The 55,859-nt window shown below is 73.5% G+C and carries 55 protein-coding genes (1 of these 55 running past the window's edge); 29 read left to right on the top strand and 26 right to left on the bottom strand.

The window, feature by feature from the left end; all coding sequences use genetic code 11:
* Nucleotides 1-252, bottom strand: partial view of a TetR/AcrR family transcriptional regulator gene (locus ABZ809_RS22500; RefSeq protein WP_357564536.1) — the start only. Its footprint begins 525 nt before the window's first position; the window shows 252 of its 777 coding nt (coding positions 1-252); its start codon is at nt 250-252; its stop codon lies beyond the left edge, outside the window.
* A 100-nt stretch (nt 253-352) separates the two neighbouring features.
* Between ABZ809_RS22500 and ABZ809_RS22495 the strand changes: the two genes are divergently transcribed.
* The gene (locus ABZ809_RS22495) at nt 353-1,318 is read left to right on the top strand and encodes an ATP-binding cassette domain-containing protein (protein WP_357564535.1); all 966 of its coding nucleotides are present in this window, start codon (nt 353-355) and stop codon (nt 1,316-1,318) included.
* Nucleotides 1,311-2,084 (top strand): ABC transporter permease, encoded by a 774-nt coding sequence (locus ABZ809_RS22490; RefSeq protein ID WP_357564534.1) that lies wholly within the window; start codon nt 1,311-1,313, stop codon nt 2,082-2,084. Before ABZ809_RS22495 ends, ABZ809_RS22490 begins: the two co-directional genes overlap by 8 nt.
* Nucleotides 2,085-2,166: 82 nt before the next feature.
* Here ABZ809_RS22490 and ABZ809_RS22485 read toward each other — a convergent pair whose 3' ends face one another.
* Together ABZ809_RS22485 and ABZ809_RS22480 are read right to left on the bottom strand one after the other, a co-directional pair.
* Complete coding sequence (locus ABZ809_RS22485; RefSeq protein ID WP_357564533.1) at nt 2,167-2,670, bottom strand: hypothetical protein; 504 nt, start codon at nt 2,668-2,670, stop codon at nt 2,167-2,169.
* A gap of 67 nt (nt 2,671-2,737) precedes the next feature.
* Nucleotides 2,738-4,369 carry a RecQ family ATP-dependent DNA helicase gene (locus ABZ809_RS22480; protein WP_357564532.1) on the bottom strand — a complete coding sequence of 544 codons (1,632 nt, stop codon included), beginning with the start codon at nt 4,367-4,369 and terminating at the stop codon, nt 2,738-2,740.
* Nucleotides 4,370-4,483: 114 nt separating this feature from the next.
* Here ABZ809_RS22480 and ABZ809_RS22475 point away from each other — a divergent pair, with 114 nt between their 5' ends.
* On the top strand, nt 4,484-5,326 hold the full coding sequence (locus tag ABZ809_RS22475) for a PH domain-containing protein (RefSeq protein ID WP_357564531.1): 843 nt from the start codon (nt 4,484-4,486) through the stop codon (nt 5,324-5,326).
* Between the two features lie 25 nt (nt 5,327-5,351).
* On the opposite strand, the gene ABZ809_RS22470 is transcribed toward ABZ809_RS22475, so the two are convergent.
* Both ABZ809_RS22470 and ABZ809_RS22465 read right to left on the bottom strand, forming a co-directional pair.
* Complete coding sequence (locus ABZ809_RS22470) at nt 5,352-6,302, bottom strand: TIGR03557 family F420-dependent LLM class oxidoreductase (protein WP_357564530.1); 951 nt, start codon at nt 6,300-6,302, stop codon at nt 5,352-5,354.
* 75 nt (nt 6,303-6,377) lie between these two features.
* On the bottom strand, nt 6,378-6,500 hold the full coding sequence (locus ABZ809_RS22465) for a hypothetical protein (RefSeq protein WP_255474757.1): 123 nt from the start codon (nt 6,498-6,500) through the stop codon (nt 6,378-6,380).
* A 262-nt stretch (nt 6,501-6,762) separates the two neighbouring features.
* On the opposite strand from ABZ809_RS22465, the gene ABZ809_RS22460 reads away from it, so the two are divergent.
* Nucleotides 6,763-8,259 (top strand): glycoside hydrolase family 3 protein, encoded by a 1,497-nt coding sequence (locus ABZ809_RS22460; protein ID WP_357564529.1) that lies wholly within the window; start codon nt 6,763-6,765, stop codon nt 8,257-8,259.
* A gap of 42 nt (nt 8,260-8,301) precedes the next feature.
* Here ABZ809_RS22460 and ABZ809_RS22455 read toward each other — a convergent pair whose 3' ends face one another.
* A complete protein-coding gene (locus ABZ809_RS22455; protein WP_357564528.1) occupies nt 8,302-8,589 on the bottom strand; it encodes a GNAT family N-acetyltransferase in 288 nt (95 codons plus the stop codon).
* Entirely contained in the window at nt 8,586-9,812 is a 1,227-nt protein-coding gene (locus tag ABZ809_RS22450) for a cysteine desulfurase-like protein (protein ID WP_357564527.1), read from the bottom strand. Before ABZ809_RS22450 ends, ABZ809_RS22455 begins: the two co-directional genes overlap by 4 nt.
* 92 nt (nt 9,813-9,904) lie before the next feature.
* Between ABZ809_RS22450 and ABZ809_RS22445 the strand changes: the two genes are divergently transcribed.
* From ABZ809_RS22445 to ABZ809_RS22415, 7 genes are all read left to right on the top strand, one after another.
* The gene (locus ABZ809_RS22445; RefSeq protein ID WP_357564526.1) at nt 9,905-10,270 is read left to right on the top strand and encodes a hypothetical protein; all 366 of its coding nucleotides are present in this window, start codon (nt 9,905-9,907) and stop codon (nt 10,268-10,270) included.
* Nucleotides 10,271-10,331: 61 nt separating this feature from the next.
* On the top strand, nt 10,332-11,153 hold the full coding sequence (locus tag ABZ809_RS22440) for a DUF1206 domain-containing protein (RefSeq protein WP_357564525.1): 822 nt from the start codon (nt 10,332-10,334) through the stop codon (nt 11,151-11,153).
* 104 nt (nt 11,154-11,257) lie between these two features.
* Nucleotides 11,258-12,454 carry a mechanosensitive ion channel domain-containing protein gene (locus ABZ809_RS22435; protein ID WP_357564524.1) on the top strand — a complete coding sequence of 399 codons (1,197 nt, stop codon included), beginning with the start codon at nt 11,258-11,260 and terminating at the stop codon, nt 12,452-12,454.
* 568 nt (nt 12,455-13,022) lie between these two features.
* Nucleotides 13,023-13,457, top strand: coding sequence for a phage holin family protein (locus ABZ809_RS22430; RefSeq protein WP_357564523.1), 435 nt, complete (start codon nt 13,023-13,025; stop codon nt 13,455-13,457).
* Nucleotides 13,454-13,792: a DUF3618 domain-containing protein gene (locus tag ABZ809_RS22425; protein ID WP_357564522.1), complete on the top strand. Its 339-nt coding sequence runs from the start codon at nt 13,454-13,456 to the stop codon at nt 13,790-13,792. Before ABZ809_RS22430 ends, ABZ809_RS22425 begins: the two co-directional genes overlap by 4 nt.
* Complete coding sequence (locus ABZ809_RS22420; RefSeq protein WP_357564521.1) at nt 13,789-14,061, top strand: DUF4235 domain-containing protein; 273 nt, start codon at nt 13,789-13,791, stop codon at nt 14,059-14,061. Before ABZ809_RS22425 ends, ABZ809_RS22420 begins: the two co-directional genes overlap by 4 nt.
* 353 nt (nt 14,062-14,414) lie before the next feature.
* Nucleotides 14,415-14,618: a cold-shock protein gene (locus tag ABZ809_RS22415; RefSeq protein WP_007075740.1), complete on the top strand. Its 204-nt coding sequence runs from the start codon at nt 14,415-14,417 to the stop codon at nt 14,616-14,618.
* A 178-nt stretch (nt 14,619-14,796) separates the two neighbouring features.
* Here ABZ809_RS22415 and ABZ809_RS22410 read toward each other — a convergent pair whose 3' ends face one another.
* Together ABZ809_RS22410 and ABZ809_RS22405 are read right to left on the bottom strand one after the other, a co-directional pair.
* Nucleotides 14,797-14,991 carry a hypothetical protein gene (locus ABZ809_RS22410; RefSeq protein WP_357564520.1) on the bottom strand — a complete coding sequence of 65 codons (195 nt, stop codon included), beginning with the start codon at nt 14,989-14,991 and terminating at the stop codon, nt 14,797-14,799.
* Nucleotides 14,992-15,023: 32 nt separating this feature from the next.
* Complete coding sequence (locus ABZ809_RS22405) at nt 15,024-16,007, bottom strand: aldo/keto reductase (protein WP_357564519.1); 984 nt, start codon at nt 16,005-16,007, stop codon at nt 15,024-15,026.
* A gap of 84 nt (nt 16,008-16,091) precedes the next feature.
* Between ABZ809_RS22405 and ABZ809_RS22400 the strand changes: the two genes are divergently transcribed.
* Both ABZ809_RS22400 and ABZ809_RS22395 read left to right on the top strand, forming a co-directional pair.
* Nucleotides 16,092-16,889 carry a trans-aconitate 2-methyltransferase gene (locus ABZ809_RS22400; RefSeq protein ID WP_357564518.1) on the top strand — a complete coding sequence of 266 codons (798 nt, stop codon included), beginning with the start codon at nt 16,092-16,094 and terminating at the stop codon, nt 16,887-16,889.
* Nucleotides 16,886-17,911 carry an adenosine deaminase gene (locus ABZ809_RS22395; RefSeq protein WP_357564517.1) on the top strand — a complete coding sequence of 342 codons (1,026 nt, stop codon included), beginning with the start codon at nt 16,886-16,888 and terminating at the stop codon, nt 17,909-17,911. The genes ABZ809_RS22400 and ABZ809_RS22395 overlap by 4 nt, the downstream gene beginning before the upstream one ends.
* Nucleotides 17,912-18,075: 164 nt before the next feature.
* On the opposite strand, the gene ABZ809_RS22390 is transcribed toward ABZ809_RS22395, so the two are convergent.
* Together ABZ809_RS22390 and ABZ809_RS22385 are read right to left on the bottom strand one after the other, a co-directional pair.
* A complete protein-coding gene (locus tag ABZ809_RS22390) occupies nt 18,076-19,446 on the bottom strand; it encodes a HAMP domain-containing sensor histidine kinase (protein ID WP_357564516.1) in 1,371 nt (456 codons plus the stop codon).
* 29 nt (nt 19,447-19,475) lie between these two features.
* A complete protein-coding gene (locus ABZ809_RS22385; RefSeq protein WP_357564515.1) occupies nt 19,476-20,165 on the bottom strand; it encodes a response regulator transcription factor in 690 nt (229 codons plus the stop codon).
* Between the two features lie 73 nt (nt 20,166-20,238).
* Between ABZ809_RS22385 and ABZ809_RS22380 the strand changes: the two genes are divergently transcribed.
* Both ABZ809_RS22380 and thrS read left to right on the top strand, forming a co-directional pair.
* Nucleotides 20,239-21,159 carry an ADP-ribosylglycohydrolase family protein gene (locus tag ABZ809_RS22380; protein WP_357564514.1) on the top strand — a complete coding sequence of 307 codons (921 nt, stop codon included), beginning with the start codon at nt 20,239-20,241 and terminating at the stop codon, nt 21,157-21,159.
* A gap of 199 nt (nt 21,160-21,358) precedes the next feature.
* Complete coding sequence (gene thrS, locus ABZ809_RS22375; RefSeq protein WP_357564513.1) at nt 21,359-23,365, top strand: threonine--tRNA ligase; 2,007 nt, start codon at nt 21,359-21,361, stop codon at nt 23,363-23,365.
* A gap of 157 nt (nt 23,366-23,522) precedes the next feature.
* On the opposite strand, the gene ABZ809_RS22370 is transcribed toward thrS, so the two are convergent.
* Both ABZ809_RS22370 and ABZ809_RS22365 read right to left on the bottom strand, forming a co-directional pair.
* Nucleotides 23,523-24,266 carry a D-Ala-D-Ala carboxypeptidase family metallohydrolase gene (locus tag ABZ809_RS22370; protein WP_357564512.1) on the bottom strand — a complete coding sequence of 248 codons (744 nt, stop codon included), beginning with the start codon at nt 24,264-24,266 and terminating at the stop codon, nt 23,523-23,525.
* 193 nt (nt 24,267-24,459) lie between these two features.
* A complete protein-coding gene (locus ABZ809_RS22365) occupies nt 24,460-25,197 on the bottom strand; it encodes a D-Ala-D-Ala carboxypeptidase family metallohydrolase (protein ID WP_357564511.1) in 738 nt (245 codons plus the stop codon).
* 223 nt (nt 25,198-25,420) lie between these two features.
* Between ABZ809_RS22365 and ABZ809_RS22360 the strand changes: the two genes are divergently transcribed.
* A complete protein-coding gene (locus ABZ809_RS22360) occupies nt 25,421-25,933 on the top strand; it encodes an HIT domain-containing protein (protein ID WP_357564575.1) in 513 nt (170 codons plus the stop codon).
* Between the two features lie 130 nt (nt 25,934-26,063).
* The gene (locus ABZ809_RS22355; RefSeq protein WP_357564510.1) at nt 26,064-27,122 is read left to right on the top strand and encodes an aldo/keto reductase; all 1,059 of its coding nucleotides are present in this window, start codon (nt 26,064-26,066) and stop codon (nt 27,120-27,122) included.
* Nucleotides 27,123-27,553: 431 nt separating this feature from the next.
* On the opposite strand, the gene ABZ809_RS22350 is transcribed toward ABZ809_RS22355, so the two are convergent.
* Nucleotides 27,554-29,713, bottom strand: coding sequence for an elongation factor G-like protein EF-G2 (locus ABZ809_RS22350; protein WP_357564509.1), 2,160 nt, complete (start codon nt 29,711-29,713; stop codon nt 27,554-27,556).
* 250 nt (nt 29,714-29,963) lie between these two features.
* Between ABZ809_RS22350 and pgsA the strand changes: the two genes are divergently transcribed.
* The 7 genes from pgsA to ABZ809_RS22315 all read left to right on the top strand — a co-directional run bounded on the left by pgsA (nt 29,964) and on the right by ABZ809_RS22315 (nt 35,985).
* Nucleotides 29,964-30,596, top strand: coding sequence for a phosphatidylinositol phosphate synthase (gene pgsA / locus ABZ809_RS22345; RefSeq protein WP_357564508.1), 633 nt, complete (start codon nt 29,964-29,966; stop codon nt 30,594-30,596).
* A 43-nt stretch (nt 30,597-30,639) separates the two neighbouring features.
* Nucleotides 30,640-31,572, top strand: coding sequence for a phosphatidylinositol mannoside acyltransferase (locus ABZ809_RS22340; protein ID WP_357564507.1), 933 nt, complete (start codon nt 30,640-30,642; stop codon nt 31,570-31,572).
* Between the two features lie 65 nt (nt 31,573-31,637).
* Nucleotides 31,638-32,798 (top strand): glycosyltransferase family 4 protein, encoded by a 1,161-nt coding sequence (locus tag ABZ809_RS22335; RefSeq protein ID WP_357564506.1) that lies wholly within the window; start codon nt 31,638-31,640, stop codon nt 32,796-32,798.
* Nucleotides 32,799-32,800: 2 nt separating this feature from the next.
* Nucleotides 32,801-33,304, top strand: a complete 504-nt coding sequence (locus ABZ809_RS22330) for a hypothetical protein (protein ID WP_357564505.1) — start codon at nt 32,801-32,803, stop codon at nt 33,302-33,304.
* 166 nt (nt 33,305-33,470) lie between these two features.
* Nucleotides 33,471-34,388 (top strand): pyridoxal 5'-phosphate synthase lyase subunit PdxS, encoded by a 918-nt coding sequence (gene pdxS / locus ABZ809_RS22325; protein WP_357564504.1) that lies wholly within the window; start codon nt 33,471-33,473, stop codon nt 34,386-34,388.
* 1 nt (nt 34,389) lies between these two features.
* A complete protein-coding gene (pdxT, locus tag ABZ809_RS22320; protein WP_357564503.1) occupies nt 34,390-34,992 on the top strand; it encodes a pyridoxal 5'-phosphate synthase glutaminase subunit PdxT in 603 nt (200 codons plus the stop codon).
* Between the two features lie 243 nt (nt 34,993-35,235).
* On the top strand, nt 35,236-35,985 hold the full coding sequence (locus ABZ809_RS22315) for a YebC/PmpR family DNA-binding transcriptional regulator (protein ID WP_357564502.1): 750 nt from the start codon (nt 35,236-35,238) through the stop codon (nt 35,983-35,985).
* 117 nt (nt 35,986-36,102) lie between these two features.
* Here the strand turns inward: ABZ809_RS22315 and ABZ809_RS22310 are convergent, their stop codons facing one another.
* From ABZ809_RS22310 to ABZ809_RS22275, 8 genes are all read right to left on the bottom strand, one after another.
* Nucleotides 36,103-37,911, bottom strand: a complete 1,809-nt coding sequence (locus ABZ809_RS22310; RefSeq protein ID WP_357564501.1) for a carbohydrate binding domain-containing protein — start codon at nt 37,909-37,911, stop codon at nt 36,103-36,105.
* A 179-nt stretch (nt 37,912-38,090) separates the two neighbouring features.
* Entirely contained in the window at nt 38,091-39,152 is a 1,062-nt protein-coding gene (locus tag ABZ809_RS22305) for an ABC transporter permease (protein WP_357564500.1), read from the bottom strand.
* Entirely contained in the window at nt 39,149-40,042 is an 894-nt protein-coding gene (locus ABZ809_RS22300; protein ID WP_357564499.1) for an ATP-binding cassette domain-containing protein, read from the bottom strand. The genes ABZ809_RS22305 and ABZ809_RS22300 overlap by 4 nt, the downstream gene beginning before the upstream one ends.
* A gap of 81 nt (nt 40,043-40,123) precedes the next feature.
* Entirely contained in the window at nt 40,124-40,834 is a 711-nt protein-coding gene (locus ABZ809_RS22295; protein WP_357564498.1) for a response regulator transcription factor, read from the bottom strand.
* On the bottom strand, nt 40,831-42,117 hold the full coding sequence (locus tag ABZ809_RS22290; protein ID WP_357564497.1) for a sensor histidine kinase: 1,287 nt from the start codon (nt 42,115-42,117) through the stop codon (nt 40,831-40,833). The genes ABZ809_RS22295 and ABZ809_RS22290 overlap by 4 nt, the downstream gene beginning before the upstream one ends.
* A gap of 177 nt (nt 42,118-42,294) precedes the next feature.
* A complete protein-coding gene (locus ABZ809_RS22285) occupies nt 42,295-43,245 on the bottom strand; it encodes a permease prefix domain 1-containing protein (RefSeq protein ID WP_357564496.1) in 951 nt (316 codons plus the stop codon).
* Nucleotides 43,242-43,583, bottom strand: coding sequence for a PadR family transcriptional regulator (locus ABZ809_RS22280; RefSeq protein ID WP_357564495.1), 342 nt, complete (start codon nt 43,581-43,583; stop codon nt 43,242-43,244). Before ABZ809_RS22280 ends, ABZ809_RS22285 begins: the two co-directional genes overlap by 4 nt.
* Before the next feature lie 126 nt (nt 43,584-43,709).
* Nucleotides 43,710-44,333 carry a hypothetical protein gene (locus tag ABZ809_RS22275; protein WP_357564494.1) on the bottom strand — a complete coding sequence of 208 codons (624 nt, stop codon included), beginning with the start codon at nt 44,331-44,333 and terminating at the stop codon, nt 43,710-43,712.
* Between the two features lie 194 nt (nt 44,334-44,527).
* On the opposite strand from ABZ809_RS22275, the gene ABZ809_RS22270 reads away from it, so the two are divergent.
* Complete coding sequence (locus tag ABZ809_RS22270) at nt 44,528-45,964, top strand: serine/threonine-protein kinase (RefSeq protein ID WP_357564493.1); 1,437 nt, start codon at nt 44,528-44,530, stop codon at nt 45,962-45,964.
* 21 nt (nt 45,965-45,985) lie between these two features.
* Here ABZ809_RS22270 and ABZ809_RS22265 read toward each other — a convergent pair whose 3' ends face one another.
* Both ABZ809_RS22265 and ABZ809_RS22260 read right to left on the bottom strand, forming a co-directional pair.
* Nucleotides 45,986-46,777 (bottom strand): hypothetical protein, encoded by a 792-nt coding sequence (locus tag ABZ809_RS22265; RefSeq protein WP_357564492.1) that lies wholly within the window; start codon nt 46,775-46,777, stop codon nt 45,986-45,988.
* Nucleotides 46,774-47,337: an RNA polymerase sigma factor gene (locus tag ABZ809_RS22260; RefSeq protein ID WP_357564491.1), complete on the bottom strand. Its 564-nt coding sequence runs from the start codon at nt 47,335-47,337 to the stop codon at nt 46,774-46,776. Before ABZ809_RS22260 ends, ABZ809_RS22265 begins: the two co-directional genes overlap by 4 nt.
* 238 nt (nt 47,338-47,575) lie before the next feature.
* Here ABZ809_RS22260 and dnaE point away from each other — a divergent pair, with 238 nt between their 5' ends.
* Nucleotides 47,576-51,106, top strand: a complete 3,531-nt coding sequence (dnaE, locus tag ABZ809_RS22255; RefSeq protein ID WP_357564490.1) for a DNA polymerase III subunit alpha — start codon at nt 47,576-47,578, stop codon at nt 51,104-51,106.
* A gap of 45 nt (nt 51,107-51,151) precedes the next feature.
* Here dnaE and ABZ809_RS22250 read toward each other — a convergent pair whose 3' ends face one another.
* Complete coding sequence (locus ABZ809_RS22250) at nt 51,152-51,577, bottom strand: hypothetical protein (protein WP_357564489.1); 426 nt, start codon at nt 51,575-51,577, stop codon at nt 51,152-51,154.
* A 201-nt stretch (nt 51,578-51,778) separates the two neighbouring features.
* Between ABZ809_RS22250 and ABZ809_RS22245 the strand changes: the two genes are divergently transcribed.
* The 3 genes from ABZ809_RS22245 (at nt 51,779) to ABZ809_RS22235 (ending at nt 54,604) form a co-directional block, all read left to right on the top strand.
* Nucleotides 51,779-52,150: a YciI family protein gene (locus ABZ809_RS22245; protein WP_357564488.1), complete on the top strand. Its 372-nt coding sequence runs from the start codon at nt 51,779-51,781 to the stop codon at nt 52,148-52,150.
* Complete coding sequence (locus tag ABZ809_RS22240) at nt 52,147-53,454, top strand: DUF6596 domain-containing protein (RefSeq protein WP_357564487.1); 1,308 nt, start codon at nt 52,147-52,149, stop codon at nt 53,452-53,454. The genes ABZ809_RS22245 and ABZ809_RS22240 overlap by 4 nt, the downstream gene beginning before the upstream one ends.
* A gap of 112 nt (nt 53,455-53,566) precedes the next feature.
* The gene (locus ABZ809_RS22235; protein WP_357564486.1) at nt 53,567-54,604 is read left to right on the top strand and encodes an aminotransferase class V-fold PLP-dependent enzyme; all 1,038 of its coding nucleotides are present in this window, start codon (nt 53,567-53,569) and stop codon (nt 54,602-54,604) included.
* A gap of 33 nt (nt 54,605-54,637) precedes the next feature.
* On the opposite strand, the gene ABZ809_RS22230 is transcribed toward ABZ809_RS22235, so the two are convergent.
* Complete coding sequence (locus ABZ809_RS22230; RefSeq protein WP_357564485.1) at nt 54,638-55,498, bottom strand: SPFH domain-containing protein; 861 nt, start codon at nt 55,496-55,498, stop codon at nt 54,638-54,640.
* Nucleotides 55,499-55,859: the final 361 nt, after the last annotated feature.

Below are 55,859 nucleotides of genomic sequence, written 5' to 3'. Positions count from 1 at the left end.
GGCGTCGGCCATCAGCTCCAGCAGGTCGCTCTTTGCGGAGACGTAGCGGTAGAGCGACATGGTCGCCACGCCCAGCTCACCGGCCACCCGGCTCATCGACACCGCGGGCAGCCCGTCGGCCTCGGCCACCCGGATGCCGGCGGTCACCACCTGCTCCATGGTGAGGCTCCGCCGAGGGCCCTTGCCGGGGCGTTCCCGCAGGCCCCAGGCCAGCTCGACGCTCTCGGGCAGATCGACGTCGGGGTCGCTCATCCTCACCTCTCCGTTGTCACCTTGACCGCCATCCTATCTTCTGCGTATGGTGCACGCAGTACAGCGTATGCCATACGCAGAATGCGGAGAGTGAGGCGCGATGGGGACAGCAGCCGTGGCGGTGGAGACCGTCGACCTACGCAAGTCCTACGGCGGGGTGGCCGTGCTCGACGGCCTCACCATGCGGGTCGCCCGGGGCAGCGTGCACGCGCTGCTCGGCCCGAACGGGGCGGGCAAGACCACGACCGTGCGGATCCTGGCCACGCTCACCGCGCCCGACGACGGCGGAGCCCGGGTGGACGGTCACGACGTGGTCCGCGACCGGCGCCGGGTGCGGCGGGCGATCAGCCTCGCCGGCCAGCACGCGGCGCTCGACGACCAGCAGACCGGCACGGAGAACCTGCACATGATGGCCCGGCTGGCCGGCCTGGCCCCGACCGCGGCCCGGCGGCGGGCCGCCGATCTCCTGGAGCGCTTCGATCTGGTCGCCGCGGGCGGCCGGCGGGTGGTGACCTACTCCGGCGGGATGCGCCGCCGGCTCGACCTCGCGGCCAGCCTGGTCGGCGAGCCGTCCGTGATCTTCCTCGACGAGCCGACCACCGGCCTCGACCCGCGCAGCCGGCAGGGCCTGTGGGAGGTCGTCGCCGAGCTGGCCGGCGCCGGGGTGACGGTGCTGCTCACCACGCAGTACCTCGAGGAGGCGGACCGGCTCGCCGACCGGATCGCCGTGCTGCACGGGGGGCGGCTGGCCGCCGAGGGCAGCGCCAGCGACCTCAAGCGCCGCTTCGGCGCCCACCGACTGGAGTTGACGTTGCGTGACACGCCGAGCTTCGCCGCGGCGGCGCAGCGGCTCGGCGAGCGGGTCACGCACCGCGACCCCGCCCGGCTGGAACTGGCGGTGGCCACCGGCGGTGGAGCCCCCGAGATCCGCCGCCTGCTCGACGAGGTCGACCCCGAGCAGCGGGAGATCGCCCGGTTCACCGTCCGCGAGGCGACCCTGGACGACGTCTTCCTCACCCTCACCGGCGACCCGGTGACCGCCCGCCGGGAGGTGGCCGGTGTCTGAGCTGACCCTGCGACCGACCCGTGCCGGCGAGGCCGTCGTCATGGTGGCGCGCTGCCTGCGGCTGTCCCGGCGCAACGTCGACGCGCTGCTCACCTCGCTGCTGCTGCCGGTGCTCCTGATGCTGCTCTTCGTCTACCTGTTCGGCGGCGCGATCGACACCGGTACCCGGTACGTGACCTACGTCGTGCCCGGCGTACTGCTGCTCTGCGCCAGCTTCGGCGCGGCGACCACCGCCGTCAGCGTGACCACCGACCTGACCAACGGGGTCGTCGAGCGGTTCCGCACGATGGATGTCAGCGCCAGCGCGATCCTCGGCGGGCACGTCGTCGCCAGCATCGTCCGCAACACCGTCTCCACCGCGCTGGTGCTGGCCGTGGCCGTCGCCATCGGCTTCCGTCCGGCCGTGGCGCCGCTGCGCTGGCTGGCCGCGTTCGGGGTGCTGCTGCTCTTCCTGCTCGCCGTGTCCTGGCTGTCGGCCGCGTTCGGCCTGCTGGCCCGTACCCCGGAGGCCGCCAGTGGCTTCACCTTCCTGGCCATGTTCCTGCCGTACCCGAGCAGCGCGTTCGTGCCGGTGGAGACGATGCCGAGCTGGATCCGCGGCTTCGCCGACCACCAGCCGGTCACGCCCGTCATCGAGACGCTGCGGGCGTTGTTGCTGGGCACCCCGACGGGCTCGGCGCCGGCCCTGGCGGTGGCCTGGTGCCTCGGCATCCTGGCCGTCTCGGTGCCGCTGACCGCCGTGCTGTTCCGCCGCCGGGTCGCCTGAGCACCGCCCGCCGGGCAGCACGCGACGCGACGGCGGCCCCGAAGTCAGCTCCGGGGCCGCCGTCGTATCGCAGGGTGGTGCGTCAGTCGTTGAGCACCTGGGAGAGCCGGTCGCGGAAGCGCCGCTCCGAGTCGCTGACCACGTCCCCGCCGAGGCCGAGGATGCCGCCGGTCGACGCCGCGCCCACCACCTGCTCGGCGATCTCCACCAGCCAGTGCTTGTACGCCCCGGCCTCGCCCTCGTCCGTCCGGGCGGCCAGCAGCGCCGCCGCCTCGACGGCCCGCCCCAGCACGTCCTCCAGGTAGGCCCGGGGGTCGGCGGGCGCGATGGCCGGCAGCTCCTCGCCGGCCTCCGGGTCGCCCACCCGCGAGACGATCTCGCCGGCCACGGCGGCGACCAGCGGGCTGGCCGACTCCCGGCCGGCGGCGATGGTCTCCAGCCCGGCCGCGTTCTCGGCCATGGTGCGCTTGGTGCCGTCGGACTCGGCGGCGCTCGCCGCGGTCAGCACCGACTGCGGCAGGCCGACCAGCAGCCCCCACTCCTCGTCGGAGAAGCCGAATCCGGTGTACGCCGGCTGCTCGATCACGGCAACGCCCCTTTCCGCACTGATGTCGATCGTCGTCCAAGGCCCCGCCAGCGGTGCCCGGCTCAGGCTAGTCGAGGGTCAGCAGACCCTGTTCGGACACCACGCTCACCGAGAGCGTCTTGTACCCCACCTCGTCGAAGAGCACCGTCATCCGGCCCTCCTCGTAGCTCAGCACCATGCCGGGCCCCCACTCCGGGTGCCGCACGTGGCTGTGCACGGGGAAGGGCCCGACCGCGCCGTCGTCGGAGGTGCTGGTGCCGGCGTGGCAGTTGTCGCAGTGCCCGCAGACCTGGGTCATCTGCTCGCCGAAGTACGCCAGCAGCGTCTGCCCCCGGCAGGCGGTGGTCTCGGCGAAGGCCCGCATCATGTCGGTACGCGAGCGGGTCACGGTCTGCTGCCGCTCGGCCTCCGCCAGGGCCGCCGCGGCGGCGTCCACCGGCGCGGGGGAGTAGCGGGGGGCGCCGATGCGCTGCTTCGCCCGTGGCTCGGCCGCGCCCACCTGCTCCAGCAGGGCGAGGTACTGGCCCAGCTTGCGCGGGCCGAGGCCGGTCACCTCGCGCAGCTCCTTCTTGGTGCGCGCCTGCTTGCGCAGCAACGCGGAGAGGTCGCGCAGCTCGTCGGCGTCCGGCAGGCCACCGCTGAAGAAGCGTTGCAGCCCGACGTCCTCGCCCTGCCACAGCAGCAGCACCCGGGCGGGCGAGCCGTCCCGGCCGGCCCGCCCGATCTCCTGGAAGTAGCTGTCCGGCGAGTCCGGCAGCGCCATGTGGACCACCCAGGCGATGTTCGGCTTGTCGATGCCCATGCCGAAGGCCGAGGTGGCGACCATGATCGGTACCTGGTCGGCGAGGAACGCCTCGTGCAGCTCGGCGCGTGGCCCGGCCGCCATTCCGCCGTGGTAGTACTGGGCCGGGAAACCGGCGTCGGTGAGCCGGGCCGCCAACTCCTCGGCGGAGCGCCGGGTGGGCACGTAGATGATGCCGGGCCGGGTGTCGTCGTTCAGCAGGGCGATCAGCCGCCGCCACCGGTAGTCCTCGGTGGGGCAGTGCGCCACCTCGAGGAACAGGTTCGGCCGGTCCAGCCCGGAGACGACCACCTCGGGCTCGGTCAGCCGGAGCCGGGCGATGATGTCGTCGCGTACGGGCGGGGAGGCCGTGGCGGTCAGCGCCACCACGGGCGGCCGGCCGATGCCGTCGATGAGGTGGCCGAGCGCCAGGTAGTCGGGGCGGAAGTCGTGCCCCCACGCGGAGATGCAGTGCGCCTCGTCGATCGCCACCAGCGCCGGCTTGAGCGACTTCACCTCCGCCATCCGGTCCGGATTGGCGAGCTGCTCGGGGGTGATGAAGAGGAACTCGGCCCGCCCCTCGCGGATCTCGGTGATCGCCTGTGCCTGCTGGGCGGCCGACTCGTTCGAGCTGATCCGCACCGCCCGCAGCTCGGGTCGCTGCCGCTCGTTGAGCGCCGCGATCTGGTCCTGCTGGAGGGCCAGCAGCGGGGAGATGACCACGGTCGGGCCGGGGATCAGGCTGGCCGGGATCTGGTAGATCGCCGACTTGCCGGCGCCGGTGGGCAGCACCACCAGGGCGTCGCGGCGCTTCATCACCGCCCGCATGGCGGCCAACTGGTGGGGCCGCAGCGTCGTCCAGCCGAAGAGGCTCCTGGCCGCGCGGCGCAGAGTCGTCGAGTGCGTGAACAGTTTCATCGAGGGCCGGAGGTACCCGACGCGATCAGCGCCGAAACCGGCCGTTCTCCGGCGCGGAACACGGCCGCCCGAGCAGGGGCCGCTTGGCTGGACGGCGTACGCCATCCTGTGCCCATGCCTCCCGCCGGCCCCGGGCCGACCGCCCCCGTCCGTCCGTCGCCCGTCACCGCCGCCGCCGGTCCCCGGCTGCTCGTCGCCGCGGCCCTGGCGATCGCCGCGGCCTGGACGGTCACCGTCACCGCGTGGGAGCCGCCCGGCTTCTGGGCCGGCCTGCTGCTGCGCTCGGTGCCGTTCGGGCTGGCCCTGCTGGCCTGCGCCGTGTCGGTGTGGGCCACGGGGGACCCGTGGCGACGGCCGGCCGAGCTGGCGCTGCCCGGTGGGGCCCGGCTGCGGGTGCCGCCGGTCTCCGGCTTCGCCTGGCTCGTCGCCGGGCAGGTGCTGGTGATGGTGAGCGCCACCAGCGCGGTGGTGCGCCTCGAGTGGCTGGACGGCCCGGACGCCCCACCGGCCCCGTTGCGGTACGCGGCGCTGCTGCCGCTGGCCGGCATGGTGGCGGTGGCCGCGCTGTTGATCGGGGCGCTCGTCGCGGCGGTGCTCGCCGGCAGTCCCCGCGTCGACCTCACACCCCACGGCATCGAGGTCCGGGAGCCGTTCGGCCGCCGGAGGATCCCCTGGGCGGCGCTGGCTCCCGGCACGCCGGCCCGGCAGGAGTCGAAGAACCGGTTGGTGCTCACCGTGACGCGTCCCGAGCTGGTCGAGCGGCGCGGCCTGCCGCGTGGCTCGCGGACCGCGCCGAGGCTGGCGCTGCCCTGGCTGCGGGTGCATCCGTGGTTCCTCGCCGACGCGATCCGTCACCACGTCGACCACCCCGACGAGCGCGCGCACATCGGCACCCCCGCCGGGTACGAGCGGCTGCACCGGGCCGTGACCCGTGCCGTGCCCGGGCAGCCGCTCTGACGGGCCGGCCGGCCCCGGCGCCGCCTCACCGTACGCGGGGGAGCACCTCGCGCTGGTAGAGGTCGAACAGGCCCTGCCAGTCCCGGCCGGTGTTGGCCACGTAGACCTCGTCGAAGCCGGCCTTCGCGTACTCCCCGATGCGGGCCACGTGGGCGTCGGCGTCCCGCCCGCAGACGAACGCGTCCCTCATCATCTCCGGCCGGACCAGCTCGGCGGCCTGCTCGAAGTGTCGTGGCGAGGGCAGCACCTGGGACAGCTCGCCCGGCACCCCGGCGTTCGGCCAGCGCTCGTACGCGATCCGCATCCCCTCCTCCTCGGTCTGCGCGTACGCCGCCTTGAAGCCGGCCTGGCACGGCTTGTCGCCACCGCCGCCCTCCCGGAACCGCCGCACCGCCTCGGCGTCCGGGGAGGTGTTGACGAAGCCGTCGCCGATCCGGGCCGCCAGGTCGACGGCCTTCGGACCGAAGCCCGAGACATAGACCGGCGGGGGAGCGTCGGGCAACGTGTAGATCCGGGCGTGCTCGACGGTGTAGTGCCTGCCGTGGTGGTTGACGAAGCCGCCCCGCCACAGCTCGCGCATGACCTCGACGGCCTCCTCCAGCATCTCCAGCCGGACGTCGGTCTGCGGCCAGGCGTCGCCGAGGATGTGCTCGTTGAGCGCCTCCCCGCTGCCCACGCCGAGGACGAACCGGCCGGAGTGCATGACCGCGCTGGTCGCCGCCGCCTGCGCGACGACCGCCGGGTGCAGGCGCACGGTCGGGCAGGTGACGGCGGTGGTGACCGGCAGCCGGCAGACCTGGCTGAGGGCGCCGATCACCGACCAGACGAAGGGGCTCTGCCCCTGCGCGTCCGTCCACGGGTGGTAGTGGTCGGAGATCCAGAGCGCCTCGAAGCCGGCCCGTTCCGCGCCGCGCGCCTGCTCCAGCAACTCAGCGGGCGAAAACTCCTCGCTGGACAGGAAGTAGCCGATCCTCATGGTTTCTCCTCGCCGTGTCGTACCGGTCCGACGAGGCAGCCGATACCCCGAGGGGCGCAGCCGAACCGTCCGTGGTCAGCGGCGGAACATCGCGCGGATCGCGGCGAGCAGCAGCAACCCGCCGACCACCAGGCCGAGCAGGCGTACGCCGGGGATGTCGGCCGGGCTCGTCGCGTCGGCCAGCAGCAGGGGATCCATCCCCGAACTCTCCCCAGCGCCGGGCCCGACGGCAACTGTAAGGTTTATTGACTATTTAGGCGTGCGGTGTGAACATTGGCAGCAACCGCCGCCGGTGGCGGGCCCGCCGGGTGCGGAGAAGACGGGGGTACGACGACCGCAATGAGCGAGCGAATCATCAGCCACCACGCGGGCGGGCCGGCGTGAGCGGGCACCACGAGCCGGACCCGGGACAGCGCGTGGTGGCGTCCCGCGTCGTCGCGCACCGGGCCGGGGCGGCCGCGTGAGCGCCCCCGGTGGGAGCCTGCCGGCACTGGCCGCCGCCGTCCTGCAACCGGGGTTCGTCGGCGTCACCCCGCCGCCCTGGGTCTGTCGCTGGCTCGGCGAGGGCCTCGGCTCGGTGGTGCTCTTCGCCCGCAACGTGGTCGATCCGGAGCAGGTGGCCGCCCTCACCGCCACCCTGCGCGCCGAACGCCCCGACGTCATCGTCGCCATCGACGAGGAAGCCGGCGACGTGACCCGCATCGAGTCCGGCCGGGGCAGCTCCCGGCCCGGCAACTTCGCCCTCGGCGCCGTGGACGACCCGGCGCTGACCGAGGAGGTCGCCCGCGACCTGGGCGCCGACCTCGCCGCACTGGGGATCACCCTGGACTACGCCCCGGACGCGGACGTCAACTCCAACCCGGCCAACCCGGTGATCGGCGTACGCTCCTTCGGCGCCGAGCCGGCGCTGGTCGCCCGGCACACCGCCGCCTGGGTGCGCGGCCTCCAGGCCGGCGGGGTCGCCGCCTGCGCCAAGCACTTTCCCGGGCACGGCGACACGAAGGTCGACTCGCATCACGACCTGCCCCGGATCACCGCCGACCGGGCCCGCCTCGACGCCGTGGAACTGGCCCCGTTCCGCGCCGCCGTGAGCGCCGGGGTGCAGGCGGTGATGACCGGCCACCTGCTGGTGCCGGCGCTGGACGCGGAGCTGCCGGCGACGCTCAGCGGCCGGATCCTGGGCGGGCTGCTCCGCGACGAGCTGGGCTTCTCCGGCGTCGTGGTCACCGACGCGGTGGAGATGCGGGCGGTCGCCGACCGGTACGGCTTCGCGGGCGCGACGGTGCACGCCCTCGCGGCCGGCGCCGACGCGATCTGCATCGGCGGGGAGCGTGCCGACGAGGACTCCGCCCGGCTGCTGCGGGACGCGATCGTCGCCGCGGTCGTCGCCGGCGACCTGCCGGAGGAACGCCTCGCCGAGGCCGCCAAGCGGGTGGGTCAGCTCGCCGCGTGGACCGTGGCCGCCCGCGCCGACGCCCCGCCCCACCCCCGGCCCGGCGTCGACGGCTCGGCCGTCGGGCTGGCCGCCGCCCGCCGGGCCCTACGGGTCACCACCGCGCCGGCCGGCGTCGGCGTGCTGCCGTTGGCCGGCCCGGCGCACGTGGTCGAGTTCGAGCCGCCGCGCAACATCGCGATCGGCCCGGAGACCCCGTGGGGGCTCGCCGCCCCGCTGACCGCACTGCTCACCGGTACCACCACCGTCCGGTACGCCGAGGCCGACGTGCCCGCCGACCCGACCGTCGGGGCCGCCGGCCGGTGCGTGGTGCTGGTGGTGCGCGACCTGCACCGGCACGACTGGATGCGGGCGGCGGTGACCCGCGCGCTGGCCGCCCGGCCGGACGCGGTCGTGGTGGAGCTGGGCGTGCCCGAGCTGGTGGTCGGCGCGGTCCACGTCGCCACGCACGGCGCCACCCGGGCCGCCGGGCACGCCGCCGCCGAGCTGCTCACCCGCCGTTGACCCACCGCTGAGCCGGTCACCGGCCCGCGCCGGAGCTTCGCGCTACGGCGCGGGGACGACCAGGTCGGCGTACTCGGGGTGCCGGTCGATGAAGGCGGCCATGAACGGGCAGCGCGGCACCACCGCCGTGCCCCGCTCGCGGAGCTGGTCGAGCGTGCCCCGGATCAGGGCCGCGCCCACGCCCATGTTCTGGAACCGCTCGTCCACCTCGGTGTGGGTGAAGACCAGTACCTCGCCGCGCGGGATGTAGGCGGTGAACCCGGCCAGCGCGTCGTCGACCAGGATCTCGAACCGGTGCTTGGCGGGATTGTCCTCGACCAGGGTGCTCACCCCGCCATTCTGCCCCCACCGTCGGTGAGCCTGTCCAGTTCGGCGAGCAACCGGGCCACCTCGTCGGCGGTGTTGTAGTGGTAGAGGCTGGCGCGCACCGCCCCGCCGCTGTCCCGCAGCCCCATCGTCTGGAAGTACTCGTACGCGTAGTAGTCGCCGGCGGAGAGGCAGAGGCCGGCCGCCCCCAGCTCCTCCTGGGTCCGCTGGGGGGACAGCCCGGCCAGCCGGAAGGACACCGTCGGGCAGCGCCGGGCGGGAGAGCCGAGGACCGTGACGCCGGGCAGCGCGGCCAACCCGGCGAGCAACTGGTCCAGCAGCGACTCCTCGTACGCCTGCGCGGCCGTCAGCCCGGCGACCAGCCGCTCGCGCCGGCTCCCGGTGGCCGCCGGGTCCAGCCCGGCCAGGTGGTCCACCGCGGCGGCGACCCCGGCCAGCATCGGGAAGCTCGGGGTGCCGTACTCGAAGCGCTCCGGCACGGCGTCGGAGGACGGCAGCAGCTTCGCCGGGCGCAGCCGCTCCCAGGCGGCCGGGTCGGCGACCATCGCGGCCAGGTGCGGGCCGGACCACTTGTAGGCGCTGGTGACCAGGAAGTCGGCCCCCAGCGCGGCGACGTCGGTGGGGCCGTGCGGCACCGAGTGCACCCCGTCGACGCAGACCAGCGCGCCGGCGGCGTGCGCCGTCGCGGCGATCGCCGCCACGTCCGGGACCGTGCCGGTGGCGTTGCTGCCCGCCGTCACCGCGACCAGCCGGGTCCGCTCGCCGACCAGCTCCGCGAAGCGGGCCGCCGGCAGGTCGGCGGTGTCCCGGTCGAACTCGGCCCAGCGCACCGTCGCACCGGCCGCCTCGGCCGCCTGCACCCAGGGGCGCACGTTCGCGTCGTGGTCGAGCCGGGAGAGCACCACCTCGTCACCGGGCCGCCAGCCGGCGCCGAGGGTACGGGCCAGGGCGTACGTCAGTGCCGTCGCGCTCGGCCCCAGCACCACCCCGTCCGGCGTTGCGCCGAGCAGGTCGGCCACCGCCGAGCGGGCGGCGGCCACCATCTCCAGCGACCGGCGGCCGGGCGTGAACGCGGCGCTGCGGTTGCCCACCGCCGCCCGCATCGCGTCGGTGACCGCGTCGATCACCGGAGCGGCGGTCTGCGTGCCCCCGGCGCCGTCGAGGTGGACGAAGCCCTCGGCGAGGGCGGGATAGGCGGCCCGGGTGCGGGCGATGTCGAACGGCATGCCCGGGACCCTAACCCGCCGCCACGCGTGCCCCACCTGCGCGGATGATCACACCTCTGCCCGGCTGGCCGGTGTCTCGTACCCTTGTGGAGGTGACGAACCGACGCGTTAACTTCCCCCTCACCCCCACCCGCCGGGCCGCCGGCCTGTTCGCCGCCCTGGCGCTCGGCGTCGCCGTGCTGTCCGGTTGCAGCTCCGAGGGCGCCAGCACCGACTGCGGTCTGGACGCCTGCACGGTCACCTTCGACCGGGGCGTGGAGGCCAGCGCCACCATCCTCGGGGTGGAGGCCAAGCTGGTCGGCGCGCAGGGCGACCAGGTGACCGTCGAGATCGCCGGCGAGCAGCTGTCGCTGACGGTGGGCCAGCAGGCCGCCGAGGTCGGTGGCCTCGGGGTGACGCTGGACAGCGTCACCGAGCAGGAGGTCAAGATCCGGGTGTCGAGGAACCCGGGCAACTGAGCCCGCCGCGGGCGGCGGTGGCAGACGTTTGGAAAACCTCGCGTTCGGAGATTGTGGCGCCATGTCACTCACCCGGAACGCCGAAGCCACCGCCTCCCGCACGGCGAACAGCAGGTGGCTCGAACTGTTGGCCCGAGTCGGATTCATCGGCTACGGCATCGTGCACCTCCTGTTCGCCTGGCTGGCCCTCCAGATCGCGTTCGGCAAGCCCGCCGACGACGGCGACCAGTCCGGTGCGCTTCGTACCCTCGCCGCCCAGCCACTGGGCAAGTTCCTCGTCATCACGATCGCGGTCGGCCTGCTCGCCATGGCGATCTGGCAGGCCCTCGAAGCGGCCGTCGGGCACCGCGCCGAGCGCGGCAAGGAGCGGGTCTGGGAACGGCTCGCCTCGGCGGGGCGCACCATCGTCTACCTCTACTTCGCCTGGACGGCCTTCAAGGTCTTCCGGGACGCCGGCTCCAACAGCGCCGACCAGCAGGAGGCGCTGACCGGCAAGGCGATGGAGTCCTCCGGTGGCCGCTGGCTGGTCGGCCTGGCCGGGCTCGTCCTCGCCGCGATCGGCGTCGGCCTGGTCATCTACGGCATCATCAAGCGCTTCGAGAAGCACCTCAAGACCGGTGAGATGAGCCCGAAGACGCGCCAGCTCGCCCGTCGCCTCGGCATGGCCGGCTACATCTCCAAGGGCGTCGCGTACGGCATCTCCGGCCTGCTGATCATCGTGGCCGCCGTCAACTACGACCCGGAGAAGGCCCGCGGCCTGGACGCGGCGCTGCACACGCTGCGCGACCAGTCGTACGGCCAGTGGCTGCTCACCCTGGTGGCGCTCGGTATCGCCGCCTTCGGCGTCTTCTGCTTCCTCCAGTCCCGGTACCGCAAGGTCTGAGCCTGGTCGATTCCGGCTACGCCGGGCACTATTGGGCCTTTGCCCGAAGCGCGTCCGGGCCCCCGCCCGAAGCGCGTCGCCCGGCGCGAGGAGGAGGAAGAACCTTGCAGAGCTACCTCGGGACGATCGTCGCCGCGTTCGCCGCGGCGGCGATCGCCCTGTTCGTGGTCGAGGTCGCGCACCGGGTGATCCGGCGGGTCGGCCGACGCTCGCTGCTGCTGACCGAGCTCACCGAGCACGCGCACCGGTCGATCCAGGTCGCCGCCACCGTCCTCGCCGTCCAGTTCGCCGTCCGGTTCAGCACCGGCTACGCCGTCGGCGAACAGTGGCGGCAGGTGCTGCTGCACCTGCTGGTGCTGGGCGTCATCGCCAGCGTCGCCTGGCTGGTCGCGTCGCTGCTCGTGGTGGCCGAGGACACCGCGCTGGCCCGGTTCCGGGTGGACGTGCCGGACAACCGGCACGCGCGCCGGGTGCGTACCCAGGTGGTCATGCTGCGCCGGCTGACCATCGCGGTGATCGTCGTGCTGGCGGTCGGCGTGATGCTGATGACCTTCCCCGCCGTACGCGGCATCGGCGCCGGCGTGCTGACCAGCGCCGGTGTCGCGGGTGTGGTCGCCGCGCTGGCCGCGCAGAGCCTGCTGGGCAACGTCTTCGCCGGCCTCCAGCTCGCCTTCAGCGACGCGGTCCGCCTCGACGACGTGGTGGTGGTCGAGGGGGAGTGGGGCCGGATCGAGGAGCTGACGCTCAGCTACGTGGTGGTGCAGATCTGGGACGACCGGCGGCTGATCCTGCCCACCTCCTACTTCACCACCAAGCCGTTCCAGAACTGGACCCGGACCGAGGCGGCGGTGCTCGGCACCGCCGAGTTCGACGTCGACTGGGCGGTGCCGGTGCAGGCCATGCGGGAGGAGCTGCGCCGCCTGGCGGAGAGCACCGAGCTGTGGGACGGCCGGGTCTGCGTGCTCCAGGTGACCGACGCGACGGGCGGCACGATCAAGGTCCGGGCCCTGGTCAGCGCGGCCGACGCCGGCAGTCTGTGGGACCTTCGCTGCCTGGTCCGCGAGCACCTGGTGGCCTGGATCCGCGACCACCGGCCGACCGCGATGCCCCGGATGCGTACCGAGATCGGCGACGCCGAGAGCAACCTGGCGTGGCAGTGGGTACGCCCCCGTCGCCCGACGCCCCGTCTCGCCGACGGCGAGGTGCCCGACGACGCCCGGGTGTTCGGCGGCAGCGACGACGGCGACGCCCGCAGCGAGGCCTTCGTGGGCCCGGAAGACTCCACCACCCCCCGCCGCTAACCCCAGCCCGGCCCCGCCCCGCCCCGCCCCGCCCCGCGCCGCCCCGCCCGCGCCGCCCCGCCCCGCGCCCGCGCCGCCCCGCGCCCGCCGATCCCGCGATCTTGCACTCTGTGCCCCGCGTATGCGAAGAATGCCCCCTTTTTCGGGGCCACTAGTGCAAGATCGCGGGCCGCCGGACTGCTTTGCGGGCGCTGCCCCGCGATCTTGCACTTTCGGTCCGTCGATCGTGACGTTTGCGGCTTCTGCCCGGGCGGGAAGTGCAAGATCGCGGGGGCGGGGGCGGGGGCGGGGGCGAGGGAGGGGCGGGGGCGGGGCGTGTCCTGTGAGGGGTGCGGGGGGTTGGAGGTGTGGGCGGGGTTGTGCCTCGTGGGGTTGCCGGGCGGAGTGCGGTGGCTCGGGAAGTTTGACCGGGCGTTTCGTGGGGACCTGCTGCGCGACGCTTCTGCGCCTTTCTCCCGTGCCGGCCGGCGGCACCGGGGGCGGCGGTCCAGCTCACCGGCTGCCGCGCGAAGGATTGACGGGCGGCGACTCCGGGCATACAGCGCGGTGATGACGAAAGGAGGACAGCATGGCTGACGTGGCGAACACTCGCGCCTCCCGCAACGGGAGTGAGCCGTCCACCGCCGAGCTGGTGCAGCGGGCCACGGAGCAGGTTTCCCGACTGGTCCGCGACGAGCTGGCCCTGGCCCGGGCGGAGCTGACCCAGAAGGGCAAGCATGCCGGCATCGGCATCGGCCTCTTCGGTGGCGGCGGGGCGCTGGCGCTCTTCGGCCTGGGTGCCCTGGTCGCCACCGCGATCCTGCTGCTCGACCTGGTGCTTCCGGCCTGGGCGGCTGCCCTGATCGTCGCGGTGGTGCTCTTCGCGGCGGCCGGCGTCCTCGCCCTGGTGGGCAAGAAGCAGGTCAGCCAGGCGGTGCCGCCGGTGCCGGCCAGCACGGTGCGCAGCGTCCGGGCCGACGTGGACACGGTCACCGCCGCGGTGCGGGACAGGGGACGGGCATGACAGCGGGCAACGGTCGGGGTAGCGGCGACACCGAGGCGCTACGGGAGGAGATCCGGCGGACCCGGGTCGAGTTGGGCGAGACGATGGAGGCGTTGGCCGCCAAGGCCGACGTCAAGGCGCGGCTGAGGTCGTCGGCCGACCAGGCCAAGGAGCGGGTGCGCGACCAGGCCGCGCAGACCGTTTCCCGGTTGCGCGGGCAGGCGGAGCTCGCCCGGGGGCAGGCGCGGCAGAGGGGCGCTGCCGTCCGGCGTCGTCCGGCACCGCTCGTCGCCCTCGCGGCCGGCGCGGTGGCCGCCGCGATCGTGCTGGTGATCGTTCGGGGGAGGCAGCGGTGAGCAGGAGCATCGGAAAGGCCGCGTACAAGCCGGTCGGCGTGCTGATGGGTATCGCCGCCGGTGCGGTCGCGGGCATGATCTTCCGGCAGGTCTGGAAGGTGACGGCGGGCGACGGCGAGGCGCCCAGCGCCACCGACGAGGACCGCCGCTGGGGCGAGATCCTGGCGGCGGCGGCGTTGCAGGGCGCCATCTTCTCGGTCGTCCGGGCCGCCGTCGACCGGGGCGGCGCGGTGGGCGTACGCCGGCTGACCGGGAGTTGGCCGGACTGACCGGCGGAGGCCGGTGGGCTGACCGGGTCCTGACAGGGCTACCGGACAAAGCCGTCGGAATGGTCGGAGTAGGCCATGAGCCCCCGCATCGCCGTGTCGGTGCGGGGGCCTTTCGCCCGGGGGTAAGGGCCCACCCAGCGGATCTTCGGCATCCGTCAGGTCACATGTCGGAGAATTTCGTCCGGTAGGCTGTGCAGAGTTTTTGCGTACGTGGTTTGCTGTTCCCCGCTGTTGCGAGATGGCGTGGGTTGAGAGAAGTCTCCTTCACCGGGGGCCGCCTCAGGCGCCGCTGCTCGAAAACGGCCAATCGGCCGCACGGCGTGCTCGGCCGCCAGTTTTAGAAGGAGATACACATGGCGCAGGGAACCGTGAAGTGGTTCAACGCTGACAAGGGCTTCGGCTTCATCACCGTCGACGGCGGGGGTGCTGACGTGTTCGTCCACTTCTCGGCCATCCAGACCAGCGGCTACCGCACGCTGGAGGAGAACCAGCGGGTGGAGTTCGAGATCGCCCAGGGTCAGAAGGGTCCGCAGGCCGAGCAGGTCCGCCCCATCTGAGCAGTGCCGGTCGGAAGCAGCCGGCCGGTGGGTGATCCGGCGCCCGGATCACAAGTGAAGCCCCGTATCCCGCCCGGGATGCGGGGCTTTCCGCGTTGACGGCCCCAGCCACTGCCGCTTCCGGGCCATGCCACCGCCTCGGCCGGCCACCGCCTACGGCCGGCCGGCCGGCGGTGGCTCAGCGGCGTCGGCGGGCGCGCATCCCGAGCCCGAGCGCGACGAGCCCGGCCAGGACGACGGCGGGTCCGACCATTGCCCAGATCCGTTGGTCGGTCATCATGCTGCCCTCGACGTAGCCGAGGCCCTGTACGGTCCACACCGCACCGCCGACCACGGCGAGCAGGCCGAGGGTGAGTGGCAGCCAGCCCTTCATCGCGATTTCCCTCCGTCGATTCGGCGTTCCGGTCACCACCGGTCGTGCACCCGCGGGCGGATCAGCTCGTCGTACACCTGCGCCACCGCCGCCAGGTCCCGTTCGGACAGCGGCGGCTGGCCCGCCGTGGCGGCGTTGGCCCGGGCCTGGGCGGCGTCGCGGGCGCCGGGGATGACCACGGTGACACCCGGCTGGTCGACGATCCAGCGCAGCGCGAACTGGGCCATCGTGCGCCCGTCGCCGACCAGCGGAGCCAGCCGCCGTACGGCCGCCAGCCCAAGCGCGAAGTCGACGCCGGAGAAGGTCTCGCCGACGTCGAACGCCTCGCCGTGCCGGTTGAAGGCGCGGTGGTCGTCGGCGGCGAACGCGGTGTGCTCGTCGTAGCGGCCGGACAGCAACCCGCTGGCCAGCGGGACGCGGGCGACGATGCCCACCCCAGCCGCCGCGGCGGCAGGGAGGACCCGGTCGAGGGGCCTGTGCCGCAGCGCGTTCAGGATGATCTGGACGCTGGCCACCCCGGGCCGGGCGATCGCGGTGAGCGCCTGGTCGCAGGTCTCCACGCTCACCCCGTAGCCGGCCACGCGCTCCTCGGCGACCAGGGTGTCCAAGGCGTCGAAGACCGCGTCGGAGGCGAAGACGGCGGTGGGCGGGCAGTGCAGCTGCACCAGGTCGAGGGTGTCCGTGGCGAGGTTGCGCCGGGACCGGTCGGTCCACTCGCGGAAGTGCGCCAGCGTGTACGCCTCGGGCGTCTGCGCGACCCGGCGCCCCATCTTGGTCGCCACCGTCAGCCCGGCGTCGGGCCGGCCGCGCAGGAACCGCCCGATGAGGCGCTCGCTGCGTCCGTCGCCGTAGACGTCCGCCGTGTCGAGGAAGGTGACCCCCGCCTCGACGGCGGCGGTCAGCACGGCCGCGGCGTCCGCCTCGCTGACGGTGCCCCAGTCGGCGCCGAGCTGCCAGGCGCCCAGCCCGACCACCCCGACGCGCCGCCCCAGCCGGGGGAAGGTGCGTTGCTGCATGGGACCGAGCCTAGTGACCGGCTTGCCCGGTCGCGCGACGGGCCGTAGTCTTTAACAAGACGGACGTACGGTTTGGGAGGCGTCATGTGGGACCCGACGACGTACCTGCGCTACGGCGACGAGCGCGGGCGGCCCTTCCACGAGCTGCTCGCCCGGGTCCCGGCCGAGCGGCCCCGCGCGGTGGTCGACCTCGGCTGCGGCCCTGGCAACCTGACCGCCACCCTCGCCGAGCGCTGGCCGGACAGCCGGGTCGCGGGCCTCGACTCGTCGGCGGAGATGATCGCGGAGGCCGCCGCCAGGGCCGCCGGGGTCGTCTTCTCCGTGGGCGACGTCCGGGACTGGTATCCGGAGCCCGACGTGGACGTGGTGGTCAGCAACGCGGCGCTCCAGTGGGTGCCCGGCCACCGCGACCTGCTCGTCCGCTGGGCCCGGGAACTGCCCGCCGGGGCCTGGCTGGCCGTGCAGGTGCCGGGCAACTTCGACGCCCCCTCGCACCGGGCCCTGCGCGAGGTGGCCGGCCGCCCGGCGTGGCGGGCCACCGTCGCCCCGCTGCTGCGTCGGCCCCCGGCCGACGACAGCGCCGTCGGCTACGCCGAGCTGCTGGCCGCCGCCGGCTGCGTGGTGGACGCCTGGGAGACTACCTACGTGCACCTGCTGCCGGCCCCCGCGGACGCGGACCACCCCGTGCTGAGCTGGCTGGAAGGGACCGCGCTCCGGCCGGTCCGCGCGGCCCTGGACGCCGCCGGCTGGTCCGGCTTCCGGGCCGAGCTCGCGGTACGCCTCGCCGAGGCGTACCCGGTGCGGCACGGTCAGGTGCACTTCCCGTTCCGCCGCGTCTTCTTCGTCGCCCGCACCGCCGCCCGTGCTGAGGAGAACCCGTGACCGACCTGCAAGCCTTCATCGCCGGGCTGCCCAAGGTGGAGCTGCACGTGCACCACGTCGGCTCCGCCTCGCCCCGGATCGTCGCCGAGCTGGCCGCCCGCCACGAGGGCCGCAGTCCCGTACCCGCCGACCCGGCCGCGCTCGCCGACTACTTCGCCTTCCGCGACTTCGCGCACTTCATCGAGGTCTACCTGAGCGTGGTGGACCTGATCCGCGACCAGGAGGACGTCTGGATCCTCACCCACGAGGTCGCCCGGGAGCTGGCCCGCCAGCAGGTCCGCTACGCCGAGCTGACCGTGACGCCCTACTCGCACGTGCGGCGGGGCATCCCCGCGCCCGCGTTCTGCGAGGCGATCGAGGACGCCCGCAGGCGGGCCGAGGCGGACTTCGGCATCGAGCTGCGCTGGTGCTTCGACATCCCCGGCGAGGCCGGCCTGCCCGCCGCCGAGGAGACGCTGCGGATCTCGCTGGAGGAACGCCCGGAGGGCCTGGTCAGCTTCGGCCTCGGCGGTCCCGAGATCGGCGTGCCCCGGCCGCAGTTCAAGCCGTACTTCGACCAGGCCCGGGCGGCCGGGCTGCGGTCCGTGCCGCACGCCGGCGAGACCACCGGCCCGCAGACGGTCTGGGACGCGCTGCGTGAGCTCGGCGCGGAGCGGATCGGGCACGGCATCTCCGCCGCGCGGGACCCGGAACTGCTCGCCCACCTCGCCGAGCACCGGATCGGCATGGAGGTCTGCCCCACCTCCAACGTGCGCACCCGGGCGGTCGCCAGCATCGAGGAGCACCCGCTGCGGCAGCTCGTCGACGCCGGCCTGCTGGTCACCATCAACTCCGACGACCCGCCGATGTTCGGCACCACCCTCAACGACGAGTACGCCGTCGCGGCCCGCCTGCTCGACGCGGGCCCTGCGGGGCTGGCCGCGCTGGCCCGCGACGCGGTGACCGCCTCGTTCCTGGAGCCGGCGGGCAAGCGGCGGATCACCGACGAGATCGACGCCTACCTGGCCGCCTCGACCCGCTGAGCGGGTGGAGGGTGACGCGCGGCGGGAGGTGGTGTGGGGGGACCGTGATCCTCCCGCCGCGCGCACGGCTCCACCGGCCGGTGAATGCCCGAGGAGGCGTCGACCGGAGGAACTGATGGGTTCGGGTTCGATCCTGTCAGCGCCGGCCCCGCCCGGCAGCACTGTTAATCCCGATCTAAGGAAGACTTGCGCCGCCCCACAGCCCGGCCCACCAGACCGAACCGGCTGACCTGCCGGGGCGTCGCCTCCGGGTCGGCGAGCAACATCACCACGCTCGCCCCGCCCAGCCGGGCCCGGTCGATGCTCACCGAGCCGTTGGCCTGCAGGGCCACCCGCTTGGCGATGTCCAGCCCCAGCCCGGTCGAGCCCCGGTCACTGGCGCCCCGGCGCAGTGCCCGGTCCGGGTTGGCGATCCCCGGGCCGGCGTCGTCGATCCGGATCGCCACGTACCCGTCGCGGCGGGAGACCGCGACCTCGAACGCGGTGCCCTGCGGGGTGTAGCGGAAGACGTTGCCGATCACCGCGTCCAGCGCGGCGGCCAGCTCGGCCCGGGGCACCGGCGCCGGGATGCGCAGTTGGGCGCCGCTGACGTGGTGCGGGCGGTTCTGGTCGCCGGCCAGCGCTGCCCAGAACACCATCCGGTCCCGGACCACCTCGCTGACGTCGCAGATCGCCGGCCCGGCGTCGTGCACGACCGCCTTGCGGGTGGTCTTGATCAGCACGTCGATCTCGCCCTCAAGGGTCACGATCGCCTGCCGGATCCGCCGGATGCCACGCCGCCGGTCCAGCTCCGCCTCGCTGAACGAGCCCACGCTGGTGTCGTCGGACTCCAGTGCCTCGGCGTCCAGGCGCAGCACGGTCAGCGGCGTCCGCAGCCGGTGTGACAGGTCGGCGACCAGTTCCCGCTCGTCGGTGCGGGCCGCGTCCAGGCGGTCCGCCATCCGGTTGAAGGCGTGCCCGGCCTCGGCCAGCTCGCGCGGACCGCCCGGGTCGACGCGTACCCCCTGGTCGCCGTCGCCGATCGCGAGCGCCGCACCGACCAGCCCGCGGACCGAGTCGACCGCGCGGGCGGCGACCCGGTCCACCACCAGCACCGCCGCGCCCACCAGCGCGGCGGCCACCGCGAGCAGCAGCAGCCACCGGCCACCGGCGTCCCCGCCCAGCGCCGACTCGGGCACGAAGACCTCGACCACGGCCGTACGGTCGCCGAGCACCACCGGTTCCAGCCGGAGCAGCCCGCCGGAGACGTCGACGACGACGGAGCGCCGCTCGGCCCGCGCCCGGTCCAGGCTGGCGGCGTCGGCCCGCGTCGCCGATTCGTCCGTCCCCAGGCCGTGCACGACCGGCCGGGAGGCCGGGTCGTCGCCGCTGGCCGCCACGGCCCGCCGGACCACGTCGGGATCGGTGCTGACCGCGAGCGCGCCGGTCACCAGCGCGCTGCGGCGGGCGGCGTCGGCGATCGCCTCGTCCCGTGCCCGGTCACCGAGGCCGGTGGCGAGCGGAACGAGGAACGCCAGCGCGACCAGGGCGCACATGCCGGCCGTGAGCAGGGCCAGCGACCGCCTCAGTCCGGCGCCACCAGCCGAAAGCCCACCCCCCGCACGGTGCGCAGGTAGCGCGGCTTCGCCGCGGACTCGCCCATTTTGCGGCGTAGCCAGTAAAGGTGAACGTCGATGGTCTGGTCCTCGCCGACCGATGGCTGCCGCCATACCTCCTCCAGAAGCTCCCGGCGGGACACTACCCGGCCAGGTCGCGCGGCCAGATAAGCCAACAGGTCGAATTCCTTGCGGGTCAGCGCCAGCGGCTCGCCGTCGAGGTGGGCGCTGCGCTCCCCGACGTCCACCCGCAGCCCGCCGACGCTGTGCACGGCCGGTTGCACCGACCGGCTGGCCCGGCCGGCCCGGCGCAGCACGGTGGTGATCCGGGCGTCGAGGTGCGCGCCGGTGAACGGCTTGACCATGTAGTCGTCGGCGCCGGCGCGCAGCAGTCGGACCACGGACTGCTCGTCGTCGCGGGCGGTGGCGATGATGATCGGTACGTCCGTGATGCCACGCAGCATCCGTAGCGCGTCCGAGCCGTCGAGGTCGGGCAGCCCGAGGTCGAGGACCACGAGGTCGGGGGTCTCGGCCGCCACCCGGCGCAGCGCGTCCAGCGCGGTGCCGACGGCGTGCACGGCGTGCCCCCGGTCGGCGAGGGATCGCTGCATCGCGCCGCGTACGACGTGATCGTCTTCGACCAGGAGCACGATGGCCACAGCAAGACCGTACTCGTAGTGGCAAGTTGATCGCGTTGCGGCGCACCTGGCAACAGGGCAAGCTGGCACGACGATGTCCTTCACGCTCTTTCCCGACACCCGTCTCGCGCTCGCCCGGGACGCGCTCGCCGGCCTGTCGGTCGGCGACGCACTCGGCTCGCAGTTCTTCGTACCCGGCCGGCGCCCGGCGGACCTGGCCGCCGGGAGGCTGCCCCCGGCGCCGTGGCAGTGGACCGACGACACCGAGATGGCCTGCTCGGTCGTCGCCGCCCTGGCCGACGCCGGCCGGATCGACCGGGACGCCCTCGCCGCGGCGTTCGCCGAGCGTTGCGAGCCCTACCGGGGCTACGGGCCGGGCGCGGTGACCATCCTCCGGCTGATCCGCACCGGCACGCCGTGGCCGGTGGCGGCCGCCTCGGCCTTCGACGGGCAGGGCTCCTGCGGCAACGGCGCGGCGATGCGGGTCGGCCCGCTGGGCGCGTGGTTCGCCGACTCCACCGCCCGGGCGGCGGACCAGGCCCGCGCGTCGGCCGAGGTGACCCACGCCCACCCGGAGGGCGTCGCCGGGGCCGTCGCGGTGGCGGTGGCCGCCTCGCTGGCCGCCCGCGCCCGGCTGGACGGCCACCGGCCCGCCCCGGCCCGGCTGCTCGCCGGCGTGGCCACCGCGCTGGACCCGGCCACCGAGGTGCACCGGGGCGTACGCCGGGCGGCCGGCCTGCTCGACCGGTCGGTCTCCGGGGCCGCCGACGTGCTCGGCAACGGCTCCCGGGTCACCGCCCAGGACACGGTCGCCTTCACCTGCTGGGTGGCAGCCGTGCACCTGGACGACTACCCGGCGGCGGTACGGGCCTGCGTCGAGGCCGGTGGGGACGTCGACACCACCGCCGCGATCGTCGGGGCGGTGGTGGCCGCGTACACCGGGGTGGGTACCCCGGGCGGGGTGCCGGCGCAGTGGCTCGCCGCCCGCGAGCCCCTGCCGGACTGGGTCGACTGACCGGGCCGCCGGCCCCGCCGGGCGGTTAGGAAGGGCACCTTCCTATGCACCAGGGGTTAGGAAGGTGCCCTTCCCAACCCGCGTCCCCGGCGTCGGTCCCGGGGCGGTGGCGTCGGCGACCGTGCCGACGGGGGCGACCGATAGCATCGCAGGAGCCGAACGTTCGGCGTCATCCGTGTCGTCTGCTGGAGGAGTCACCGTGTCCGCACCCCGTACCCCCGCCGTGGCCGACCCCGTCGTCGTCACCGCCGGGACGACGGCGGCCGACGCGGTGGCCGCGGCCGGTCTGCCCGCGTCCGGCCCGAAGGCGATCGTGGTCGTCCGCGACCCGCAGGGCCAGCTGCGCGACCTGGACTGGGCGCCGCAGGCCGACACCGAGGTCGAGCCGGTCAGCCTCGACTCCCCGGACGGGCTGAACGTGCTGCGGCACTCGTGCGCCCACGTGCTCGCCCAGGCGGTGCAGGACGTCTTCCCCGAGGCCAAGCTCGGCATCGGCCCGCCCATCGAGAACGGCTTCTACTACGACTTCGCCGTCGACAAGCCGTTCCAGCCGGACGACCTGGCCAAGCTCGAGAAGCGGATGCAGGAGATCGTCAAGTCGGGCCAGCGGTTCCGGCGCCGGCGCTTCGGCAGCCTCGACGAGGCGAAGGCCGAGCTGGCCGCCGAGCCGTTCAAGCTGGAGCTGATCGACGTCAAGGGCGAAGGGCTGGACACCTCCGAGGTGATGGAGGTGGGCGGCGGCGAGCTGACCATCTACGACAACCTCGCCGCGAGCGAGGAGAAGGTCTGCTGGTCGGACCTGTGCCGGGGCCCGCACCTGCCGAACACCCGGCTGATCGGCGCGTTCAAGCTGATGCGCTCCGCCGCCGCGTACTGGCGGGGGTCGGAGAAGAACCCGCAGCTCCAGCGGGTCTACGGCACCGCCTGGCCGACCCGGGACGAGCTGAAGGCGTACCTGAAGCTGCTGGAGGAGGCCGCCCGGCGCGACCACCGCAAGCTCGGCGTGGACCTCGACCTGTTCAGCTTCCCCGACGAGCTGGGTTCGGGGCTGGCGGTCTTCCACCCCAAGGGCGGGATCATCCGCCGGGAGATGGAGAACTACTCGCGGATCAAGCACGAGCAGGCCGGCTACGCGTTCGTCAACACGCCGCACATCACCAAGGGGCACCTGTACGAGGTTTCCGGGCACCTCGACTGGTACGCCGACGGCATGTTCCCGCCCATGGAGGTGGAAGGCGCGAACTACTACCTCAAGCCGATGAACTGCCCGATGCACGACCTGATCTTCCGGTCCCGGGGGCGGTCCTACCGCGAGCTGCCGCTGCGGATGTTCGAGTTCGGCACGGTCTACCGGTACGAGAAGTCCGGCGTGGTGCACGGCCTGACCCGGGTGCGCGGCATGACCCAGGACGACGCGCACATCTTCTGCACCGAGGAGCAGATGGCGGGCGAGCTGAAGTCGCTGCTCGTCTTCGTGCTCGAACTGCTGCGCGACTACGGCCTGGACGACTTCTACCTGGAGCTGTCCACCCGTAACCCGGAGAAGTCGGTCGGCACCGACGAGAACTGGGAACGGGCCACCGAGGCGCTGCGGTCCGCCGCCGAGGAGTCCGGCCTGGACCTGGTGCCCGACCCGGGCGGCGCGGCCTTCTACGGCCCGAAGATCTCCGTGCAGGCCAAGGACGCGATCGGCCGGACCTGGCAGATGTCCACCATCCAGGTCGACTTCAACCTGCCGGAGCGGTTCGGCCTGGAGTACCAGGCCGCCGACGGCACCCGGCAGCGGCCCGTGATGATCCACCGGGCGCTGTTCGGCTCGATCGAGCGCTTCTTCGGGGTGCTGACCGAGCACTACGCGGGCGCGTTCCCGGCCTGGCTGGCGCCGGTGCAGGTGGTCGGCATCCCGATCCGCGAGGAGCACACCGACTACCTGCACGGCTTCGTCGCCGCGCTGCGGGCCGAGGGGATCCGTGCCCAGGTCGACGCGGGCGACGACCGGATGCAGAAGAAGATCCGCACCGCCCAGCAGCAGAAGATCCCGTTCATGGTGATCGTCGGCGACGACGACGTGGCCGCGGGCACGGTCTCGTTCCGCTACCGCGACGGCTCGCAGCGCAACGGGGTGCCGGTCTCCGACGCGGTGGCCCACGTGCTCGACGTGGTCAACTCCCGGACCAACGTCGGCCCGTCCGCCGCGGAGGCGTGACGCCCGCTCCGGGGCACTGACCGGGCCGGCCCCGCGCCGACCGGGTGACCCGACACGAGATCCGCGAAAGGCGGTGTCCCACCTCCGGGGCACCGCCTTTCGCGGATTGGCGCGCTGGTGCACGAGTACGGGGGCGCTGTGGCGCCGGACCCGGGGCTCAGATGCCGCAGTTCGGCGCCTTCCAGGATCGGCTCGGGGTGGCGCCCAGGTGGGTGTGGTCGTTGTGACCCGAGTAGCCGGGACCGAGGATGTTCGTGAAGCCGTGGTAGCGGGCCCGCTGGGCGAGGCGGCACAGCGAGTGGGAACCGACCAGGTCGACCCCGTCGCCGTAGAGGTGCCGGCTGGTGGAGATGCCGCCGACCGCGCTGTTGCACGAGTGGCTACGGAAGGCGCTGCTGATGGTGAGGGGGTCGCTGCCGAGGGCCTTCCGCATGGCCTGGAGCTTCCACATCGACACGCGGGCGTTGAACTTGGCGGTGCTGGCGGAGACGGCGCCACCGGACCAGGTGCTGTTGCACCGGTTCCACTCGGCGTAGCTGAAGTTGACCGGCGTGCAGTCGTTGTCCTGGAGTGCGTAGATCTTGTTGAAGGTCTGGGTGCCGGCGACGCCGTCCGCGCTCAGGCCGTACGCCTCCTGGAAGCGGATGACGGCGGACCGGGTGGCCGGACCGAATGCCCCGTCGAGGGCGAGGACCGCGCCGTAGCCGGGGTAGCCGGCGAGCCGGATCTGGAGCTGGCGTACGTCCTCGCCCGAGGTTCCCTGCTTCAGGGTGCGGTCCCAGGTGTAGCAGCCGTCGGCCTGCGCGGCGGTGCCTGTCGCGACGACTCCCACAAGGACGGTGGACGCGGCGAGCGCGCAGGCGGCGAGCGCCCGTCCGATCCTGCGGAATGCGGTTCTCACAGGGACTCCCATCGACGAATAGCGATGCTCTCGGTCGGAATCTTCATTCACGCTCGCTAGCTCGTCAAGAACCTTCATCTTTGTGTGTCCCCTTTAGTTGTCCGTCCCGTCCCCCTGTGGGCCGCCGGGTCACTGGCCCGCGACGCACTGAAGCCCCCCGCGGGGCGGGGGGCTTCAGTGGGTGTGTCAGTTCTCAGATGCCGCAGCTCGGCGCGGACCAGCCGCCGACCGCCCCGACGTGGGTGTGGTCGTTGTGGCCCGGGTAGCCGGGGCCGAGGATGTTGCCGAAGCCGTGGTAGCGGGCCTGCTGGGCGAGCCGGCAGAACGAGGGCGAGCCGACCAGGTCGACGCCGTCGCCGTAGAGGTGCCGGCTGTTGGAGGCGCCGCCGACCGCGCTGTTGCAGGAGTAGCTACGGAAGCCGCTGCTGATGTTGATCGGCACGCTGCCGAGGGCGCGCCGCATGGCCTGGAGCTTCCACATCGACACCAGGGCGTTGAACCGGGCGGTGGCCGCGGAGACCGCGCCGCCGGACCAGGTGCTGTTGCACCGGTTCAGCTCGGCGTAGGTGAAGTTCACCGGGGTGCAGTCGTCGTCCTGCAGGGCGTAGAGCTGGTTCTGGGTCGCCGGCCCCGCGACGCCGTCCGCGGCCAGCCCGTACGCCTGCTGGAAGCGGATCACGGCGGACCGGGTGGCCGGGCCGAACGCACCGTCGAGGGCGAGCTGCGCGTTGTAGCCGGCGTAGCCGGCGAGCCGGATCTGGAGCTGCCGGACGTCCTCGCCGCTGGCGCCCTGGGCAAGGACGCGGCCCCAGGTGTAGCAGCCGTCCGCCTGCGCGGGGCTGCTGGTCGCGACCACGCCCACGAGCGCGGTGGACGCGGCGAGCGCGCAGGCGGCGAGCGCCCGGCCAATCCGGCGGAATGCGGTTCTCACAGGGACTCCCATCGACGAGGGGCGATGCACTCGGATGGATTCTTCATTCACGTTCATCAGTTCGTCAAGAACTTTCACCCCCTATCCGTCCCCTTGAATGTTTAACGGCTGGTCGGGGCCGTCGGAGGGCGGGCGTCGGCCGGCGTACGGCGGCGGGGGACGGCCACCGTCGGGACGTAGGATCGGGGTCGTGACTGGGGTGGAACGGCACATGGACAGCGGCATGGCCGACGGCCTGGAGCGGCTCTGGACTCCGCACCGGATGACCTACATCTCGGGGGAGGACCGGCCCGAGGGCGGCTACGAGCGGCCCGCCGGTTGCCCGTTCTGCCGGGCACCGGGGCTGTCGGCCGAGGAGACCCTGGTGGTGGCGCGGGGCGAGCACGTCTTCGCGGTGCTCAACCTCTACCCCTACAACCCCGGGCACCTGCTGGTCTGCCCCTACCGGCACGTGGCCGACTACACCGAGCTGGACCTGGCCGAGACCACCGAGCTGGCGGCGTTCACCCAGACGGCCATGCGGGTGGTGCGCAAGGTCAGCAACGCGCACGGGTTCAACCTGGGCATGAACCAGGGGGGTGTGGCGGGCGCGGGAATCGCCGCCCACCTGCACCAGCACGTGGTGCCCCGCTGGGGCGGGGACGCGAACTTCATGCCCGTCATCGGGCGGACGAAGGTCCTGCCGCAGTTGCTCACCGACACGCGCGAGCTGTTCACCCGAGCCTGGCCGACCTGACCCGACCCGGGGCCCGCCGGCGTGTCCGCGCCGGGCCCGCCCGTCCGCGCCCGGTCGGCGGCGCGGACGGCCGTGTCGGCTGGGAAAAGTTCTGTATCCCAGCCGGGGTGCGAGGTGGCACGATGCGGCGATGGCAGTGACGACACGGACGCTGGGCCGCAGCGGCATCGAGGTCAGCGCCCTCGGCATGGGATGCTGGGCGATCGGTGGCCCCTGGGCGGAGGGGGTCCAGCCGCTGGGTTGGGGCGCCGTCGACGACGACGAGTCGGTCCGCGCGATCCGGCGGGCGCTCGACCTCGGCGTGACGCTCTTCGACACCGCCGACACGTACGGCGCCGGGCACGGCGAGCGGGTCATCGGCCGGGCCCTCGCCGGCCGGCGCGACGAGGCCGTGATCGCCACCAAGTGGGGCTACACGTTCGACGAGGCCACCCGCCAGGCCACCGGCGAGGACGCCTCCCCGGCATACCTGCGGCGGGCCGTGGAGGAATCGCTGCGCCGGCTGGGCACCGACCGGATCGACCTCTACCAGCTCCACCTCGCCGACCTGCCGGTGCCCAGGGCCGAGGCGCTCGTCGGCACCCTGGAGGACCTGGTCGCCGACGGGCTGATCCGGGCGTACGGCTGGAGCACCGACCGCCCCGACCGGGCCGGCGCCTTCGGTCAGGGGGCCCGGCACGCCACCGCCGTGCAGCATGCTCTGTCGGTGCTGCGGGACGCCCCGGAACTGCTGGCGGTCTGCGACAAGTACGACCTGGCCAGCGTGAACCGGGGACCGCTGGGCATGGGGCTGCTCTCCGGCAAGTACACGGCCGGCTCGACCCTGCCCCGCGACGACGTGCGGGGGGTCGCACCGGGGTGGCTGGAGTGGTTCCGGGGCGGCCGTCCGGCGCCGGAGTGGCTGCGCCGGGTCGCCGCCGTGCGGGCGGCGTTGACGGCCGACGGGCGCACCCTCGCCCAGGGCGCGCTCGGCTGGCTCTGGACGCGCAGCGACCGGACGGTCCCGATTCCCGGCTGCCGCACCGTCGCCCAGGTCGAGGAGAACGCCGCCGCGCTGCTCAGGGGTCCGCTGCCGGCCGACCAGTTCGCCGAGGTGGAACGCCAGTTGGCCGCGTTGCGGTCGGCCGCGCTCCGGGACGCCGACCGTCCCTACTGGCCGAGCCCGATGCTCCCCACCGCCCGCCCCTGACGCCCCCCCCCGCACGCCCACTCCCACTCCCACCCCCCACTCCCACGCCCCCGCCTCGTGTCCCCGCCCCCACCCTCGCCGGCCAAGATCGCACTACTTCGTGGAAGTAGTGGCCTCCAAGCGATGTGACGCCACTACTTCCAGGATCGAGCGCGATCTTGCCGGTGGGGACGGTCCGGCACGGCGCGTGGCCATGCGGCGCGGGTGCAGAGCGGGGCGGGGGTCGGCGGGAGGGGCGGCAGGAAGGGCTGGCTGCGTTGCAGGCGGCCCTCCCTGCCCCTGCCCCACCCACCCGCTCACCCCCTGACGCCGTTGATCATGAGGTTGACTGGCGCGGATCGGACATTTCGTGCCGCTAACCTCATGATCAACAGGCGCAGGGCGCAGGGCGCAGGGCGCAGGGCGCAGGGCGAGAAGGAGGGGTGGAGGCGTCAGGGGTGGGAGTGTTCCTTGCGGGCCTGGTCGGCCAGGTGGGTGGGCATCGGCTCGTAACGGACGAAGTGGCGGCGGAACGTGCCCGTGCCCGATGTCATCGAGCGCAACTCGACCGCGTAACGCAGCAGTTCCGTCGCGGGTACCTCGGCGCGGACGAGGGTGCGCCCCTCGGCCCCCGGGTCCGGCTCGGTGCCGAGCACCCGGCCGCGCCGGCCGGACAGGTCGCCCAGCACCGCACCCACCGACGAGTCGGGCACCCGGACGGTCACCTCGTCGACCGGCTCCAGCAGCGCCGGCTGGCCCTTCTCGGCGGCGTCGCGCAGCGCCAGCGCGCCGGCGGTCTGGAAGGCGGCGTCGGAGGAGTCGACGCTGTGCGCCTTGCCGTCGAACAGGGTCACCCGCAGGTCCACCACCGGATGGCCGGCGACCAGACCCCGCTCCATCTGGGCGCGTACGCCCTTCTCGACGGAGGGGATGTAGTTGTGCGGCACCGCCCCGCCGACCACCCGGTCGACGAACTCGAAGCCGGCGCCGCGCGGCAGCGGCTCGACCTCGACGTCGCAGACGGCGTACTGGCCGTGGCCGCCGGACTGCTTGACGTGCCGGCCGTGTCCCTTCGCCCGGACGGTCAGCGTCTCGCGCAGCGCGACCCGCACCGGCTCGGTGTCCACGTCCACCCCGCCGGCGCGCAGCCGCTCCAGCACCACGTCGGCGTGTGCCTCGCCCATGCACCAGAGCACCAACTGGTGGGTCTCCGGGTTGCGCTCCAGCCGCATGGTCGGGTCGCCGGCGACCAGGCGGGCGAGGTTCCGCGCCAGGGCGTCCTCGTCGGCCCGGCTGTGGGCCACGACGGCCACCGGCAGCAGCGGCTCGGGCATCTCCCAGGGGGCGATCAGCAGCGGGTCGTCCTTGGCGGAGATGGTGTCGCCGGTCTCCGCGCTGCCCGACTTGGTGATCGCGCAGATGTCGCCGGCCACGCAGGCGCCCACCTCACGCAGGCTCGCGCCCAGCGGCGTGAAGACGTGCCCGACCCGCTCGTCGGCGTCGTGGTCGGGGTGCCCCCGCTCGGCCAGCCCGTGCCCCGAGACGTGCACGGTCTGCTCGGGCCGCAGCGTGCCGGAGAAGACCCGGACCAGGGAGACCCGCCCCACGTGCCGGTCGACGGTCGTCTTGACCACCTCGGCGACCAGCGGGCCGTCCGGGTCGCAGGTCAGCGGCGGTCGGGGCGAGCCGTCCACCCCGGCGACCGCGGGCAGCTCGTGCTCCAGCGCCGACGGGAAGCCGGCGACGAGCACCTCCAGCAGCACGTCCAGCCCGACGCCGGTCGCGGCGCAGACCGGCACCACCGGGTAGAAGTGCCCCCGGGCGACCGCCTTCTCCAGGTCGGCGACGAGCACCTCGGTGCCGATCTCCTCGCCATCGAGGTAGCGGTCCATCAGGGACTCGTCCTCGCTCTCGGCGATGATCCCCTCGATCAGCTCGTTGCGGGACTCGGCGATGGCGGGCAGGTGCTCCGGATCCGGCTCGCGCACCTGCGCCGGCAGGCCGGCGGTGTAGTCGAAGACCCGGCGGGTGACCAGGCTGAGCAGGCCGGCGGTGGAGACCCCGTCGTCGCCGAGCATCGGCAGGTAGAGCGGCATCACGTTGTCGCCGAAGACCCGCTGGCAGAGCGCCACCGCCTCGTCGAAGTCGGCGCGCGGGTGGTCCAGCCGGGCCACGGCGACGGCCCGGGGCATGTCCACCGCCGCGCACTCCTCCCAGAGGGCGGCGGTGGCGGCGTCCATCCCGTCGACGGCCGAGACCACGAACAGCGCGGCGTCGGCGGCCCGCAGCCCCGCCCGCAACTCGCCCACGAAGTCGGCGTAGCCGGGCGTGTCGAGCAGGTTGACCTTGACCCCGTCGTGCAGCAGCGGCGCGCAGGCCAGGGCCACCGAACGCTGCTGGCGTACGGCCGCGGGGTCGTGGTCGCAGACGGTGGTGCCGTCGGCGACGTCGCCGGCCCGGCCGATCGTGCCGCTCGCCGCGAGCAGCGCCTCGACGAGGGTCGTCTTGCCCGCCCCGGAGTGCCCGACGAGCACCACGTTGCGGATCCTGCCGGGCTCGGTCACCACCGGCACGCCGCCGGCAGCCCCCTTCTCCTGACTCTTCTGCGCCATGGGGCGCACCTCCCTCAGCCGTGGTGGTTGGCGACCGCCGCGCGCGACGGGGAAGCGGCCCGGGCGGGTTCCGCGGCGACATCCTCCGGTGCTGTGCGGGGTTGCGGCTAATCAACGGGCATGTGGGTGAGCTGGCTCACGTCCTGGCTCGATCTCACACCCGATCGGGGGCCGACACAAGACTTCGCCCCGCGGGTCGCCTGACCGGCCGTACCGCCGTCGCTACCGGGACCGTTATCGTGGGACCGCCATGGCGAAGATCTTCCAAGTGTCGGCCCGCGCGGGGATGACCCGTGTCGTCGAGCCCGTCGCACGCCGCCTGCTCCGTGCGGGCGTAACTCCCAACGCGGTCACCGTGGCGGGCACCCTCGGGGTGCTCGTCGGCGCTCTCGGCTTCGGTGCCCGTGGTCATCTGGTTGCCGGGGCCCTGATCGTGACCGTGTTCGCGCTCACCGACCTGCTCGACGGGACGATGGCCCGGATGAGCGGGGGGTCCACGAAGTTCGGGGCGTTCCTCGACTCGAGCATGGACCGGGTCGCCGACAGCGCGGTCTTCGGCGCGGTGGCGTACTGGCTGGCCACCCAGCACAACTACTCCGGCGTCGCCGCCGCGCTGCTCTGCCTGGCCGCCGGTGGGCTGGTCTCCTACGTCAAGGCCCGCGCCGAGGGGCTCGGCATGACCTGCAACGTGGGCATCGCCGAGCGCACCGAGCGGCTGCTCATCGTCGGCGTCGGCGGGCTGCTCACCGGCTTCGACGTCAAGCCCGCGCTGGAGATCGCGCTCTGGCTGCTCGCCGCGGTGTCGATCTTCACCGTCGGCCAGCGGATGGCGCACGTCTACCGGCAGGCCCAGCGGGTGCACACCCCGGGCGGGCAGGGGTGAGCGCGCCGGGCGCCGGCCGGCCCCGACCGGGGGGCCGGCGCCGGTGAACCTCACCGAACTCGGCTACCTCGCCGGGTGGCGCGTGATCCGCGCGCTGCCCCGGCCCGTCGCGGCCGCGGCGTTCCGGGCGGGTGCCGACCGCGCCCACCGGCGCGGCGGCGGGGGGACCGACCGGCTGCGCGCCAACCTGCGCCGGGTGGTCGGCCCCGACGTGCCGGAGGCCGAACTCGACGACCTGGTCCGCCGGGGGCTGCGCTCGTACGCCCGGTACTGGCTGGAGGCGTTCCGGCTGCCGTCGTTGCGCCGCGAGGAGATCCTGGCCGGCTTCCGGCTCGACGGCGAGGAGCTGCTCGCGGCCGACGTGGCGGCCGGCCGGGGCGCCGTGGTGGCGCTGCCGCACGCGGGCAACTGGGACGCGGCCGGCGCCTGGGTCGCGGCGACCGGTTGGCCGATCACCACAGTCATGGAGCGGCTCAAGCCCGAGGGCGTCTACCAGCGTTTCCTCGCCTTCCGGCGCGTCCTGGGCATGGAGATCCTGCCCACCCACGGCGGGGAGCGGCCCGCGTTCGACGTGCTTGTCGACCGGGTCCGGGCCGGCGCGGTGGTGCCGCTGCTGGCCGACCGCGATTTCTCCGCCCGGGGGGTGGAGGTCGACTTCTTCGGTGCCCGCACCCGGATGCCGCCGGGCCCGGCGCTGCTCGCGTTACGCACCGGAGCGCCCCTCTACGTCGCCTCGATGTGGTACGAAGCGGATGCGGCGTGCGCGTCGATCGAGGGACCCCTGCCGCTGCCCGGCCCCGAGGAGGGTCCGCTCGACGGGCGGGTCCGGTCGCTGACCCAGCGGGTCGCCGACGGTCTGGCGGCGGGCATCGCCAGGCATCCGGAAGACTGGCACATGTTGCAGCGGATGTGGCTGGACCAGCACGGCACGGGTGGCGGCGCGGCCCTGCCCTCCTCGGCCGCCGGACAGGCGTAAGGGAGCGAGTCTTGGGTGAGCGCGGGCAGCGGAGCGCCGCGATCGCGAACGAGAGGCGTTGAGGCGTGCGCATCGGCATCGTGTGCCCGTACTCCTTCGACGTGCCCGGCGGGGTGCAGAACCACGTCATGGACCTCGCCGAGGCGCTGATCGGGCTCGGCCACGAGGTGAGCGTGCTCGCCCCGGCCGACGAGGACGCGCCGTTGCCGCCGTACGTGGTGTCGGCGGGGCGGGCCGTGCCGCTGCCGTACAACGGCTCGGTGGCCCGGATCGCCTTCGGCCCGGTCTCCACCGCCCGGGTGCGGCGCTGGATCATCCGGGGCGACTTCGACGTGCTGCACGTGCACGAGCCGCTGACCCTGAGCCTGTCGCTGCTGGCGGTGCTCTCCGCCCGTGGCCCGGTGGTGGCCACCTTCCACACCGCGATGACCCGGTCGCGGGCGCTGGCTGCCGCCCAGGGCGTGCTCCAGATCGTGCTGGAGCGGATCACCGCCCGCATCGCGGTCAGCGCGCTGGCGCGCAAGGTGCAGGTCGAGCACATGGACGGCGGTGCCGTGGAGATCCCGAACGGGGTGGCGGTCGCGAAGTTCAGCCACGCGCGACCGTTGCCGGGCTGGCCGGGGGAGTGCCCCCCGGGCCGGGACGGCGCGATCGGTTTCCTCGGCCGGTTCACCGAGGCCCGCAAGGGCTTCCCGATCCTGCGGGACGCCTTCGTGGAGCTGGCCCGGCAGCGTTCCGGGCTGCGACTGCTGGTGGCCGGGCCGGGCGACCCGGACGACCTGTTCGGGCAGTTCCCGGCAGACCTGCGGGACCGGGTGACCTTCCTCGGGCTGGTCTCCGAGGAGGACAAGGCGCGGATGCTGCGCAGCGTGCATCTCTACGTGGCGCCGAACACCGGTGGGGAGTCGTTCGGCATGATCCTCACCGAGGCGCTCGCGGCGGGTACCGCCGTCGTCGCCAGTGACCTCGACGCCTTCCGCCGGGTGCTCGACGGGGGCCGCGCCGGCCGGCTCTTCCCGACCGGCGACCCGAACGCGCTGCGCGTCGCGCTGGCGGAGCTGCTCGACGATCCCGGGGGCCGCGCCGCGCTGACCGCCTGCGGCGACCAGGTGGTGGCCACCTTCGACTGGCCCGTGGTCGCCCGGCGGGTGCTGGAGGTGTACGCGGCGGCGATCGAGGCCACCGACGGGCGGGTCATCGACACCGAATGGGTGGGGCTGGACTGACTATGCGGGGCATCTGGTGGGTGGTGGCCGCGGCGCTGGTCGTCGGGCTGGTCGCGGCGTACCTGATCTGGACCGCCGGCCGGGTCGACCGGTTGCACGCCCGGGCGGAGCTGGCGGCCCGCGCCCTGGAGGCCCACCTGCTGCGCCGCGCGGCGTCCGCCGCGGTGCTGGCCGAGCGGCGCGACGGCGTCGAGCTGTACGCGGCGGCGCGGATCGCGTTGGACGCCCGGCCGGAGGAGCGGGAGGCCGCCGAGAACGACCTCACCCGCCAGTTGCGGGCGGTGGAGCTGGATCCGGGGGATCCCGACAGCGAGACCGTGATCGCCGCCAGCCGTCGGCTCGCCCTGGCCCGCCAGGTGCACACCGACCTGGTCCGGGACGCCCGGGCGGCGCGTGGCCGCCCGCTGGTGCGGTTGTTGCGGATGGGACGCCGGCGGCCGTGGCCGCGCTACTTCGACATCGACGACCCCACCCTGGCGGCACCCGCCGACGTCCCCGCCGGCTGACCGCACCGGTCCGCCCGCCTTCCGGGCGGGAGCGGGTCCCGGCGGGGCGGTGACGGCTGTCGCAGTGCAGGCCACCATGGGTCCGATTGGCTGTCGGATCGGGGTTTTGGCCGTCGTAGCATCTCCGCAGCCACCCCCTGGAAGCACGTTCGAGGAGCGATGACCCGTGCCCGAATCCACTGCCCAGAACGCTAGCGCCAGCCCCGTCACCGGCACCGCCCGCGTCAAGCGGGGCATGGCCGAGATGCTCAAGGGCGGCGTGATCATGGACGTGGTCAACGCCGAGCAGGCCAAGATCGCCGAGGACGCCGGCGCCGTCGCGGTGATGGCGCTCGAGCGGGTGCCCGCCGACATCCGGGCCCAGGGCGGCGTGTCCCGGATGAGCGACCCCGACATGATCGACGGCATCATCGGCGCCGTCTCCATCCCGGTGATGGCCAAGGCCCGGATCGGCCACTTCGTGGAGGCGCAGATCCTCCAGTCGCTCGGTGTCGACTACGTCGACGAGTCCGAGGTGCTGACGCCGGCCGACTACGCGAACCACATCGACAAGTGGGCCTTCACCGTCCCCTTCGTCTGCGGGGCGACCAACCTGGGCGAGGCCCTGCGCCGGATCACCGAGGGCGCGGCCATGATCCGCTCCAAGGGCGAGGCCGGCACCGGTGACGTCTCCAACGCCACCACCCACATGCGCAGGATCCGGCAGGAGATCCGCCGGCTGGCCTCGCTGCCGACCGACGAGCTGTTCGTGGCCGCCAAGGAGCTGCAGGCGCCGTACGAGCTGGTCAAGGAGGTCGCCGAGAGTGGCAAGCTGCCGGTGGTGCTCTTCACCGCCGGTGGGATCGCCACCCCGGCCGACGCCGCGATGATGATGCAGCTCGGCGCCGAGGGCGTCTTCGTCGGCTCCGGCATCTTCAAGTCCGGCAACCCGGCGCAGCGGGCCGCCGCGATCGTCAAGGCCACCACCTTCCACGACGACCCGGACGTGCTGGCCAAGGTCTCCCGGGGCCTGGGCGAGGCGATGGTCGGCATCAACGTCGACGACATCCCGCAGCCGCACCGCCTGGCCGAGCGCGGCTGGTGAGATGTTGCCCCTGATCGGTGTGCTCGCCCTCCAGGGGGACGTCCGCGAGCACGTCGCCGCACTCGCCGCGGCCGGGGCGCACGCCCGCCCGGTCCGCCGCCCCGAGGAACTGGACGCGGTGGACGGGCTGGTCATCCCCGGCGGCGAGTCCACCACGATCAGCAAGCTCGCCGACATCTTCGAGCTGCGCGAGCCGATCGACAAGCGGATCGCCGGCGGCATGCCCGTATACGGCTCCTGCGCCGGCATGATCATGCTGGCCACCGAGGTCCTCGACGGCCGGCCCGACCAGCGCGGCTTCGCCGGCATCGAGATGACGGTACGGCGCAACGCGTTCGGCCGGCAGGTCGACTCGTTCGAGGCCCCGGTGGAGGTCGTCGGGGTCGGGGGCGGGCCGTTCCACGCGGTGTTCATCCGGGCGCCGTGGGTCGAGCGGGTCGGCGACGGCGTCGAGGTGCTCGGCACGGTGACCGAGGGCCCGTCCGTCGGCCGGATCGTGGCGGTCCGGCAGGGCAACCTGCTGGCCACCTCGTTCCACCCGGAGCTGACCGGCGACGCGCGGGTGCACGCGTACTTCGTGGCGATGGTCCGGGCGTCCCGCTGAGCGGCGTCAGCCCTACCGTCGGTTTCGCCCCGCCCGTCCCGTTCCGGGCGGGCGGGGCGGGGCGGCGACGCGCGGCGCGGTGACAGCGACCCGCCGGTCGTCGGTAGGATTGCCGAGATTCGGCGGGGCCAGCAGCCCGTCCACGGCTTCCGGCAGGGCTGACCGGCACCACCGCGTGCGCCGGCGGGAGCGGGCGGGCGCGGTGCGGTCGATGCAGACGGCGGGTAGCAACGGAGGTAACAGATGTCCGGCCACTCAAAGTGGGCGACGACCAAGCACAAGAAGGCGGTCATCGACGCCAAGCGCGGCAAGATGTTCGCCAAGCTGATCAAGAACGTCGAGGTCGCCGCGCGGACCGGCGGCGGTGACCCGGCCGGCAACCCGACGCTCTACGACGCCATCCAGAAGGCCAAGAAGAACTCGGTCCCCAACGACAACATCGACCGCGCCGTCAAGCGCGGCTCGGGCCTGGAGGCGGGCGGCGCCGACTGGCAGACGATCATGTACGAGGGCTACGGCCCCAACGGCGTGGCGATGCTGATCGAGTGCCTCACCGACAACCGCAACCGCGCGGCGACCGAGGTGCGCACCGCGCTGACCCGTAACGGCGGCTCGTTCGCCGACGCGGGCTCCGTGTCGTACATGTTCTCCCGCAAGGGCGTGGTGATCGTGCCCAAGGCCGGGACGACCGAGGACGACGTGATGCTGGCGGTCCTCGACGCCGGTGCCGAGGAGGTCAACGACCTGGGCGAGGCGTTCGAGGTGGTCTCCGAGCCGACCGACCTGATCGCGGTCCGCACCGCCCTCCAGGACGCCGGAATCGAGTACGAGTCGGCCGAGTCGTCGCTGGTCCCGAGCGTCAACGTCCCCCTCGACGAGGACGGCGCCCGCAAGATCTTCAAGCTGATCGACGTCCTGGAGGACTGCGACGACGTGCAGAACGTCTACGCGAACTTCGACGTCTCCGACGAGGTGATGGAGGCCGTCGGCTGATCCGACGGGCCCCGACCGTTCCCCGTCGCCGGCGGGTGGCAGGCGGACGCCGGTACGCGGCTCCCCGCCCGGTCCACGGACCGGGCGGGGAGTCCCCCCGTCACGCCGGCTGACGACTCACGGTCGCAGCCGGTTGGCGTAGACGTACGCACCCACGGAACCACCGGTGGCGAGGCCGGCCTCCGCGTCGAACCGGTAGTGCACGCCGAGGTAGATCCGGCTCAACGCGTTCTCCTGGGCGGCCTGGTCGAAGCCGCTCATGTGCCGGACCACGCCGACGGCGTGCGGGTCGTCGGTGGTGGCGTCGAAGCCGATCGCGTTGGTGCCGAAGAAGCCCTTCATCACCGCCGCCCACGCACCGGCCAGGGTGGCGTGCCCGGAGACGTACGCCGGGAAGGCGGGTGTGTACGGCACGCCGTTGCGGTCCTGCGACAACGGCTGCCAACCGGTGCCGTGTATCGCCTCGATGGCGCTCACCGGCCGCCACAGGTCGATCGGGGTCTGGTACTTGGCGTCCCACGCGGCGATGGCGGCGTCGGCGAGGGCGAGGGCGACCAGCCCGAAGAGCCGGGCGTTGGCCAGGATCCCGAGTCCCCGCTGCTCCGCCACGATCCGGGTGTGCGTGAAGAGTTGGCCCGGCGGCTTGTACGTGCCCGCCAGGTCGTTGGCCCAGAAGAACGCGATCTGCGTCTGCTCGGGGGTACGCAGCGACGACCCCCTGCCGCCGTAGGCGCGGACTTCCTGGACCTGGGTGTGGTACTCCTGCCTGCCGAGCAGGTCGCCGTACCCGGTCGCGCCGGCGGGCAGGCCGGGCCGGAACTGCCGACCGGAGGTGAGCGCGAACGGGGTGACCAGGCCCCAGTTCGGCCCTACCGCCGCCTTTCCGTTGGTCGACCGCCACGAACCGGGCACCCCGTCGAGCTGGTACGGGGTGTTGTTGCCGGAACCGTCGTTGGCGCGGGCCTGGAGGTTGGCGGCGGCGGCAGCGGCGCCGACGGTGTCGCCCCGCGCGGCCTCCGCGGCGTTCACGCCGGACGGTCGGCGGGCGATGGCGCCGGCGAGGGCCTGGGTGTAGGAGCGACCCTGCCCGCCGTACAGGGCGGTCAGCACGTCGTGGGCCGCCCGGTCGATGGCCGCGTGCAGGGACGGCGCCACGACGTCGTCCATGGTGCCCGGGTAGCTGACCGGCACCCGGACCCGGTAGGGGTTGCCGACGCCGGTGACCGAGACGGCGGCGTCGTGCATCGCCGCGTGCAGGATGGCCGCCTCCCGGGAGGACGCGGTGGGCGGCAGGTCCAGCGCCTGGTAGGTGTCGATCAGGATCCCGTTCCAGTACAGGATCGGGTCGGTGGCCGGGTCGACGGCCAGCGGGGTGAGCGAGATGTTGTCCAGCCGGACGGTCGAGGCCGCGTGCGCGCCGAGGTGGAACAGGAGCACCGCCTGCGGGTCACCGAAGGGGGACGCGAAGTCGAAGGTGAACCGGCGCATCGTGGGCGTCAGCGCGACGGTCTGGTCGACGGCGGAGGTGAAGGGCGTGTCCACCCGGGAGACCGAGACGCGCAGCGAGCGGTTGACGTCGGCGGAGGCGTCGAACTGCAACCGGTACGGCTGGCCGGCCGTCACGCCGAACTCGAAGTGGCCGACGAGGTCGTCCCAGGTGGGCCTGGTGGCCGGTCCGGCGGTGCGGATGCGCAACTGCCCGGCGTCGACGGTCGTGCTGGTCGCGGCGAGCCGGGTCCACCAGGGCGCGGTGCTGCCGTTGTCGAACGTGCCGTTGAGGATCAGGTCGCCCGCGGCGGCAGCGGCCGGCGCGGGACGGATGACGGTCGCGAGGGTGCCGGCGAGCACGACCGCCAGCACCGCGCCGAGCAGCCGGCGGAGCCGCCGTGGATCGCCGTGGTGTCGCAGGCCGATCGATGGGGTCATGGAGAGCCTTTCCGGTCCGGGACCGGCGACGACAGGGTCGTCGCCGTGAGGATGGGCTCACCGTAGGTGCGTTCGACCTGTTCGCCGCCGCCGTACAGCGTTCGGAACAGTGCCGTACGGACGGCAACGGGCGCCGGTGTCCGATCAGGACACCGGCGCCCGGGCGGGGCGATCGTCGGTCAGCCGATGGTCTCCCGCGACCGCCACGCCGTACGGACCGAGGTGCGGCCGTTGGTGCGCAGCAGCGAGCCCTCGTACACCCGGGCTCCGGCGACCACGAACGCGACGGCCGCGACCAGCAGCAGGCCCAGCGCCACCAGCGGCTCCCAGCCGGCCGCGTCCCCGGTGAACAGCCGCAACGGCATCGCGGTCGGCGAGGAGAACGGCAGGTACGACAGCACCCGCATGACCGCCGCGTTGTCGTTGAAGAAGATCACCGCGAAGAACGGCAGCATGACCACGAGCTGCACCGGCATCGACACGCCCGTGATGTCCTCCTGGCGGTTGACCAGCGCGCCGGCCGCCGCCCACATGGCCGCGACCAGCACGAATCCGAGCAGGAAGAACGGCAGGAACCAGCCGATCGCCGGGCCCAGCAGCGAGAGCAGGCCGTCGCTGCCGGCGAACCGCGCCCCGACCACGGCGACCACGGCGACCAGCGCGATCTGCCCGAGGGCCAGCACCGTGCCGGCGAGCATCTTGCCGGCCAGCAACGCCCGCACCGGCACGGCGGCCACCAGGATCTCCACGATCCGGGTCTGCTTCTCCTCGATGATGCTCTGCGCGATCTGCACGCCGAAGGTCTGCGAGGTGACGAAGAAGATGAACGCGAACGCGAACGGCACCAGGAAGGCCAGCACCGGGTCCACCGCGTCGGGGTCCAGCAGCCGGACCGCCGGCTGCGTGCTCAGCGCCGCGACCACGTCGTCGGGGGCCTCGTCCATGGCCAGGACCGCCGGTCCGGAGACCACCGCGGCGTCCACCTCGCCGTCGCGTACGGCCTGCTCGGCGGCGCGGTCGTCGGGGACCGTACGCACCTCCAGGCCCGCCTCCCGCAGCGGGCCCGCCGCCGCCTCGACGACCGCCACGCTCGCCGGTCCGCCGGACAGCATCGGCGGCAGGATGGTCGCGGCGGCGGCCATCAGCAGGAAGAACACGGTGCTGAACAGGAAGGTGCGGTCGCGCAGCTTGACCCGGATCTCCCGGGCGGCGACCAGCTTGGTGGCCTGCGTGACGTTCACTGGGCGACCTCTCGGAAGATCTCGGTGAGGGACGGGCTGACCGGGCGGAACGCGCGGACGGGGCCGCGGGCCAGCGCCGCGTGCAGCACCGGCTGCTCGTCGCTTCCGGGCGCGAGGTCGAACACGGCGCGGGCGCCGTCCAGGTCGACGAGGGTCACCCCGGGTTGGTCCCGCAGCCAGCCGGCGTCGGTCTCCACCACCAGCTCGAACCGGGGCGTGGTGTACGTCGCGCGCAGCTCCTCGCGGCTGCCGGCGGCCCGGATCACGCCGCCCGCGATGATCACCAGGTCGTCGCAGAGCCGCTCGACGACGTCCAACTGGTGGCTGGAGAACAGCACCGGGGCGCCCGTGGCGGCGCGCTCCCGCAGGACCGCCACGACCGTGTCCACGGCCAGCGGGTCGAGGCCGGAGAAGGGCTCGTCGAGCACCAGCACCTCGGGGTCGTGCACCAGGGCGGCGGCGATCTGCGCGCGCTGCTGGTTGCCCAGCGACAGCGTCTCCAGCAGGTCGTCGCCGCGTTCGCCGAGCCCGACCCGCTCCAGCAGCTCGTCCGTGCTGCGCCGTGCGGCGTCGGCGGTCATCCCGTGCAGCCGGCCCAGGTAGGTCACCTGGTCGCGGACGCTCATCTTCGGATAGAGGCCACGCTCCTCGGGCATGTAGCCGAAGCGCCGGCGGGCCTCCCTGGTCAGCGGCGCCCCCTGCCAGGTGATCGCGCCGGCGTCCGGGGCGAGCACCCCGAGGATGATCCGCATGGTGGTGGTCTTGCCGGCGCCGTTGCCGCCCACGAAACCGGTCATCCGGCCGGCAACCACGTCGAAGGACACGTTCTGGAGCACCCGCCGGTCGCCGAAGCTGCGGTCGACGCCGTCGAGTCGGAGCACATTGGTCACGGCGTCCACGCTAGGCCGTCCCCCGCCGGCCGCCGTCCGTCCGGAGGGCGACCGGAACGTCCCTCTCGCGGCGGAGCCGGATCATCCGCCGGGACGCACCACCCCGTGCTCGTACGCGAAGACCACCGCCTGCACCCGGTCGCGCAGGCCGAGCTTGGCGAGCACCCGGCTGACGTGCGTCTTCACCGTCGCCTCGCCCAGGTGCAGCGCCCCGGCGATCTCGGCGTTGCTGGCGCCCCCGGCGACCAGCACCAGGACCTCCCGTTCACGGGGGGTGAGGTCTCCCAGCGCCGCCTCGGGAGACGCCATCGGGCCGCCCGTGCCGCCGGGGCGGGCGAACGTGGCGATCACCCGCCGGGTGATCTCCGGGGCGAGCAGGCCGTCGCCCCGGGCGAGCACCCGGATCGCCTCGATCAGCGCCTCCGGGGTGCCGTTCTTGAGCAGGAAGCCGCTGGCCCCGGCCTGCAACGCGGCGAAGAGGTAGTCGTCCCGGTCGAACGTGGTGAGGATCAGCACGGCCGGCCCGCCCGGCGCGTCCTGCTCGGCGGTGATCCGCCGGGTGGCTTCCAGCCCGTCGACCCCGGGCATCTCCACGTCCATCAGCACCACGTCCGGGGTCAACGCCCGGGCCATGCTGGCGGCCCGCTCCCCGTCGGCGGCCTCCCCGACGACCTCGATGTCGTCCTCCACCTCCAGGATGACCCGGAAGCCCGTGCGGACCAGGTGCTGGTCGTCGGCGAGCAGCACCCGGATCGGCCGGTCGGTGCCGGTGGCCTCGCGGTCGGCGCTCACGCCGGGCCCCCGATCGGCAGCGGCAGCGGGAACCGGGCCCGCACCCGCCAGCCCCCGCCGGCCCGGGCGCCGACCTCCAACGCGCCGCCGTGGGTGGCGACCCGCTCGCGCATCCCGACCAGGCCGAGCCCGTCGGCGTTCGCCGGGCGGGTGGCCCGTCCGTCATCGGTCACGTCGACCTCCACCTCGTGTGCCAGGTAGCGAACCCGGACGTCCAGTGTGGTCGCCCCGGCCGCGTGCTTGAGCGCGTTCGTCACGGCCTCCTGGGCGACCCGGTACGCGGCCTGGGAGACCGACTCCGGCAGCGGCGCCGGATCCCCGTACACCCCGAGGGTGGCCCGCAGCCCCGCCTCGCGGGCCCGGTCGACCACGGCGCCCACCTGGTCGATGCCGGCAGGGCCGGTCCGCGTCCCGGCGTCCGCATCGGTGTCGCGGGCGCGGAGCAGGCCGAGCATCCGGCGCAGCTCGTCGACCGCCGTGCGGGCCGTCTCCTCGATGGCGCTCAACGCGGCCCGGGCCTTGACCGGGTCCTTGTCGAACACCCGGCGGGCGGCGGAGGCCTGCACGCCCATCACCGACACGTGGTGGGCGACCACGTCGTGCAGTTCCCGGGCGATGCGGACCCGCTCGCCGACCACGGCGTGCTCGCGGATCTCCGCCTGTGAGCGGCGCAGCTCCTCGGCCCGCGCCTGCACCTCGTGCTGCCGCCGGGCGGCCAGCCAGGCGGTCTCCCCGAAGAAGTACGCGAACCCGAAGTACAGGAGGTTGATCAGCACCCCGGTGACGATCGCGGCGAGCACCGGCGGCACCGGCCCGACCGCCTGGGCGAACGCGTCGGCCGGGATGCTGCTGTAGCTGGTCACGTAGTAGACGCCGAGCCACAGGAACATGACGGCGATGACGCCGATCCGCAGCCGCCGGGACAGCCGCCGGTCCCGGCCCCACGCGCCCAGGGTGTAGAGGGCGGCGAAGAGGGCCCACGAGGAGAGCTGCGTCTCCGGGGCGGCCCGGGCCTGTGCGGCGACGAACGCGACCGAGACCACCACCGTGACAGTGGCGGGGAACCGGCGTCGCCAGATCAGCGGCAGGGTCACCGCGACGGTCCAGAAGAGCTGCTCCGGGCCGGACGGCGGCGGCCCGAGCACGAACGCTCCGGTGCTGCGGGCCAGGGTCAGGCTGAACAGCGCCAGCGCGGTCGCGGCCAGCCCGGCGTAGACGTCGACCCGCCGTTGCTCCGGGGTGGGCCCCGGCCGCTGCCAGTCGTCGTCGGTCTCGCTGTTCATCCAGGTCAGGATCTCATCCCGCCGGTCGCCGCCGGTGACCGACCGAACCGACGACGTTGATAGCCCCCAGCGCAGGTGGGAGAATCTGCGGGGCGGGGCGCTGCCCCGCCGGACTGACGACCTCGGCACGCGCGCCGACCCGGCACGCCGGGGCGTGCCGGGCCGGTGTCGTCGCGCTCAGCGGCGGTTGCGGTACGCCTTGATGGCGCTGTCGACGATGTCCCAGAGGGTCACCAGCACGGTGCCGACGATGACGGCGGTCGCCAGCATGTTCAGGTTGTCGCCCTGCTGGAGCCAGTCGAAGCGGGCCAGCAGCTCCGGGCTGAGCAGCCGGTCGGTCGACATCAGCCAGACCACCGGCACCGCGAACGCCAGGTTGAGCACCGCGTTCACCGCGACCAGCGGCCAGGTCCAGCGGCCGGCCCGGTACTTGGCGATCTCCAGGCCGATCGTGGCGACCAGCACGGCCATCAGGAACGGCAGCCAGAAGCTCCACAGCGCGGGGTCGAGGACCGGCACGTCGCCGCCGTCGCGCCCGGGAACGAACGACCGGAAGTGCTGCATCGGCAGGTAGGCGATGACGAGCGTCAGGAAGCCGATCGAGGCGGCGGTGTCGGCCACGGTGATCTGCCGATGCAGCGGGGTCTCCGGCAGCTGGTCGACGCTCCACGCGGGCAGGTGCAGGGGAGTCTTGGTGCGCTCCAGCACCGCGAAGACCGCGGTGACCCAGAAGGCGATCTGGACGGCCACCTGGATGCTGCCGGCGATGCCCGCGCCGATCGCCTGGCCGACGGTGCCGCCGTCAGCGGCCTCCAGCAGGCCGAGCAGCACGCCGACGCCCACCGGGATGAAGCTGAGCAGCAGCTTCATCAGCCGGGCCCAGGCCAGGTAGTAGGTCGGGCCGATGAGCTGCAACCGGCGGTCGGCGTAGCGGGCGGCGAGCAGGTCCGGATCGCCCAGCTCGGTGAGCACCTCCCGCTCAGCGGCGGTGGCGTCCTGACCGCCGTCCGTGCGGCCCTCGACCATGTCGTCGATCGAGGCGCGCAGCTCGGTGGCGATCTCCTCGCGGCGCGCGACCGGCACCGAGCGCAGGGTCGCGGCGAGGTATCGGTCGGTCAGGGTGGTCATCGGTCGGCTCCTTCGATCAGCCCGGTCAGGGAGGTCTGCACTGCGGCCAGGTCGGTGAGGAGCCGGCTCAGCACCGACTCGCCCTCCTCGCTGGTCCGGTAGAACTTGCGCGGCCGGCTCTCCTCGGTGTTCCACTCGCTGGTCAGCAGCCCCTGCTCCTCCAGCCGCCGCAGCAGCGGGTAGAGCGTGTTGGCGTCGACCGGAAAGCCGTGGTCGGAGAGGCGTTGCAGCAACGCGTAGCCGTAGTCGGGGTGGCGTAGCGCGACGAGGCTGGCCACCACCACGGTGCCTCGCCGCAACTCCTGGAGGTGCGTCCGCAGGATCTCATCGCTCACCATGTGTCACACCATACTGTGTGGCACACACTGTCGTCTAGTGGCACATCATCGTGTGCGACTGCATCAGTGTGTTTCCGGCGAACAGACGGCGACGGACCACAAGGGGTCCGTCGCCGTCCCCGGCCCTCAGCAGGACCGGCCCTCCCGGAAGGTGCGCTCGACGAAGGACGCCGGGCCGACCTGGAGATAGCCGACGCCGGGCCGGATCGGGTGGCCGGTGAACAGCTCCACCCGCGAACCGAACCGCACCAGGTACGCCGACGCGTCGTCCGCGTCGTTGCGGATCAGCGAGCCCTGCGAGCCGTAGATCAGCGCCAACTCGGCGAAGGACATGCCCACCGCCGCGCCGGCGGGCGTGCGCGGCGGCGCGGTGGCCGTGCCGACCTCCACCAGCAGGCCGTCGCGGAAGGCCAGCAGGATCTTCCCCGCCCAGGCCCCGGTGACGCCGGTGCGGACCACGCCGTCGCAGTCGGGGGCCACCCAGTCGATGAGGCCCGCCGCCGACAGGCGCGCCAGGCTGGCCCCGATCCGGAACGGCCCCGCGCCCCGGACACTGATGACCTCGACCTCGTCCTGCCGGGTGGCGGGCAAGCGGAAGCCGCCCGCAGCCGGGCCGGGGCGGCCGTCGGTGAGCTGCCCGGCGGCGACGTCCGGCCGGGGAGCGGCGGCGGCCGGGGCCGCCACGGTGGTCGGCACGAGCCCGGCCATGGCCAGCAGGGCGGTGATGACGGGGTACGAGAGACGACGCACGGGAATCTCCTCCTCCGGAGTTTCGGGTCCTTCTCCTGTTGGTCGCCCGCACGGCCGGATCGGTTCGTCGGGTTGCCGACCCGCGTTCCCGGCCGCACCGGCGTCGCGCGGTGTCGAGGGCTGCCGCCGCCCCGGCCCGGCGTCTACTGTCGAGGCGGACGGCGACCGGCGGTGCCGGTGTCGGGGGTGGTGCGGTGACCAGTCCGGGGCGGATCGGGCCCTACCGGATCGAGCGGCTGCTCGGCACGGGGGCGTTCGCGACCGTCTGGCTGGCCCGCGACCCGGTGCTCGACTCGCCGGTGGCGATCAAGGTGCTGGCCGAGAACTGGCACCACGACCTGCGGGTGCGGGAGCGTTTCCTCGACGAGGCCCGCCTGCTGCGCCAGCTCGACGACGAGCGGCTGGTCCGCGTCCACGCGGTCGGCGAGCTGGCGGACGGCCGGCCGTACTCCGTCATGACCTGGGCCGACGGCGGCAGCCTGCGCGACCGGCTGACGGCGGTCCCGCTGCCCACGCGGGCCGCCCTGGACCTGCTGGCCGAGATCGCCGCCGGCGTCGCCGTCCTGCACCGGCACGGCGTGGTGCACCGCGACCTGAACCCCGGCAACGTCCTGTTCCGCTCCGGCCCGGACGGCGAGCGGGTGCTGATCGCCGACCTCGGGCTGGCCAAGGCGCTCGCCGCCGCCTCCGGCCTCACCGCCCGGGCCGGCACGCCCGGCTACATGGCCCCCGAGCAGGACGAGCCGTTCGCCGTCGTCGACGCCCGCGCCGACGTGTACGGGCTGGGCCGGCTCGGCCTGCGGCTCCTCGGCGCGGGCACCCACCCGGATGCCGGCCCGCGCCGAAGCGTCCCGCCGGAGGTGGCCGCACTCCTGCGCCGGGCGACCGCGCCCCGCCCCGCCGACCGCTACCCGGACGCCGCAGCCTTCCACGCCGCCCTGCGCCCCACCCCCACCCCGCCCCCCACCCCGCCCCCCGCCCCCGTCGCGTCGATCTTGCACTTCCTGCCCGCCCGAACCGCGCAAAAGCCGCGTATCGGGGGCCGAAAGTGCAAGATCGACGGGACGTCGCCCCGGCGGCGGGTAGGCGTGCTGGTGCTGGGCGTGTTGACGCTCCTCGCAGCCGGGGCCACGGCCGGGGACGACACGACGGGCCGGCGGGACGCCGGGACCTGGACGAGCGGGCCCGTGACGGTCCGGCTGCCGGCCGGCTGGCGGGCCACCGGCACCGGCTGGGCCGGCCAGTACGGCCCCGACGGCCGGCTCGAACCGGCCCTGGTGATGTCGCCCGACCCGCTCCGGTGGGCGGTCGACCCGACGGTGCCGGGTGCCTTCGTCGGGCTGTCGGCCAGCATCGCCGCGCGCACCACCCCGGCCGGGTTCGTCGCCGAACGCCCGCACGCGGAGTGCGTCGCCGCACCGGTACGCCGGACCCGGCAGGCGGGCGTGGACTGGGTGGTGGCCCGGTTCGGCTGCGACCGGGGCCGGCCGGAGGTGGTCGAGGCCGCCGGGCTCGCGCCCGGCCGGGCAGGCCTGCTCTACGTGCAGGTCACACCCCCGGCGGGCAGCGGGGCCGACTTCGTCGACGCCCTGTTGGCCGGGGTGCGGGTGAGCCGGCGGTACGCCCGCTGAGCCGTCCCCCGGGCCGGGGGCCTACCGCACCACCACGGTGATCGTGTGCGTCGTGCCGTTCTGCGGGATCAGCACGGCCACCGTGCCGGGGCGGACGAACCGGATGTCCACCACCCCGGCCTCGTAGCTGCGGGAGACCAGCTCCTCGCGGTCCACCGTCACCTCGCCCGGGCCGATGCCGATGATCCGCAGCACCCCGCCGGTGGCGAAGCAGAGCGAGGTGAGCAGCGCCAGCTCGGACTCGGCCAGCACCACGTCGTAGCGCACCGCCCCGAAGCAGGTGCCGGGCCGTCCGCTCGGCGATCGCGTCGCCGGCGGCGTACGCCCGGCACCGGTCGTCGGGGGCGGAGCCGGCGGGGGCCGCCGGGCCGGTGGCACGACGGCCGAGGTGCCGGGCCCGATCGGCGCGGGCCGGGTCACGGCGGGCGGGGTGGCCGGCGGCGGGCCGGCCAGCGGCGGGCCGGAGGTCGTCGGCGCGGCCGGCGGTCGCACGGGCAGCGGCGAGACCGGCGTCTCCCCGCCCCCGCACGCCGCGACCGGCGCGGCCACGGCCACGGCGAGCACCGCGACCCTGGCGAGCCGCGTGAACCGGGCGAGCCGCGTGAACCGGGCGAGCCGCGTGAACCGGGCGAGCCGCGTGAACCGGGCGAGCCGCGTGAACCGGGCGAGCCGCGCGGTCACGGCGGACACCGCGGCCACCACGGCGGACACCGCGGCCGTGGCGAGCCGCGCGGCTGTCCGGGCGCCGCCGGAGCCGGCCGGGACGTCCGCCCCGCGCCGGTCGTCGGTCACCGGCCGGCGGGCCGCCGTCACCGCCGCCCCCCACCCGGTTCGGGATCCCCGGACAGCCGCTGCCGGAGCTGCCGGCGGGCCTCGTGGATCCGCGACTTCACGGTGCCCTCCGGCACGTCGAGCAGGGCGGCGATCTCCCGGTAGCCCAGCCCGAGGACGTCGCGCAGGGTCACCGCCTCGGCGAACTCGGGACGCACCGAGTCGAGCGCGTCGAGCAGGTCCAACCGGGTGCCGGCGACGACGCTCGTGCGGCGCGGGTCCGCCCGGTCGGGCAGCGGCACCCCGCCGGCCTCCACCAGCCAGCGCCGGCGCAGCACCCGGTACGTCGAGCGGGCCCGGTTCGCCGTCAGCCGGTACAGCCAGGTGTGGAACGACGACCGGCCCTCGAACCGGGTGATGCCCCGGGCCAGCGCGAGCAACGCGTCCTGGCACGCCTCCTCGGCGTCCTCCCGGTGGGGCAGCAGGCGGGCGCAGAGGCGCAGCACCTCCGGTCGCACCGCGACCAGCAGCGCGTCGAGCGCCGCCGGGTCGCCGCGTGCCGCCGCCGCGGCCACGTCCTCGATACCGTCCGGGAGGGGCACCAGGTCGTCCAATGCTCGCCGGGATGCCGTCCGGCCAGGGTAGGTTCGCCGCCGCCCGGCCGGCCCGGTCGAGTCCGGCAGCCGACAGTCACAAGCGTCGCCGGGGCGGCCCGGGGAGATCCACACGACCCGGCCCGGGAGCCGGGCGCGGCGGTGCTGGAGCCCCCTCTTCCGGCGGCGATAGGGTAGGCCGTCCGAGCTCGACCATCCCATGATCTGACCCGGGGGGGCGCCACGCATGGGCGATTCGTTCGCGCATCTGCACGTGCACACGGAGTACTCGATGCTCGACGGGGCGGCCCGGCTCAAGGACCTCTTCGCCGAGGTCAAGCGGCAGGGCATGCCGGCCGTCGCGATGACCGACCACGGCAACATGCACGGCGCGAACGACTTCTACAAGCAGGCGATGGCCGCCGGCGTCACCCCGATCCTCGGCATCGAGGCGTACGTGGCGCCGGAGTCGCGGTTCCACAAGCAGCGGGTGAAGTGGGGTCGGCCGGAGCAGAAGAGCGACGACGTCTCCGGCAGCGGCGGCTACACCCACATGACCATCTGGGCGAAGAACAAGACGGGCCTGCACAACCTCTTCAAGCTCACCTCCCGGTCGTACACCGAGGGGTTCTTCGTCAAGTGGCCGCGGATGGACGCGGAGCTGCTCGCCGCCAACGCCGACGGGTTGATGGCCACCACCGGCTGCCCCTCGGGCGAGGTGCAGACCCGGCTGCGCCTGGGCCAGTACGACGAGGCGCTCAAGGCCGCCGCGCGGTACCAGGAGATCTTCGGCAAGGAGAACTACTTCCTGGAGGTCATGGACCACGGCATCAGCATCGAGAGCCGGGTCCGCCAGGAGCTGCATGACATCTCCCGCAAGCTGGACATCCCGCCGGTGGTCACCAACGACTCGCACTACACCCACGAGTCGCAGGCCGAGGCGCACGACGTGCTGCTCTGCGTGCAGACGGCGGCGAACGTCGCCGACCCGAACCGGTTCCGGTTCGACGGCAGCGGCTACTACATCAAGTCCGCCGACGAGATGCGCGCCGTCGACAACTCCGATTTCTGGCTGGAGGGCTGCCGCAACACCCTGCTGGTGGCCGAGAAGGTCGACCCCGCCGGGATGTTCGAGTTCCACAACCTGATGCCGCGCTTCCCGGTCCCAGAGGGGGAGACCGAGGAGTCCTGGTTCCGCAAGGAGACCTTCGCCGGGCTGGCCCGGCGCTACCCCGGCGGCATCCCCGACGGGCACGTCACGCAGGCCGAGTACGAGCTGGGCGTCATCATCCAGATGGGCTTCCCGTCGTACTTCCTCGTGGTCGCCGACTTCATCCAGTGGGCCAAGAACCAGGGCATCGCCGTGGGCCCCGGCCGTGGCTCGGCCGCCGGCTCGCTGGTGGCGTACGCGCTGGGCATCACCGACCTCGACCCGATCCCGCACGGCCTGATCTTCGAGCGGTTCCTCAACCCCGAGCGCGTCTCCATGCCGGATGTCGACATCGACTTCGACGAGCGCCGGCGCGGTGAGGTGATCAAGTACGTCACCGACAAGTGGGGCGAGGACAAGGTCGCCCAGATCGCCACCTTCGGCACGATCAAGGCGAAGGCCGCGATCAAGGACTCGGCCCGGGTGCTCGGCTACCCGTACGCGGTGGGCGACCGGATCACCAAGGCGATGCCCCCCGCGGTGATGGGCAAGGACATCCCGCTGGAGGGCATCTTCGACCCCAAGCACCCCCGGTACGCCGAGGCCGGCGAGATCCGGGGCATGTACGAGGCCGAGGCGGACGTCAAGAAGGTAATCGACACCGCCCGGGGCATCGAGGGGCTGATCCGGCAGACCGGCGTGCACGCCGCCGGCGTCATCATGTCCGCCGAGCCGATCATCGACCACATCCCGCTGATGCGCCGGGACTCCGACGGGGTCATCATCACCCAGTTCGACTACCCGACGTGCGAGTCGCTCGGGCTGTTGAAGATGGACTTCCTCGGCCTGCGCAACCTGACCATCATCGACGACGCGGTGAAGAACATCCAGCTCAACCACGGCAAGGAGCTGGACCTGCTGGCGCTGCCGCTGGACGACAAGGCCGCGTACGAGCTGCTGGGCCGGGGCGACACCCTGGGCGTGTTCCAGCTCGACGGCGGCCCGATGCGGTCGCTGCTGCGGATGATGAAGCCGGACAACTTCGAGGACATCTCCGCCGTCCTCGCGCTCTACCGCCCCGGCCCGATGGGCGTCGACTCGCACACCAACTACGCGCTGCGCAAGAACAACCTCCAGGAGATCACCCCGATCCACCCGGAGCTGGAGGAGCCGCTGCGGGAGATCCTCGCGCCCACCTACGGCCTGATCGTCTACCAGGAGCAGGTGCAGCGCGCCGCCCAGATCCTCGCCGGTTACAGCCTCGGCCAGGCCGACCTGCTGCGCCGGGCGATGGGCAAGAAGAAGAAGGAGATCCTCGACAAGGAGTTCATCCCGTTCCGGGACGGCTGCCGGGAGCGTGGCTACTCCGACGAGGCGATCCAGAAGGTCTGGGACGTGCTGGTCCCGTTCGCCGGCTACGCCTTCAACAAGGCGCACTCGGCGGCGTACGGCCTGGTGTCGTACTGGACGGCGTACCTGAAGGCGCACTACCCCGCCGAGTACATGGCGGCGCTGCTCACCTCCGTCGGCGACGACAAGGACAAGATGGCGCTCTACCTCTCGGAGTGCCGCCGGATGCGCATCCAGGTGCTGCCGCCGGACGTGAACACCTCCGCCGGGCCGTTCACCCCGGTCGGCAAGGAGATCCGGTTCGGCCTCGGCGCGGTACGCAACGTCGGGGCGAACGTGGTCGCCTCGATCATGCGGTGCCGGGACGAGAAGGGCGAGTACGCCGACTTCTACGACTTCCTGTCCAAGGTCGACGCGGTGGTCTGCAACAAGAAGACCATCGAATCGCTGATCAAGGCCGGGGCGTTCGACGCGCTCAACCACTCCCGCAAGGCGTTGCTGACGGTGCACGCGGAGGCCATCGACGCGTACGCGGACGTCAAGCGCAAGGAGGCCGTCGGTCAGTACGACCTCTTCGGCGCCGGCTTCGGCGACGCGGACACCAACAGCACCACCGTGATGCCCGTGATCGGCGACGGGGAGTGGGACAAGCGCGACAAGCTCGCCTTCGAACGCGAGATGCTCGGCCTCTACGTCTCCGACCACCCGCTCTTCGGCCTGGAACACGTCCTCGGCGCGGCGGCGGACTGCACCATCGCCTCCCTGTCGGAGGAGGGCACCGTCCCGGACGGCGCCGTGGTCACCCTCGCCGGCATCCTCTCCGGGGTGCAGCGCCGGGTCACCAAGCAGGGCCGGGCCTGGGCGTCGGCCACCCTGGAGGACCTCGCCGGCGGCGTGGAGGCGCTCTTCTTCCCCAACACCTACGAGGTGATCGGGCAGTACATCGCCGAGGACGCCATCGTGGTGGTCAAGGGGCGGGTGGACCGGCGCGACGACACCCCCCGGATCATGGCGATGGACATGTCCATGCCGGACGTCAGCAGCAACCCGGCGAACAAGCCGGTCACCCTGACCATCCCGGTGCACCGGTGCACCCCGCCGCTGGTGGAACGGCTCAAGGAGACCCTGGTGCTGCACCCGGGCGACACCGAGGTGCACGTCAAACTGCTCAACGGCGGGCGGACCACCACCCTGCGGCTGGGCCCGTTCCGGGTCGCGGCCACCACCGCGCTGATGGGTGACCTGAAGAGCGTCCTCGGCCCCGCCAACGTCAGCTGACGCCGCCACCCCGCCGGCCAGGCTGGCCGGCGGGGTGGGCCGAGGTCAGACCCGGGTCATGGTCGAGGGGTAGCCGCCACCGCCGGGGTAGACCCACTCGCCGGTGACCGTGCTGTCGTCGGCGCTGAACGTGCCCTCGTAGTACGCCGGGCTGCCCTTCGCGCCACCCCAGATCGTCAACTTGTCGCCGGCCAGCTCGTAGACGTAGTCGAGGGTGTTGCCGGTCGAGTCGTAGAACCGCGACACCACGTCGGCGCTCACCGGCTCGCCGAACGGGCGCAGGTTGCCGATCACCTCCAGGCCGGTGACGGGCTGGCCGAACTGGGTGAGCGCGACCCGCTGGAGCAGGAAGAACCGGCCTTCCATCCACTCGTACGTCACGGTCCCCTCGGCCCCGCCGGTGACCGTCCAGGTGCCGACCAGGCGGTCCAGGGCCGTCAGGTCGGCGCTCGGCTGGTGGGTCTCAGACATCTCGTCCTCCTTGATGGGTTGTCGCCGGTACCTCGGAGGCGGCGGGCGGGCCTCGACACGCGCCGGACGTGACCCCGATCACGGTCTGGTCGTGTCGAGATCGCGAGGCCGGTTACGAGGTGACGGCAGCAACCCGGCAAGCGCGCCGTGCCGACCGTCGCCTGCCCCCACGTACCGTCGACCCGACCAGGAAGAGGACCCGTGAAATACCTGCTGCTCAGTTACACGCCGGCCGCCGCCTGGGACGCCGCGACCGCCGACGTCCCGTCCGAGGAGGCGATGGCCGCCTTCGCCGCGTACCAGAGGTTCGAGCGGGAGCTGACCGAGACCGGCGAGCTCGTCGGCAGCGAGGGCCTCGGCCACCCCGTGGTCAGCGCCACCGTCCGCCCGACCCCGGCCGGCGTGGTCGCCACCGACGGGCCGTTCGCCGAGCTGAAGGAGGTACTGGCCAGCTTCGCCGTGATCGACGTGGCGAGTCGGGAACGGGCCGTCGAGATCGCCTCGCGGATCGTCGAGGTGCTGGGCGAGCCGATCGAGATCCGGCCGATCATGGGCGAGGACTTCACGGCATGACCGATCCGCGCCGGCCCGCACCCGGCGCGGGCGGAGGCCCGAGCGCGGGTACGCACGGGGGCGCCGGTACGGACGTCGAGCACCTGCTGCGCACCGAGGCGCCGCAGGTGCTCGGCGCGCTGGTACGGCGCTTCGGTCACTTCGACGTCGCCGAGGACGCGGTGCAGGAGGCGCTGCTCGCCGCGAGCCGGGCGTGGCCGGTCGAAGGCGTGCCGGAGAACCCGCGCAGCTGGCTGATCCGGATCGGCTACCGACGGATGGTCGACCTGCTCCGCTCCGAGGGGGCCCGGCGGCGGCGCGAGCAGGAAGCCGGCGCCGCCGAGCTGGCCATGCGGGAGCCGGCCCGCCGGGCGTACCCTCCGCCCGAGACCGACGACAGTCTCACCCTGCTGCTGCTCTGCTGCCATCCGGCGCTGAGCACCACCTCCCAGGTCGCGCTCACGTTGCGCGCGGTGGGAGGTCTGACGACCGCCGAGATCGCGCACGCCCACGGGAGCACCGAGGGCACCATGGGCACCCGGATCAGTCGCGCCAAGCAGCAACTGGCCCGTGCCGGCGCCCGCTTCACCCCGCCGACCGACGCCGACCGGCACGACCGGATGGCCGCGGTGACGCGGGTTCTCTACCTGATCTTCAACGAGGGCTACACGGCCTCCGCCGGCGCCGAACTCGCCCGCGTCGACCTGACCCGCGAGGCGATCCGGCTGGCCCGGATGCTCCACGCCAGCCTGCCGGACGACGCCGAGGTCACCGGCCTGCTCGCGCTGATGCTGCTCACCGAGTCGCGGCGTGCCGCCCGCACCGGCCGCGACGACGAGTTGGTGCCCCTGGACGAGCAGGACCGGACCCGGTGGGACCCCGACCTCATCCGGGCGGGCACCGCGCTGATCGACAGCGTCTGGAACCGGCGCGAGGTGGGCCCCTACCAGTTGCAGGCGGCGATCGCGGCCGTGCACGCCGGCGCTGCGTCGCCGGAGAGCACCGACTGGCCGCAGATCGCGGCGCTCTACCTGTGGCTCGAACGACTGCACCCCACCGCGCCCGTACGGCTGAGCCGGGTGGTCGCGGTGGCCCGGGCGTACGGCCCGGCCCGAGGGCTGGCCCTGCTCGACGACCTCAATCGGCGCTTCCGGCTCGACCAGGAACCGTTGACCCGGCAACGGGAACGCGCGGTGCGCGCCCACCTGCTCGAGATGACCGGCGACGCGTCAGGCGCGGTGACGCGGTACCGCGAGGCGGCCACCCTGACGGACAACCAGGTCGAGCGGCGGTACCTGCTCCACCGCGCCGACCGCCTCGGCTGACCCCCGCACCGCCGGCGGCGTAGCTCGACCTGCCCGGTGCAGCCGCCGGGCGGGGCCGCGAGCGCGGGATTGGCCGTCCCGGTACGCGGCGCGGGTGACTAGCGTCAGCGGCGTGGAGATCGCACAGGCGCAGAAGTTGTGGCAGCCCCAGCCGGGTTGGCTGAACACGGCCAGCTACGGGCTGCCGCCCGACCCGGCGTGGGACGCGGTGCAGGCGGCGCTTGCCGAGTGGCGCTCCGGGCGTACCTCCTGGGAGGGCTGGGGCGAGGCGACCGAGCGGTCCCGGGCCGCCTTCGCCGGCCTGGTCGGGGTGCCGGCCGCCGACGTCACGGTCGGCAGCACCGTCTCCCAGTTGCTGGCCCCGGTCGCCGCCGCGCTGCCCGCCGGGGCGACCGTGGTGGTGCCGGAGGTCGAGTTCACCTCCAACCTCTTCCCCTGGCTGGCGCAGGCCGAGCGGGGCGTCCGGGTGCGGACGGTGCCGCTGGCCGGGCTGGTCGACGCGATCGACGCCGACACCGACCTGGTCGCGTTCAGCCTGGTGCAGTCCGCCGACGGCACGGTCGCCGCGTACGACGAGATCGTCGCGGCGGCCCGGGCGCACGGCGCGCTCGTCGCGGTGGACGCCACCCAGGCGTGCGGCTGGCTGCCGTTCGACGCGGGCCGCGCCGACGTGGTCGCGGTGGGGGCGTACAAGTGGCTGATGGCTCCGCGCGGCTCCGCGCTGGCCTACCTCGCCCCGGCGCTGCGCGAGCGGCTCCGCCCCGACGCCGCCGGCTGGTACGCGGGGGACGACCCGCACAACTCCTACTACGGCCCGCCGCTGCGCCTGGCCGGCGACGCCCGCCGGTTCGACATCTCGCCGGCCTGGTTCAGCTGGGTCGGCACGGCTCCCGCCCTGGAGTTGATCGCCGAGATCGGCGTGCCCGCCGTACGGGCGCACGACGTGGCGCTGGCCAACCGGTTCCTCGCCGGGCTGGGCCAACCGGCAGGCGACAGCGCGATCGTGACGGTGCAGGTGCCGGGCGCGGCGGAGCGGCTGGAGCGGGCCGGTATCCGGGCGGCGGTCCGCGCCGGCCGGGTCCGCGCGTCCTTCCACGTCTACTCCACCGAGGCCGACGTCGACCTCGCCCTGGCCGCGCTCACCGACTGAGCCGGGCGCGTCCGGGGCGAGGCCGACCCGCCGTCACTTGGCGCCGGTGATGATTCCCGGGTTGATGCAGAGGCCGGGGTTGCTGCCGTTGCGCTCGGCGATCTCCAGGCACCGCGAGACCTTGTCGACCTTCGCGTTGGTCTCGGTGATCTGCTTCTGGATGGCGGCGTTCTTCCGGTCCTGCTCCAGGTTGCGGGTCTGGGCGAGCTTGTCCTGGAAGGCCTTGATGTTGCCCTCGGTCTTGTCGTCGTGGTTGACCCGGGTGATCGTCACCGACAGGATGTCGACGTCGGCGGAGAGCCGGCTCTCCGCGCTGCTCTTGATGCTCTCGGCGAAGGGCTTCAGGTCCACGTTGAGGTTGCCGGTGTTCGCGTCGATCCGCTCCAGCGGGTTGTAGGTGGCGAAGGCGTCGTTGACGGCGCTGTCGAGCTGGACGCCCACCCGCTGGCCCCGGAAGCTGTCGAAGTCACCCTTGTAGTCCATGAACTGCTTCGGCGCGTTCTCCGGCTTGACCTGCCACTCGACGAGCACCTCCACGCAGGCGTCGGCGAGCGTGCCGGTGCGGACCCGGACGCAGTTCTCGCCGCCGATGTGGTCGTACTTCTGCCGGCCCGCGTCCCACTCGCCGACCTTCTGCCAGGGGGCCACCCACTTCAGGCCGGAACCGGTGACCGTGCCCGTCGGCTTGCCGAAGCTGGTCACGATCCCGACCGAGCGGATCGGCACGGAGTGGGCGCTGGAGCCGACGGTGAACACGACCGCGCCGACGAGGCAGCCGAGCGCCGCCAGGGTGGCGGTCCGCTTGGTGGGTCTGTTCGAAGCGGCGAGGGCGAGCAGGCCGGAGATCGCCAGAGCGACGGCGAAGATGATGGCAACTGTGAAGCCGAAGGGCATTCGCTCGGCACCTTTCGCGGAAGGGGGCCATCACACTACGGGCGCCGGTCGGGGTGATCCTGAGCTGCTGGCGGCCGTGGGCCGCCCCTTCGATGTGGTACGGAGCAGGCCCGACGGTCGGCGCCGTAGCGGACCAGCCCGGGGTGCGCCGGCGGGCGGTCAACCGGCGCGCACCGGCGGGTTGCGCCGGCGGGTGGTGGTGCGGGGCGGCACCGGCGGGCGGTCGGACTGCGCGGTTGCGGAGGCGTCGGGCGTCGGGCGTCGAAATCTTGGACAGTTGTCGTTGGGTGTGAGCGGTAACTGTCCAAGATTTGGTGGTGGGGATGCCGGCGGCCGGCGCCCCTGTGGGGGTGCCGGCCGT

The sequence above is a fragment of the Micromonospora sp. NPDC047074 genome (genome assembly GCF_040643815.1).
GTDB lineage: Bacteria > Actinomycetota > Actinomycetes > Mycobacteriales > Micromonosporaceae > Micromonospora.
Note: the sequence above shows the minus strand (reverse complement) of the source record. Positions and strands in the feature narration are given on the sequence as shown.

What these genes read in the sequence shown, in the direction of transcription:
- ABZ809_RS22495 (WP_357564535.1), top strand. Translation starts at nt 353, where the DNA reads ATGGGGACAGCAGCCGTGGCGGTGGAGACCGTCGACCTACGCAAGTCC.
- ABZ809_RS22480 (WP_357564532.1), bottom strand. Translation starts at nt 4,369, where the DNA reads ATGAAACTGTTCACGCACTCGACGACTCTGCGCCGCGCGGCCAGGAGC.
- ABZ809_RS22475 (WP_357564531.1), top strand. Translation starts at nt 4,484, where the DNA reads ATGCCTCCCGCCGGCCCCGGGCCGACCGCCCCCGTCCGTCCGTCGCCC.
- ABZ809_RS22470 (WP_357564530.1), bottom strand. Translation starts at nt 6,302, where the DNA reads ATGAGGATCGGCTACTTCCTGTCCAGCGAGGAGTTTTCGCCCGCTGAG.
- ABZ809_RS22465 (WP_255474757.1), bottom strand. Translation starts at nt 6,500, where the DNA reads ATGGATCCCCTGCTGCTGGCCGACGCGACGAGCCCGGCCGACATCCCC.
- ABZ809_RS22450 (WP_357564527.1), bottom strand. Translation starts at nt 9,812, where the DNA reads ATGCCGTTCGACATCGCCCGCACCCGGGCCGCCTATCCCGCCCTCGCC.
- ABZ809_RS22440 (WP_357564525.1), top strand. Translation starts at nt 10,332, where the DNA reads ATGTCACTCACCCGGAACGCCGAAGCCACCGCCTCCCGCACGGCGAAC.
- ABZ809_RS22430 (WP_357564523.1), top strand. Translation starts at nt 13,023, where the DNA reads ATGGCTGACGTGGCGAACACTCGCGCCTCCCGCAACGGGAGTGAGCCG.
- ABZ809_RS22425 (WP_357564522.1), top strand. Translation starts at nt 13,454, where the DNA reads ATGACAGCGGGCAACGGTCGGGGTAGCGGCGACACCGAGGCGCTACGG.
- ABZ809_RS22415 (WP_007075740.1), top strand. Translation starts at nt 14,415, where the DNA reads ATGGCGCAGGGAACCGTGAAGTGGTTCAACGCTGACAAGGGCTTCGGC.
- ABZ809_RS22410 (WP_357564520.1), bottom strand. Translation starts at nt 14,991, where the DNA reads ATGAAGGGCTGGCTGCCACTCACCCTCGGCCTGCTCGCCGTGGTCGGC.
- ABZ809_RS22405 (WP_357564519.1), bottom strand. Translation starts at nt 16,007, where the DNA reads ATGCAGCAACGCACCTTCCCCCGGCTGGGGCGGCGCGTCGGGGTGGTC.
- ABZ809_RS22400 (WP_357564518.1), top strand. Translation starts at nt 16,092, where the DNA reads ATGTGGGACCCGACGACGTACCTGCGCTACGGCGACGAGCGCGGGCGG.
- ABZ809_RS22390 (WP_357564516.1), bottom strand. Translation starts at nt 19,446, where the DNA reads ATGTGCGCCCTGGTCGCGCTGGCGTTCCTCGTTCCGCTCGCCACCGGC.
- ABZ809_RS22380 (WP_357564514.1), top strand. Translation starts at nt 20,239, where the DNA reads ATGTCCTTCACGCTCTTTCCCGACACCCGTCTCGCGCTCGCCCGGGAC.
- ABZ809_RS22360 (WP_357564575.1), top strand. Translation starts at nt 25,421, where the DNA reads ATGGCCGACGGCCTGGAGCGGCTCTGGACTCCGCACCGGATGACCTAC.
- ABZ809_RS22355 (WP_357564510.1), top strand. Translation starts at nt 26,064, where the DNA reads ATGGCAGTGACGACACGGACGCTGGGCCGCAGCGGCATCGAGGTCAGC.
- ABZ809_RS22350 (WP_357564509.1), bottom strand. Translation starts at nt 29,713, where the DNA reads ATGGCGCAGAAGAGTCAGGAGAAGGGGGCTGCCGGCGGCGTGCCGGTG.
- pgsA (WP_357564508.1), top strand. Translation starts at nt 29,964, where the DNA reads ATGGCGAAGATCTTCCAAGTGTCGGCCCGCGCGGGGATGACCCGTGTC.
- ABZ809_RS22330 (WP_357564505.1), top strand. Translation starts at nt 32,801, where the DNA reads ATGCGGGGCATCTGGTGGGTGGTGGCCGCGGCGCTGGTCGTCGGGCTG.
- pdxT (WP_357564503.1), top strand. Translation starts at nt 34,390, where the DNA reads ATGTTGCCCCTGATCGGTGTGCTCGCCCTCCAGGGGGACGTCCGCGAG.
- ABZ809_RS22315 (WP_357564502.1), top strand. Translation starts at nt 35,236, where the DNA reads ATGTCCGGCCACTCAAAGTGGGCGACGACCAAGCACAAGAAGGCGGTC.
- ABZ809_RS22310 (WP_357564501.1), bottom strand. Translation starts at nt 37,911, where the DNA reads ATGACCCCATCGATCGGCCTGCGACACCACGGCGATCCACGGCGGCTC.
- ABZ809_RS22290 (WP_357564497.1), bottom strand. Translation starts at nt 42,117, where the DNA reads ATGAACAGCGAGACCGACGACGACTGGCAGCGGCCGGGGCCCACCCCG.
- ABZ809_RS22285 (WP_357564496.1), bottom strand. Translation starts at nt 43,245, where the DNA reads ATGACCACCCTGACCGACCGATACCTCGCCGCGACCCTGCGCTCGGTG.
- ABZ809_RS22280 (WP_357564495.1), bottom strand. Translation starts at nt 43,583, where the DNA reads ATGGTGAGCGATGAGATCCTGCGGACGCACCTCCAGGAGTTGCGGCGA.
- dnaE (WP_357564490.1), top strand. Translation starts at nt 47,576, where the DNA reads ATGGGCGATTCGTTCGCGCATCTGCACGTGCACACGGAGTACTCGATG.
- ABZ809_RS22250 (WP_357564489.1), bottom strand. Translation starts at nt 51,577, where the DNA reads ATGTCTGAGACCCACCAGCCGAGCGCCGACCTGACGGCCCTGGACCGC.
- ABZ809_RS22240 (WP_357564487.1), top strand. Translation starts at nt 52,147, where the DNA reads ATGACCGATCCGCGCCGGCCCGCACCCGGCGCGGGCGGAGGCCCGAGC.
- ABZ809_RS22230 (WP_357564485.1), bottom strand. Translation starts at nt 55,498, where the DNA reads ATGCCCTTCGGCTTCACAGTTGCCATCATCTTCGCCGTCGCTCTGGCG.